The 57,671-nt window shown below is 72.1% G+C and carries 42 protein-coding genes and 4 pseudogenes (1 of these 46 cut by a window edge); 28 read left to right on the top strand and 18 right to left on the bottom strand.

The window, feature by feature from the left end:
• Positions 1 to 900, bottom strand: partial view of a hypothetical protein gene (locus C6W10_RS26020; protein ID WP_107261325.1) — the 5' portion only. It extends 369 nt beyond the left edge of the window; the window shows 900 of its 1,269 coding nt (coding positions 1-900); the start codon lies at positions 898 to 900; its stop codon lies off the left edge, out of view.
• Between the two features lie 117 nt (positions 901 to 1,017).
• On the opposite strand from C6W10_RS26020, the gene C6W10_RS26015 reads away from it, so the two are divergent.
• Positions 1,018 to 4,467, top strand: coding sequence for a helicase-related protein (locus tag C6W10_RS26015; protein ID WP_107261323.1), 3,450 nt, complete (start codon positions 1,018 to 1,020; stop codon positions 4,465 to 4,467).
• A gap of 4 nt (positions 4,468 to 4,471) precedes the next feature.
• On the opposite strand, the gene C6W10_RS26010 is transcribed toward C6W10_RS26015, so the two are convergent.
• Complete coding sequence (locus tag C6W10_RS26010) at positions 4,472 to 5,278, bottom strand: ribonuclease HI (protein ID WP_159104749.1); 807 nt, start codon at positions 5,276 to 5,278, stop codon at positions 4,472 to 4,474.
• 89 nt (positions 5,279 to 5,367) lie between these two features.
• Between C6W10_RS26010 and C6W10_RS26005 the strand changes: the two genes are divergently transcribed.
• Together C6W10_RS26005 and C6W10_RS26000 are read left to right on the top strand one after the other, a co-directional pair.
• On the top strand, positions 5,368 to 8,292 hold the full coding sequence (locus tag C6W10_RS26005; protein ID WP_199853750.1) for a DUF1156 domain-containing protein: 2,925 nt from the start codon (positions 5,368 to 5,370) through the stop codon (positions 8,290 to 8,292).
• A 9-nt stretch (positions 8,293 to 8,301) separates the two neighbouring features.
• On the top strand, positions 8,302 to 8,787 hold the full coding sequence (locus tag C6W10_RS26000) for an NUDIX hydrolase (protein WP_107261317.1): 486 nt from the start codon (positions 8,302 to 8,304) through the stop codon (positions 8,785 to 8,787).
• Here C6W10_RS26000 and C6W10_RS37510 read toward each other — a convergent pair.
• Positions 8,784 to 10,130 (bottom strand): hypothetical protein, encoded by a 1,347-nt coding sequence (locus C6W10_RS37510; RefSeq protein ID WP_159104748.1) that lies wholly within the window; start codon positions 10,128 to 10,130, stop codon positions 8,784 to 8,786. The genes C6W10_RS26000 and C6W10_RS37510 overlap by 4 nt on opposite strands.
• Before the next feature lie 182 nt (positions 10,131 to 10,312).
• Between C6W10_RS37510 and C6W10_RS25990 the strand changes: the two genes are divergently transcribed.
• Genes C6W10_RS25990 through C6W10_RS25980 form a run of 3 tightly spaced genes read left to right on the top strand, consistent with a single transcriptional unit; the run spans position 10,313 to position 11,219 of the window.
• A complete protein-coding gene (locus C6W10_RS25990; RefSeq protein WP_199853749.1) occupies positions 10,313 to 10,633 on the top strand; it encodes a hypothetical protein in 321 nt (106 codons plus the stop codon).
• Positions 10,630 to 10,944, top strand: coding sequence for a DivIVA domain-containing protein (locus C6W10_RS25985; RefSeq protein WP_159104747.1), 315 nt, complete (start codon positions 10,630 to 10,632; stop codon positions 10,942 to 10,944). Before C6W10_RS25990 ends, C6W10_RS25985 begins: the two co-directional genes overlap by 4 nt.
• 23 nt (positions 10,945 to 10,967) lie before the next feature.
• A complete protein-coding gene (locus tag C6W10_RS25980) occupies positions 10,968 to 11,219 on the top strand; it encodes a hypothetical protein (protein WP_107264291.1) in 252 nt (83 codons plus the stop codon).
• A gap of 78 nt (positions 11,220 to 11,297) precedes the next feature.
• Here C6W10_RS25980 and C6W10_RS25975 read toward each other — a convergent pair whose 3' ends face one another.
• On the bottom strand, positions 11,298 to 11,690 hold the full coding sequence (locus C6W10_RS25975; RefSeq protein WP_159104746.1) for an Imm1 family immunity protein: 393 nt from the start codon (positions 11,688 to 11,690) through the stop codon (positions 11,298 to 11,300).
• Positions 11,687 to 12,448 carry a DddA-like double-stranded DNA deaminase toxin gene (locus C6W10_RS25970; protein ID WP_107261309.1) on the bottom strand — a complete coding sequence of 254 codons (762 nt, stop codon included), beginning with the start codon at positions 12,446 to 12,448 and terminating at the stop codon, positions 11,687 to 11,689. The genes C6W10_RS25975 and C6W10_RS25970 overlap by 4 nt, the downstream gene beginning before the upstream one ends.
• Positions 12,449 to 12,639: 191 nt before the next feature.
• Here C6W10_RS25970 and C6W10_RS25965 point away from each other — a divergent pair, with 191 nt between their 5' ends.
• Positions 12,640 to 15,972: a Swt1 family HEPN domain-containing protein gene (locus tag C6W10_RS25965; protein WP_107261307.1), complete on the top strand. Its 3,333-nt coding sequence runs from the start codon at positions 12,640 to 12,642 to the stop codon at positions 15,970 to 15,972.
• Positions 15,973 to 15,978: 6 nt separating this feature from the next.
• Complete coding sequence (locus C6W10_RS25960) at positions 15,979 to 17,952, top strand: DUF262 domain-containing protein (RefSeq protein WP_107261306.1); 1,974 nt, start codon at positions 15,979 to 15,981, stop codon at positions 17,950 to 17,952.
• 67 nt (positions 17,953 to 18,019) lie between these two features.
• On the opposite strand, the gene C6W10_RS25955 is transcribed toward C6W10_RS25960, so the two are convergent.
• The 3 genes from C6W10_RS25955 to C6W10_RS25945 all read right to left on the bottom strand — a co-directional run bounded on the left by C6W10_RS25955 (position 18,020) and on the right by C6W10_RS25945 (position 20,656).
• Positions 18,020 to 18,535 (bottom strand): PepSY domain-containing protein, encoded by a 516-nt coding sequence (locus C6W10_RS25955; RefSeq protein ID WP_107264290.1) that lies wholly within the window; start codon positions 18,533 to 18,535, stop codon positions 18,020 to 18,022.
• A 91-nt stretch (positions 18,536 to 18,626) separates the two neighbouring features.
• The gene (locus C6W10_RS25950) at positions 18,627 to 19,967 is read right to left on the bottom strand and encodes a HAMP domain-containing sensor histidine kinase (protein WP_107261304.1); all 1,341 of its coding nucleotides are present in this window, start codon (positions 19,965 to 19,967) and stop codon (positions 18,627 to 18,629) included.
• Positions 19,964 to 20,656 (bottom strand): response regulator transcription factor, encoded by a 693-nt coding sequence (locus C6W10_RS25945; protein ID WP_107261302.1) that lies wholly within the window; start codon positions 20,654 to 20,656, stop codon positions 19,964 to 19,966. The genes C6W10_RS25950 and C6W10_RS25945 overlap by 4 nt, the downstream gene beginning before the upstream one ends.
• 143 nt (positions 20,657 to 20,799) lie before the next feature.
• On the opposite strand from C6W10_RS25945, the gene C6W10_RS25940 reads away from it, so the two are divergent.
• The 3 genes from C6W10_RS25940 to C6W10_RS25930 all read left to right on the top strand — a co-directional run bounded on the left by C6W10_RS25940 (position 20,800) and on the right by C6W10_RS25930 (position 22,803).
• Complete coding sequence (locus C6W10_RS25940) at positions 20,800 to 21,396, top strand: TetR/AcrR family transcriptional regulator (RefSeq protein WP_107261300.1); 597 nt, start codon at positions 20,800 to 20,802, stop codon at positions 21,394 to 21,396.
• Positions 21,383 to 22,222, top strand: coding sequence for an alpha/beta fold hydrolase (locus C6W10_RS25935; protein ID WP_107261298.1), 840 nt, complete (start codon positions 21,383 to 21,385; stop codon positions 22,220 to 22,222). Before C6W10_RS25940 ends, C6W10_RS25935 begins: the two co-directional genes overlap by 14 nt.
• Before the next feature lie 89 nt (positions 22,223 to 22,311).
• Positions 22,312 to 22,803, top strand: coding sequence for a septum formation initiator (locus tag C6W10_RS25930; RefSeq protein ID WP_107261297.1), 492 nt, complete (start codon positions 22,312 to 22,314; stop codon positions 22,801 to 22,803).
• A 42-nt stretch (positions 22,804 to 22,845) separates the two neighbouring features.
• Here the strand turns inward: C6W10_RS25930 and C6W10_RS25925 are convergent, their stop codons facing one another.
• The gene (locus C6W10_RS25925) at positions 22,846 to 23,799 is read right to left on the bottom strand and encodes a terpene synthase (RefSeq protein WP_107261295.1); all 954 of its coding nucleotides are present in this window, start codon (positions 23,797 to 23,799) and stop codon (positions 22,846 to 22,848) included.
• Between the two features lie 23 nt (positions 23,800 to 23,822).
• Positions 23,823 to 24,452: a TIGR03085 family metal-binding protein gene (locus C6W10_RS25920; RefSeq protein ID WP_107261293.1), complete on the bottom strand. Its 630-nt coding sequence runs from the start codon at positions 24,450 to 24,452 to the stop codon at positions 23,823 to 23,825.
• Positions 24,453 to 24,657: 205 nt separating this feature from the next.
• Here C6W10_RS25920 and C6W10_RS39775 point away from each other — a divergent pair.
• From C6W10_RS39775 to C6W10_RS25905, 4 genes and pseudogenes are all read left to right on the top strand, one after another.
• Positions 24,658 to 25,767: pseudogene (locus tag C6W10_RS39775) on the top strand (ABC transporter transmembrane domain-containing protein); the annotation flags it as partial.
• Between the two features lie 111 nt (positions 25,768 to 25,878).
• A pseudogene (locus C6W10_RS39770) lies at positions 25,879 to 26,658 on the top strand (ABC transporter ATP-binding protein); the annotation flags it as partial.
• Positions 26,655 to 28,445 (top strand): ABC transporter ATP-binding protein, encoded by a 1,791-nt coding sequence (locus C6W10_RS25910; RefSeq protein WP_107261275.1) that lies wholly within the window; start codon positions 26,655 to 26,657, stop codon positions 28,443 to 28,445. The pseudogene C6W10_RS39770 and the gene C6W10_RS25910, both read left to right, overlap by 4 nt.
• A 98-nt stretch (positions 28,446 to 28,543) precedes the next feature.
• Positions 28,544 to 29,356: a DUF2470 domain-containing protein gene (locus C6W10_RS25905; RefSeq protein ID WP_234361431.1), complete on the top strand. Its 813-nt coding sequence runs from the start codon at positions 28,544 to 28,546 to the stop codon at positions 29,354 to 29,356.
• A gap of 9 nt (positions 29,357 to 29,365) precedes the next feature.
• Here C6W10_RS25905 and C6W10_RS25900 read toward each other — a convergent pair whose 3' ends face one another.
• The 3 genes from C6W10_RS25900 to C6W10_RS25890 all read right to left on the bottom strand — a co-directional run bounded on the left by C6W10_RS25900 (position 29,366) and on the right by C6W10_RS25890 (position 31,627).
• The gene (locus C6W10_RS25900) at positions 29,366 to 30,040 is read right to left on the bottom strand and encodes a TetR family transcriptional regulator (protein WP_107261273.1); all 675 of its coding nucleotides are present in this window, start codon (positions 30,038 to 30,040) and stop codon (positions 29,366 to 29,368) included.
• 73 nt (positions 30,041 to 30,113) lie between these two features.
• Positions 30,114 to 30,869: an ABC transporter permease gene (locus tag C6W10_RS25895; protein WP_107261271.1), complete on the bottom strand. Its 756-nt coding sequence runs from the start codon at positions 30,867 to 30,869 to the stop codon at positions 30,114 to 30,116.
• Entirely contained in the window at positions 30,866 to 31,627 is a 762-nt protein-coding gene (locus C6W10_RS25890) for an ABC transporter ATP-binding protein (RefSeq protein ID WP_107261269.1), read from the bottom strand. The genes C6W10_RS25895 and C6W10_RS25890 overlap by 4 nt, the downstream gene beginning before the upstream one ends.
• 193 nt (positions 31,628 to 31,820) lie before the next feature.
• On the opposite strand from C6W10_RS25890, the gene C6W10_RS25885 reads away from it, so the two are divergent.
• From C6W10_RS25885 to C6W10_RS25870, 5 genes and pseudogenes are all read left to right on the top strand, one after another.
• Positions 31,821 to 32,822: an aldo/keto reductase gene (locus tag C6W10_RS25885; RefSeq protein ID WP_107261267.1), complete on the top strand. Its 1,002-nt coding sequence runs from the start codon at positions 31,821 to 31,823 to the stop codon at positions 32,820 to 32,822.
• 69 nt (positions 32,823 to 32,891) lie between these two features.
• Positions 32,892 to 33,578 (top strand): annotated as a pseudogene (locus C6W10_RS38775) (nucleotidyltransferase domain-containing protein); the annotation flags it as partial.
• Between the two features lie 237 nt (positions 33,579 to 33,815).
• On the top strand, positions 33,816 to 34,247 hold the full coding sequence (hisI, locus tag C6W10_RS38770) for a phosphoribosyl-AMP cyclohydrolase (RefSeq protein ID WP_234359669.1): 432 nt from the start codon (positions 33,816 to 33,818) through the stop codon (positions 34,245 to 34,247).
• Positions 34,248 to 34,269: 22 nt separating this feature from the next.
• Entirely contained in the window at positions 34,270 to 35,877 is a 1,608-nt protein-coding gene (locus C6W10_RS25875) for an anthranilate synthase component I (RefSeq protein ID WP_107261263.1), read from the top strand.
• A gap of 14 nt (positions 35,878 to 35,891) precedes the next feature.
• Entirely contained in the window at positions 35,892 to 36,548 is a 657-nt protein-coding gene (locus C6W10_RS25870) for a Trp biosynthesis-associated membrane protein (RefSeq protein WP_107261261.1), read from the top strand.
• Positions 36,549 to 36,690: 142 nt separating this feature from the next.
• Here the strand turns inward: C6W10_RS25870 and C6W10_RS25865 are convergent.
• Positions 36,691 to 36,909, bottom strand: a pseudogene (locus C6W10_RS25865) (hypothetical protein); the annotation flags it as partial.
• 411 nt (positions 36,910 to 37,320) lie between these two features.
• On the opposite strand from C6W10_RS25865, the gene trpC reads away from it, so the two are divergent.
• The 6 genes from trpC (at position 37,321) to C6W10_RS25835 (ending at position 46,521) form a co-directional block, all read left to right on the top strand.
• A complete protein-coding gene (trpC, locus tag C6W10_RS25860; protein ID WP_199853574.1) occupies positions 37,321 to 38,124 on the top strand; it encodes an indole-3-glycerol phosphate synthase TrpC in 804 nt (267 codons plus the stop codon).
• 22 nt (positions 38,125 to 38,146) lie between these two features.
• Positions 38,147 to 39,367, top strand: coding sequence for a tryptophan synthase subunit beta (gene trpB / locus C6W10_RS25855; protein WP_107261257.1), 1,221 nt, complete (start codon positions 38,147 to 38,149; stop codon positions 39,365 to 39,367).
• A 5-nt stretch (positions 39,368 to 39,372) separates the two neighbouring features.
• Entirely contained in the window at positions 39,373 to 40,191 is an 819-nt protein-coding gene (trpA, locus tag C6W10_RS25850) for a tryptophan synthase subunit alpha (RefSeq protein WP_107264289.1), read from the top strand.
• Positions 40,192 to 40,353: 162 nt separating this feature from the next.
• Positions 40,354 to 41,652: a prolipoprotein diacylglyceryl transferase gene (lgt, locus tag C6W10_RS25845; RefSeq protein WP_107261255.1), complete on the top strand. Its 1,299-nt coding sequence runs from the start codon at positions 40,354 to 40,356 to the stop codon at positions 41,650 to 41,652.
• A gap of 17 nt (positions 41,653 to 41,669) precedes the next feature.
• Positions 41,670 to 42,869, top strand: a complete 1,200-nt coding sequence (locus tag C6W10_RS25840; RefSeq protein WP_107261253.1) for an NAD(P)/FAD-dependent oxidoreductase — start codon at positions 41,670 to 41,672, stop codon at positions 42,867 to 42,869.
• A 226-nt stretch (positions 42,870 to 43,095) separates the two neighbouring features.
• On the top strand, positions 43,096 to 46,521 hold the full coding sequence (locus C6W10_RS25835; RefSeq protein WP_107261251.1) for a BTAD domain-containing putative transcriptional regulator: 3,426 nt from the start codon (positions 43,096 to 43,098) through the stop codon (positions 46,519 to 46,521).
• 19 nt (positions 46,522 to 46,540) lie between these two features.
• Here the strand turns inward: C6W10_RS25835 and C6W10_RS25830 are convergent, their stop codons facing one another.
• The 3 genes from C6W10_RS25830 to C6W10_RS25820 all read right to left on the bottom strand — a co-directional run bounded on the left by C6W10_RS25830 (position 46,541) and on the right by C6W10_RS25820 (position 50,502).
• Positions 46,541 to 47,251, bottom strand: a complete 711-nt coding sequence (locus C6W10_RS25830; protein ID WP_107261249.1) for a fasciclin domain-containing protein — start codon at positions 47,249 to 47,251, stop codon at positions 46,541 to 46,543.
• Positions 47,252 to 47,357: 106 nt separating this feature from the next.
• Positions 47,358 to 49,451, bottom strand: a complete 2,094-nt coding sequence (locus tag C6W10_RS25825; protein ID WP_234361430.1) for a M14 family zinc carboxypeptidase — start codon at positions 49,449 to 49,451, stop codon at positions 47,358 to 47,360.
• Positions 49,452 to 49,626: 175 nt separating this feature from the next.
• Positions 49,627 to 50,502: a GNAT family N-acetyltransferase gene (locus tag C6W10_RS25820; RefSeq protein ID WP_107261246.1), complete on the bottom strand. Its 876-nt coding sequence runs from the start codon at positions 50,500 to 50,502 to the stop codon at positions 49,627 to 49,629.
• Positions 50,503 to 50,636: 134 nt separating this feature from the next.
• On the opposite strand from C6W10_RS25820, the gene gltB reads away from it, so the two are divergent.
• On the top strand, positions 50,637 to 55,454 hold the full coding sequence (gene gltB, locus C6W10_RS25815) for a glutamate synthase large subunit (protein WP_107261244.1): 4,818 nt from the start codon (positions 50,637 to 50,639) through the stop codon (positions 55,452 to 55,454).
• A complete protein-coding gene (locus C6W10_RS25810; protein ID WP_107261242.1) occupies positions 55,447 to 56,931 on the top strand; it encodes a glutamate synthase subunit beta in 1,485 nt (494 codons plus the stop codon). The genes gltB and C6W10_RS25810 overlap by 8 nt, the downstream gene beginning before the upstream one ends.
• A gap of 60 nt (positions 56,932 to 56,991) precedes the next feature.
• On the opposite strand, the gene C6W10_RS25805 is transcribed toward C6W10_RS25810, so the two are convergent.
• Positions 56,992 to 57,651: a class I SAM-dependent methyltransferase family protein gene (locus C6W10_RS25805; protein ID WP_107261240.1), complete on the bottom strand. Its 660-nt coding sequence runs from the start codon at positions 57,649 to 57,651 to the stop codon at positions 56,992 to 56,994.
• Positions 57,652 to 57,671 lie beyond the last annotated feature (20 nt).

The following is a 57,671-nucleotide window of genomic DNA, read 5'->3' as shown; positions in this document are numbered from 1 at the left end:
GTCCTCCGGGGCGGTGTCGGCCGTACCGCCGGACCGGAGTTGCCGGACCAGTGTCATCCCGGCGTACCGGTCGACCCGGGAGTCGGGCCGGTCGAGGTCGGCGAAGGAGCCGACCAGGGTGTCCCAGTCCCGCCGCACGGTGAGGGTGGTGCCGTCCAACGTGAGTCCGATGCGGGTGCCGGTGGGCAGCCAGGGCAGGTAGAGGCTGGCCAGCCGGGTGGCCGAGATGGGCCCGGTGGTCGGGGCGTACACCCCGCGCCAGGTGTCTGGGACCTCGATCTCGACGGTGACGTCGTCGTCGACCGGGGGCGGGAAGGCCGCCAACCGGCCGGTACGGCGTCGCTGCCAGGTCAGCGGGACCCGGATCCGGGCTCCGGTGTCCCCGGCCCAGTCGACCGGCAGGTCGTGGTCGCGCAGTGCCGTCGCCACCTCCGCGCCGATCTCCGCCGACGGCGGCTGCTCGAAGAGCCCGTACGCGACGTACACGGCTTCGCCGTCGGCACCGCGCTCCGCGTCCTGCTGGTGGTAGAAGGCGTACCCGCGCGGCGTCTCGCCGTCGGCGACCTCGGCGCCCATCTCGGCGAGGCCGCAGTTCTGGCAGCAGGTGAAGTTTTCCCGGGCGACGATCCCGGCCGCGTCCAGGGCCCGGAAGGCGAGGGTGAGCCGATCGCTGTCGGTCACCTCCGGCCAGTCCGCCTGCGCGGCGGCGTGCGCGGCGAACTCGGCCCGGGCCACCTCCCGGGCCAGCGCGTCGACTCGGGCCGGATCGTATTCGTCGGCCAGGTATTCGACCGCACCGGCCACCATCGCGTCGTACGGAAGCTCGCCGAGCGCGACGTGCCGCCGGACGTACTCCTCGATCAGGTGCCGGAACTTGTCGGCGTCGTCTCCACCGTCCACGGCGGCGAACCCTAGCAGCGGTGTCCGACAAGTACCGCTGCTCGGTAGGGACAGCATCCATAGGGGACTTGCGGCCGTAAGGTTCAAGGGCCAGGGATGTGAAGGTGGTGAAGCGACGTGCGGCTGGAGGACCTCGACCGGAGCGTACGGGTACGTGGCATTGTCGTGGACAAGGTGGTCGAGGTCATCGCGGTGACCCCGATGGGGCCCGACTCGATCCTCGTCGTCTACCAGGCGCCGGGAGAACGACCCGACCACCGGATCATGCTCCGCTCCGACGAGTCCGGCCTGACGGAGGAAGCGCCTCGGGTCGCGGCGTTCGATGCGGATCCGGCGGAGTTCAAGCTCGCGGCCGAGGCGCTACGGATCCAATGCGCCGCCCAGTCCGACGGAATGGTCGCGGTCACCACCAGCGACCTGGAGCCGCTGCCGCATCAGATCGAGGCGGTCTACGGCCACATGCTCGACAAGGTGCCGCTGCGGTTCGTGCTTGCCGACGACCCGGGCGCGGGCAAGACGATCATGGCTGGTCTCTACATGAAGGAGCTGCTGCTCCGTGGCGACCTGGGGCGCTGCCTTATCGTCGCGCCCGGCGGGCTGGTCGAACAGTGGCAGGACGAGCTGCGGGAAAAGTTCGGCCTGCCGTTCCGGCTGCTGACCGGAGACCTGATCAACGCGACGGCGCTCGGCGACAGCGTCTTCGCGGAGCATCCTTGGCTGATCGCCAGGATGGACCAGCTCGCGCGGAACGAGGGACTGCTCACCCAGTTGGAAGCCACCGACTGGGATCTTGTGGTGGTAGACGAGGCACACCGGATGTCGGCGCACTACTTCGGCGCCGAACTCAAGACCACCCGTCGATACCAGTTGGGGCAGCTCCTGGGGCGGGTCAGCCAGCATCTGCTGCTGATGACCGCCACTCCGCACGCCGGCAAGGAGGACGACTTCCATCTCTTCCTGGCCCTGGTGGATCCGGATCGGTTCGAGGGCCGGGCGCGTGGCCATGCGCCACGGGCGGACGGCGTGCTGCTGCGCCGAGTGAAGGAGGAACTGCTCACCTTCGAAGGCAAGCCGCTCTTTCCCAAGCGGGCCGCCTACACGGTGGACTACGAACTCTCCAGCGCGGAAAGCGGCCTCTACGAGGCGGTCACCGACTATGTGCGGCGGGAGTGGAACCGGGTCGACCAGCTCCGGAGTGTGGGCGAGGGGCGGCGGGGGAACACCGTCGGGTTCGCGCTCACCGTCCTCCAGCGTCGCCTGGCGTCCAGCCCCGAGGCGATCCTGCGTTCGCTGGAGCGCCGGCAGCAGCGCTTGGAGCAGCGGCTCAAGGAGACGTTGAACCGCACGCCGCTGCCTGATGCCGCCGATCGGCTGCTCGGTGACGCGGACCCGGACGACCTGCTCGACGACTTGGACGCGGAGCAGCGGGAGAGCATGGAGGAGGAGGTCGTCGACGCGGCCACCGCCGCCCGGTCCGCTGCCGAGCTGCGCCAGGAGATCGCCGTACTCCGGAATCTCGTGGCGATCGCCCGGCGGGTCCGGCACGCGGAGACGGACCGGAAGTGGACGCAGCTCCGCGGCCTGTTGCAGGACAACCCGGAGCTGCGGGACGGCAACGGCGACCCACGCAAACTGATCGTCTTCACCGAGCACCGGGACACGCTCAACTACCTGGTCGAGCGGATCGGCACCCTACTGGGCCGCCCGGAGGCGGTGGTGTCGATCCACGGCGGCGTACGCCGCGAGGAGCGCAAGGCGACGCAGGTGCGGTTCACCTCGGACCCGACGTGCCTGATCCTGGTCGCCACGGACGCGGCGGGGGAGGGTCTGAACCTCCAGCGGGCGCACCTGATGGTCAACTACGACCTGCCGTGGAACCCGAACCGGATCGAACAGCGGTTCGGCCGGGTACACCGGATCGGCCAGACCGAGATGTGCCACCTGTGGAATCTCGTCGCCGTGAACACCCGGGAGGGCGACGTCTTCCTGCGGCTGCTGGCCAAGCTGGAGGAGCAGGCGCGGGATCTCGGCGGCCAGGTCTTCGACGTGCTCGGCGAGGCGTTCGAGGGCCAGCCGCTGCGGGAGCTGCTGGTCCAGGCGATCCGGACCGGGGAGCTGCCGGAGGTCCGGGAACACCTCAACAAGGTCATCGACGATCGGGTGGGCGAGGGCGTCAAGAAGCTCATCGCCGACCGGGCGCTGCACCGGGACCTGCTCTCGTTGGCCGACGTGGAGCGGATCAGGCTGCGGATGGAGGAGGCGCGGGCCCGTCGTCTCCAGCCACACTACATCGAGGGGTTCTTCCGAGACGCGTTCAACCGGTTGGGTGGCCGGCTCGGCCCCCGGGAGCCGGGCAGGTATCAGATTTCACATGTGCCGAACCTGGTGCGCGAGGAGCGGGGACCGGCCGGCCCGGTGGTCGCCCGGTATGAGCGGGTCTGTTTCGACCGGGCAAAAGTCAGGGTCGAAGACCAGGTCAGCGCCGAGTTGCTCGCCCCCGGCCATCCGCTGCACGACGCGGTGATCGGGCAGACCATCAAGCGGTATACCCCCGCGCTGGAACGGGGCTGCGTCCTGGTCGACCGGCTGGACCGCACCGAGCAGCCCCGGCTGCTGGTGGCGATCCGGGAGGAGATCGTCGACGGCAACGACCGGATGGTGGCACGCCGGTTCAGCTACGTCGAGTTGTGGCAGGACGGCAGGTCCCGACCGGGCACGGCGCCGTTCCTCGACTACGCGCCGGCCACGGACGCCGAACGGGCGGGCCTGTCCGAGGCGACCTCGGCACCGTGGCTGGCCGAGGCGAGCCGGACCGCCGAGCAGTGGGCCGCCGGGGTCGACCTGCCGCAGTGGTACGCGGAGGTCAGCGAGCGGCGCGCAGCGGAGATCGAGCGGACCCGCCGGCTGGTGCGTGAGCGGCTCGCCACCGAGATCAACCACTGGTACACCGAGGCGCAGCGGCTGGCCACGCTGGTCAGTGACGGTCGGAAGCCGCGGATCCAGCCCCGGGCCGCCGAGGCACGGGCCACCGAACTGGAGCGGCGACTGGAACGCCGGCTCGCCGAGCTGGACCGGGAGGGGCACCTGCACGCCCGGCCACCGGTCGTCGGGGCGCTCGCCGTGGTGGTGCCGCAGGGGTTGCTGGACGGTCTGGCCGGAGCGGCGGCTTCGACGTACCCGACGGAGACCATGACCTCGGCGCGGCGCGCGGTCGACGCGGTGCTCGCGGCCGAGCGGCGGCTCGGCCGCGAGCCCGAGGAGATGGCACACAACAATCCGGGGTACGACATCCGCTCGCGCACCCTCGACGGCCATCTCGTGCACATCGAGGTGAAGGGCCGGGTCGACGGCGCGGAGGACTTCTTCGTCACCAACAACGAGATCCGGGTGGGCCAGAACGCCGACCGCTACCGGCTGGCCCTGGTGGCGCTGCACCCGGACGGTCCAACCGGCGATCAGGTGCGCTATGTGTGGGACCCGTTCGCGGGAGAGCGGGTGTCGGCCCTGGTCGACGGGGTGCGGTTCAGTTGGCCGAAGATGTGGCAGCTCGGCCGAGAGCCGTCGTGACGCCCTAACCAGGAAAACGTTGGAGTACGGCGGCGGCGGTGCGGCGGGCATCCGCCTTGGCGGCCTCTTTCGACACCCGTTTCGTAGCCCACAGGCCGGCAAACTTGGCCAATGCGTCCGCACCTTCGTTCAGCGGGTGGCCGGTGTGGCCACGCACCCAGCGTACGGTGATCAGCTCGAAGTGCTTCACGACGTTGCGACGCAGCAACTCCAACTTGGCCGGGCGCTCGCTCGCGCGTTGCACGGTGTAGCCGCGCGGCATGCGGGTGCTGCCGGTCCGCCACTCCTCGATCAGTTCCACGGTGTCCTGCGAGTCGGTCAGCAGCACGACGCGATGTCGTGGGACGAGCCGACGGACGGCCCAGAAGACGGCCCGCATCTCGCCGTTGCTTACCGGGTCGCCGCCGATCCGGCGGGGCATGAAGGTGGCGCCGAAGCCGTAGGCGCCGTTGGTGGCTACGTACCCCCAGCAGATCGGCCCGCCGTATGGCTGTCGATCGGCGTCGCGCCGTTGCCGGTACGAGCAGTCGGTGCCGACCAGCACGGGCTGGTCACCCTGCTGCCACCCAGTGACTTCCACGCTGTCAGTGTCGTCCATGTACGGGTCATTCTTGACGAGCGGCGCCCGACCGAACCAGACATCGCGGGGCCTGGCCTTCCGCCCCGGTAGCGGTTCATCGCACGCGTCGTCGGCGAAGTTGAGCAATGCCTCGGCAGAATGCCGCCAGTTGCCGTCCTCGGCGACGGTGACGAGGCAGCAGTTGAGGCAAATTCTCGCGTGGAGTTCAACTGTCGTCTCGGGCTGGGTCATGCCCGTCTCCATTCGTCCAGTCCGGTGATTCCGATGTTCGAGAGTGACCGTGCCGTGACTCCTGGTCAATCGACTGGATCGTGTGTGCGGTGGGCCGATTTGGCAGCGTTTGGCGCCGAACAGAGGATTTTATTGCGGTAGCTGACCGCAAGCAGACAGTCTCGGAGGCGGTTCGGGGCGGTGGCGGTATCGTGCTGACGCCGCGTGTGGGCTCGGGAGGGGGACGTATGGGGGAGCAGCCGTACAAGCGCAAGCTGATCGAGGTTGCGCTGCCGCTGGAGGACATCAACCGCGAGGCGGCGCGGGAGAAGTCGATCCGGCACGGCCACCCGTCGACGCTGCACCTCTGGTGGGCCCGCCGGCCGCTCGCCGCCGCACGGGCCGTCCTCTTCGCCCAGCTCGTTGACGACCCGTCGGCGCACCCCGACCAGTTCCCCACCGCAGAGGCACAGCAGGCCGAGCGGGAGCGGCTCTTCGACATCATCCGCGACCTGGTGAAGTGGGAGAACTCCAACGACGAGCGGGTGTTGGCCAAGGCGCGGGCCGAGATCTGGAAGTCCTGCGACGGCAACCCCCCGCCCATCCTTGACCCGTTCGCGGGCGGTGGCACGATCCCGCTTGAGGCGCAGCGGCTCGGCCTGGAGGCACACGCCTCGGACCTGAACCCGGTGGCGGTGCTCATCAACAAGGCGCTGATCGAGATCCCGCCCAAGTGGGCCGGCATGCCGCCGGTCTTTCCCGGCGCCGCCGAGTCAAAGCTCGGCGGTTGGCCGGGCGCGACCGGACTGGCCGAGGACGTACGCCGCTATGGCCAGTGGATGCGCGACGAGGCGGAGAAGCGCATCGGGCATCTGTATCCGAAGGCGAAGTTGCCAGACGGCTCGGAAGCCACCGTTATCGCCTGGATCTGGGCGCGCACCGTGAAGTGCCCCAACCCGGCCTGCGGCATCATGATGCCGCTGGTCCGCTCCTGGTGGCTCGGCAAAAAGAAGGGCAAAGAGGCGTACGTCGTCCCGTCCGTCGTCAACGGTCGCGTCGAATTCTCCATCGGACACGACGTACGCCAGGCTCCGACTAAGGAGAAAGACGGTACAGTACGGCGTACTGGTGCAGTATGTATTGGATGTAGCACGTCTGTCCCACTAGCCTTCATTCGAGACGAGGGTAAAGCGGGCCGCATCGGAACACAGCTCATGGCTATCGCTGCCGAAGGAGTACGTCGACGCCATTACATTGCACCGTACGGAGATCACGCTGCGATGGCAGATGTCCCGATGCCTAGTGGCGTTCCCGACACGGACCTTCCCAAGCAGGGTCTTGGTTTCCGCGTTCAAGCCTACGGTATGAAGAGGCATTACCAGCTCTTTACTAAACGTCAGCTCTTGGTGCTGAACCTGTTTAGCGAACTTGTGGTCGAGATGCGAGAAAAGGTTCTCAGAGACTTTGAAGAAATAGAGACGAGTAATGCGTTCTCAAATTCTTCCTACGCAAGTGGCGAGGAGTACGCGAAGTCGCTTGCAGTTTATGGAGCATTTCTGGTGAGTCGGCTGGCCGATAGGTCGGCAAGCTTAGTGCCTTGGGATCCGGGCCCCACAAAGGAGACCCCTAGCCATGTATTTACTCGGCAGGCGATATCTATGTTGTGGGACTTCGCCGAAACGAACCCACTCGGCACCTCCGCTGGCAACTTCTCTGATGGCGCTGTCCTGGTTGCGAATGCGATACATCGCTTGCCTGCGGGGCCACTTGCATATGCAAGTCAAGAAAATGCCACAAACAGGCAGTATTCGGGATTGGTTGTAACCACTGACCCACCCTACTATGACAATGTAGGGTACGCCGATCTTTCTGATTTCTTCTACGTTTGGCTAAGGCGACCATTGGCCTCGGTGATGCCTCAGCTATTTGGCACACTTCTAACGCCGAAGGTTGATGAGTTGATCGCAGACCCGTCAAGGCACGGAGATGATGCGGCGGCCGCCGAATGGTTCGAGCGGGGCTTCCAGTCGGTGTTTGCCCAAATTGGGCGGCAATCTTTACCAAATTTTCCTGCGTGTGTTTACTACGCCTTCAAGCAATCGGAGAACGGTGCTGATGGTGAGGCTTCGACTGGATGGGAGAAGCTCCTAGAGGGAATGTTGCAGGCGGGATGGTCTGTGACCGGAACTTGGCCGGTCCGTACTGAGTGGGGCAATCGGATGCGGAGCTTTGAGAGCAACGCACTTGCATCCTCGGTGGTTCTTGCATGTCGGCGGAAGTCGTCGGCTGCGACCGCGATCGATCGGAACGGTCTCGTCTCCGCTTTGCGTGCCGAACTTCCTGTTGCGTTGCGTGAACTACAGCAGGGAAACGTTGCACCCGTTGACCTCGCTCAGGCAGCGATCGGACCCGGGATGGCCGTCTTCTCAAGATATCAGCGTGTTGCTGAACAGGACGGCTCTACTATGAGCGTGCGCACGGCGCTTGCACTCATCAATCGTGTTCTTGCCGATGTCCTCTCAGAACAGGAGGGCGATTTCGATCTTGACACGCGGTGGTGCCTCAAGTGGTTTGAAGCTCGGGGATTTGATGAGGGGCCGTCCGGGGAGGCGGAAACCCTGGCGCGAGCAATGAACACCTCACTAGCGGGTTTGGAGCGGGCGCGTGTTGCCAGGGCGAGGGCTGGTAAGACGGTCCTAGTGGCGCCAGATGAGTTGAGTGATCGCTATGAGCCGGACCGGGATGATCGTGCCAGCGTGTGGGAGGCTGCTTTGCACCTTTCGAGACGACTGGAGGAGCAGGGCGTTGATAGTGCTGCGACGCTGATGGCCAAGCTCGATGGTCGAGTTGACCTCGATGCCGTCAAGGAGCTTGCTTACCTGCTCTACAGCATTTGCGAGCGACGAAAGTGGTCACAGACCGCACTTCGGTTCAACAGTCTCGTCACTTCCTGGCCCGATTTGGTTGCGACCAAGGACAGGGCGTGGGGTGCTACCAACGCCCAAGGAACGTTTGATTTCGAGGGCACCCTTTGAGCGACTTCCATGATGAGTGAATCCGAGTACTACAACGATGAAGCCAAGTTTCTCGGTGCCGCTGGTTTGCTTGTCCGAGATGAGCGCTACAGTCTTTTGTTGGTGAAGCCGGTTTACAAGGATGTATGGCACCTGCCTGGTGGAATGCTGGAGGAGAATGAGTCGCCTCGCAATGCGGTGCGTCGGGAGGTGCTTGAGGAGATCGGAATCGAGATTCCGGTCGGCCGAATTGTCTGTATCGATTACAAGTCTGCGCTTCCTGGGCGCCCCGCTTGTCTGCAATTCATTTTTGATGGCGGCATGCTGTCGGAGGAGCAAATGAGGGCGATCAGTATCGACTCGTCGGAGCTCGAGGACTGGCGACTGTTTCCGGAGAATGAGGCGCTTGGATTAGTTGCTCCGGGCGGGCCTGCTGCTCGCATAGCAAACAGCCTTGATGCCCTGAAGCAGGGCACGACCGTCTACCTTGAGGACGGTCAGCTCAAGGAATGCTAGGCATTGAGGGTGGGAAGTTCGGAGACTTGCTGGTGGAGTGCTTGCACGGATCGTTCCTTTGCATCAACGCTCAGGGCTGCTCGCGACAGCCGGTGAAGGCTCCTGTGTACCCGATGTGACTTTAGGTGGGCCGCGAGTTCCAGCGCCTCACCGGCCTGTTCCGCCATCCCGTTCAGCTCACGTTGTGATAGCCAGACTGTCGCGAGATTGAGGTGGTCGAGGGCTCTATTGTGAATCTGCTTCTTGTTCCGGCTGGTCATTGCCTCTTTAATCGACTTCTCCGCCTGCGCCGCGAACTGCTTCCCTTTAGGGGCGAGATCCCGGTAGCAAGAGCCAAGCACGCCGCTGAACTGGGCACGATCGAAGTAGCCGATCCAGGACGGGGTGTCGACCCCGTCGTCAACAGAAAACTTTCTCTCGGCTCGACCGATCGCCAACTCGCACTGCTTCACTTGTCCGAGGATCGCAAAAGTCTTTGCCTCCATGCTGTGTAGCTTCGCCGAAACTGCTGCGGGAGCCTTCGACTGGGAGATATGAAGACCGAGCGTCAATAGCTCAATCGACTGCATGGGGTTTCCAAGATCTGCGTTGACACGGGCCATGTCGCAAAGCAGCCGAGCGGCGAGGATGGCGTCGGAGCCCTGTTGAGCCATTTGAACGCCAAGCGAGAAGTATCGAAGGGCTTCTTGGGGTTTTCCCGTGTCGTATGCGATCCACCCCGTGACGGAGCATAGGTCGGCGACGGTTGGCAAGAGTCGTGCGCCTACCTTGGATGTATATGTGCCACGGACGAGCCTCACCGCGCTCTGGACGTACCCAGTTGCTGCCTGGTAGGGCACCCAGCCGCCGAACTGCCGGTCCCATCGCTGCAAGGCTTGGGTTGCTGCGGCAAGAGCATTGACCTCTGTCATGCCGACTCTGAACGAGTCGACCGCCCCTCCAAGTGCAAGCGCTGCGAGGGTTGATCCGCTCAGAAGTGCGTCACGGCGCCGCACAGGATCACCTCCTGGCTCCTCCGAGCCTGCCTCGACGGCTACCAGACCCAAGCCAAGCACGGAGAGCGCGGAGGGCGCCATCTCCGCGAACAGCTCCCGCTCGGGGACCTCGTAAACGAGTGACCAAAGCGAACGGTAGAAGTGGCTTGGCTCGTGATCTCCGCGCTCCCACCCCTTCACCATCCGAAGCAGGCTGTCGCGCGATGGAACCGCCAAGCCGAACTCCCTTGCCTTCTCCTCCAAGGCGGTCGCTGCCCGAAGTTGAGACCAGCGAGGCGACTTGCGGGAACGTTCGGTCCGCAGTCTTTCCGCCCATGCCGGCCGCTCGCTCATCTCGACCTCCGTCATGGGGACACAGTGTCCCTGTGCTGTCACCGCTTGTCATCTTCGCTGTGCAGCGAAATGGCTAAAGGCTGCATATATGGCCCGGGGCGGGTGCTGGGCCGCCGCTCGTCGCCTTCCCCCTTACGTGACGAACGACCCCGCCCGCCTCGGTGCCACTCCAGAGAAGCCGATCGAGGAGAGATGTGGTGGATGGTTTGCCGGCCGCCGCGCAACCACCGGAGTCGGAAGAGCCGGAGTCGGCGGAGTGGGAGATCCCGCTCCCCGTCTGGATCGGTGAGCAGCACGTGCGGTTCGCCGTTCGCGCGCTCATCCTGCATGTGTCCGACGACGAGTCGACGAGGCCGTGTTGTCTCTGGGACAAGCACCCGCACCCGTGCCGGCTCGCCAGGTGGGGCCGTCGGGTGCTGGCGACTCGTGGGCTCTCCGACGGGGCAATCGACGTCGTGGTGCGGCGTGCCGACCCCTACATCGACCTGACCACCCTCATGAACGAGGGGCATCAGTGAGCGAGCCCAGCGGGAGAGCGGGGCGTACGCCCGCCGGTGGCCGGCCGAGCGGCACGCTCTACGGCGGAGGCATGCACTTCCCGCCGATCCCCGGCCAGGTCCGCGCGGCGACTTTCCCGCTCACGGCGTTTGGCCGGCGCGGTTACCAGCCGTCAGAGGTGCGGCGGCTCCTCGCCGCGCTGGCGGAGACCCTGACAGTGCTTCAGGACGAGTTGGCCATGGTCCGCACCGACAACGAGCGGCTCAAGGTGCACCTTCGGCAGTGGCAGAGCCGGAACTCGTCCGGCCGCCATCGGGCGGAGCGGCGATGAACGGCGACGACCGGGTGGCTGACGTGTCGGGTCGGCACGTCATCCACCTGCCGGTTGTCGTACCCGACATCGAGACCGCCGCTGACGTGGCGGCCCGCTTGGCCGACTCGCTGGCCTTCCTCGGCCTGGTCGACGCCGGCGAGATCACCGTCTCGGCCGAGGACGCCCAGGACGTACGCCGTCGGGTCTTCTGTGACCGGCTGCTACCGGCGGGTGGCCGATGCGGCGCGCGGGACGGCCACCCCGGTGCCTGTCTCCGAAACACCGATCCGTGAGTCACCGCCGCGCGGGTGGCGTCCGCCATGCTCGGGTAGCCGCCCCTTGCCGGCGAAGGCGGTCCCTGCTGCTGTCGATCAGCCGGCGGCCCACGCGACGGAGGACGGGCGTTGCCCGGTCCGGATGTACGCGGCGACGGCCGCGCGGGCCAGGTCGATCGAGACCCGGGCCAGTGTGCCGGGGATGGTGACCGGCGGGTGCTCGGAGGATTCGAGGACCACGATGGGGGCACCCGGATCCAGTTCCACTCCGTGGCTGTTGTCGGGGAGCCAGCGCAGTGCCGCGCGGCCCGCGTCGTAATCCACGTCCACCCGCATGACGTCCTCGCCACCGGCCGGGCCGATCCAGTACGCGTTCGCCCGGCGGCCGTGCGGGGCGATCCGGTGGGCCCGTTTCTCGAAGAAGGCGGAAACGGCCTCGGCGTCGGGCAGGACCTCTTCGTCCATGTCATAGCTGATCCGGTATGTCACTTCTTTATCCTCTCACCCGTTCCTCGGTAGGTTCTCGTCCACCAGGTCGCGCCGCCGTCCGGCGTCGCCCAGACGGTCAGCCGGGAGCCGGCCGGCAACAGGTCGCGAATGTAGCGTTCGCAGGTCGCGGGCCAGTCGGCGTCGAATCCGCGGTTACCGCAGGTGATGTTGTTGAGTACGACCTCGCCCTCTCTCAGGTTCTGCCGACGCATCCGTGCCGCAACATGGCTCTCCACGTGACTGATGACGGAGTCCGGCCATCCGCCACCAGGGAGCGGGCGAAGGTCGGCTATCGTCGCCGGGTCTTCGCCGCTGACTACGAGTTCACCGGCGAACATCCCGGTGGTGCGGTCCCGCGCGCCGGCCCGAACCGGAAGCCTCCGCCCGATCGCGGCAATCGCGTCGGAGGGCGCGGATTCGACTGACGGTTCCGGATCCGAGCGGCGCGGCCCGGGTGGCGGTGAACTCGGACCTGGTTGGGCGGGCGCCGGCAGATCGATGCCGATGGCCCGCCCGTACTCCACGATCGCCGCCACCGCACCGGCAGCCTGTTGATCGGCCTCCCGTAGCCGCTCCAGCGTCGCGGCGCCGTTCCGGATAGCCTGTTCGACCGAGGGATGCCGGCTGCCTTGGGTCAGGGCGACGAGGGTTTCGGTTCTTCCGGCTACCGCCTTGGCGTTGGCCGCGATCTGTGCCCGAAGCCCGGCGATGTCGAGGAGCACCGCCGAGAGCGAGGCAGCGACCTGCGCCAGGCTCACAAACAACCCTCCGTTCGGCTACCAGACGCTATCGAACGGTTACTGGGGCGGGCAACGGCAATGGGCTGGGCGCCAAAGGTTCGAACGGTTTCGGGCCGTCCGTCAGGACACGAGATCGACCGACAGGGGTACGGTAAGCGACGCAACCGTGACGCTTGCCGCCTTTGGGGTGGGGGAGGGGCGCTTCGCTGATGGCGCAGAGCAACCGGGACCGGGTGGGTCGTGGGCTGGAACTGCTGACCGAGGGGGTCGCGCCGTTCGTCGAACGGATCATGGCGCCCACGGTCGACCAGGGCCGGGACTGGACCGAGGTACTCGCCGAACGGAGGGGCAACCGCGCCAGTCACGCCTACAACCGGGAGGATCCGCAGACCTGGCTGCGGGTCATCACCGAGGAGCGGCCGTTCCGGGACAAGCTCTCCCACGTCCAGCGCGGCTTCGCCCAGGAACTGCGGGACGTCCGGAACTCGTGGGCGCACGGGCGGGCGTTTACCGACAACGACACCAGCCGGGCGCTGGACAGCATGGTCCGGCTCTGCCAGGCGGTCGGCGCGGTGCCGCAGGCCGAGGCGTTGACCCGGATGCTTTACGACCACCAGCAGGCGTTTTTCGCCAAGCACGCCGGTCGGGCGGCTAAGGCCACCGTCGAGCCGGGCGTCGCCGGCAGCGGGCTCAAGCCGTGGCGTGAGGTGATCAAGCCTCATCCCGACGTGGCCACCGGCAACTTCTCGGCCAGCGAGTTCGCCGCCGACCTGGCGCAGGTCGCCCGGGGAGAGGCCCGGGACGAGTACGGCGACCCGGTCGAGTTCTTCCGCCGCACCTACCTGACGGAAGGGCTGCGAGACCTGCTCGGCAAGGCGGTCCGGCGGATCGGCAGGGACCCCAACGCCGACCCGGTGATCAATCTCCAGACGAACTTCGGTGGCGGCAAGACCCACTCGATGCTGGCACTCTGGCACGCCTTCTCCGGCAAGCCGCTGACCGCATACCCGCAGGACATGCAGGAACTGCTCGCCGGCAGCGACCTGGCGGCGCTCGGTGCCGACATCCGCCGGGTCGCCCTGGTCGGCGACCATCTCTCGCCGAGCCTCGGCATGCCGAAGCCGGACGGCACGATGGTGCAAACCATCTGGGGCGAACTGGCCTGGCAGCTCGGCGGCCGGCCCGCATACACCCAGATCGCCGAGGCCGACCGCACCGGCACCAACCCGGGCGAAGCGCTCAGCATGCTGATCGCGGCCTACTCCCCGTGTCTGATCCTGATCGACGAGTGGGTCGCCTACGCCCGCCAGCTCGCCGACGAACCGGGGGCGCTGCCGGCCGGCACCTTCGACACGCAGTTCACCTTCGCGCAATACCTGACCGAGGCGGTCAAGGCCACCCCCGGCGCGCTACTGGTGATCTCCATTCCGGCCTCGGACCGGGGGGAGGCCGACGACGGCGGCGCGGCCATCGAGGTGGGCGGTCCGCGCGGCCAGGACGCGCTGGCCCGTCTCCAGAACGTCGTGGGCCGGGTCGCCAGCCAGTGGCGGTCCGCGTCCCAGCAGGAGTCGTTCGAGATCGTCCGGCGCCGACTCTTCGAGGAGCCGGACGGCGAGGCCCGGACCCACATCGCCGCCGTGGCCCGGCGATTCACCCAATTCTACGCCGACCACCGGCTGGAGTTCCCGGCCAACTGTTCCGAACCGGCCTACGAGGCCCGGATCCGCGCCGCCTATCCCGTGCACCCGGAGCTGTTCGACCGGCTCTACATCGACTGGTCGACGCTCGACCGCTTCCAGCGGACCCGTGGGGTGCTCCGGCTGATGAGCAAAATCATCTTTGCCTCCTGGCAGGCGCACGACCCGGCGCCGCTGATCATGCCCGGCAACGTGCAGCTCGAAGACCTGCCGGTGCTCACCGAGCTGACCCAATATCTCGAAGACTCCTGGAAGCCGGTCGTCGACGCCGACATCGACGGCCCCGAGTCGACCCCGGTGCGGATCGACATCGAGCGGACCACCTTCGGGCAACGTCGGATGACCCGCCGGCTGGCCCGGACGATGTTCCTCGGGTCGGCTGCCACTCTGCGCAGCGCACACAAGGGCATCGACCAGCAGCGGATCTGGCTCGGCTCGGCCGTCCCCGGCGACACCGTCGGGAACTTCGGATCCGCGCTGCACGTCCTCGCCGACCGGGCGACCTACCTCTACTCCGAGTCGGGCCGCTACTGGTACGACACCCAGCCATCCGTCACCCGTACCGCCCGGGACTACGCCGAGCGGCTGCACCCGGAGGACGTCTGGGCCGAGATCATCAAGCGGTTGCGTGCCAGCCAGACGACTGTACGGGGCAAGTTCGCTGCCGTACACCCGGCGCCGGAATCCACCGGTGACGTTCCCGACGTCGACGACGCCCGGCTGGTCGTGCTGCATCCCCGCTACACTCACCGGCGCGGCGAGGACAAGTCGAGCGCGGTCACCTTCGTCACCGAACTGCTCGCCCAGCGCGGTACCGCCCAGCGGGTGCACCGCAACATGCTGGTCTGCCTCGCCGCCGACACCCGGGCGATGGAGGACCTGATGGCGGCCGGCCGGGAGTACCTGGCCTGGCGGCAGATCGGCGACCGGCACGAGGAACTGGGCCTCGGCCCGGCACAGCAACGCCAGGCACGCAACCGGATCAAGGAGGCGGATCAGGCCGTCGACCTGCGCATCGGCACGGCGTACATCTGGGCCCTGTTGCCGGAGCCACCCGCCGCCGACAAGCCCGATGTGATCAAGGCGGTCAAGGCGGACGGCTCCAGCGCCCTGGCCGAGCGCGTCAGCACCCGGCTGGTCAACGACGGCACCCTCGGCATCGTGCACGCCCCGTCGCTGATCCGGATGCGGCTCGACGGGCCGCTCAAGTCGGTATGGGACCTCGGGCACATCCCGCTCGGCGAGCTGTGGGGCTACTACACCCGCTATCCCTACCTGCCCCGGCTTCGAGACCGCCAGGTGCTGGACCACGGCGTCGAGGACGTGCTCAACCTGGTTACCTGGGAGCGGGAAGGCTTCGCGCTCGCCACCGGATACGACGAATCGACCGGCCGCTACACCGGGCTCGTCATCCCGGGCGGCTCGGCGAGCTTCGCGGCGATCACCGACAGCACCCTGCTGGTCCGCCCGGACCGGGCGCTGGCGCAACGAGAGCTGGAGGAGATCGCCCGGAAGGCCGCCACCCCGAAGACCGAAGACGACCCCGGCGCCACGGTCGTCGGTCCCGGGTTGATCAGCCTGCCACGCCCCGAACCCGAGACACCCGAGCCGAAGCCGACGAGCCACTTCTTTGGGGTCTACCGGACCCGTACCGAGTTCTATGCCAAGGAACTCAACCGGCTCCAGACCGAGGTGCTCGCCCATCTCGCCCGAGCTGGCGAGTTGGAACTGACCATCGAGATCACCGCCCGCAAGCCGGACGGATACGCCGACGACGAGATCCGGACGATTTCCGAGAACGCACGAGTGCTGAAGTTCGAACAGGCCCGCTTCGAAGAGGAGTGACCGACGGTGCCCGTTGACAAGACCAGCAAACAGGTCGTCGTGCTCGTGTCGCAGATCTCCAGTGGCGAGATCAGGCTGCCCGAGATCCAGCGCGGGTACGTGTGGAAGCCGACCCAGGTGGCGAAGTTCGTCGAGTCGCTCTATCGGGGGTATCCCTCCGGTGCCTTGCTCTTTTGGAAGACCACGGACAAGCCGCGTACCCGGGACGTGGCGGCGGACGCACCCACACTGCAACCGGCGGCGGAGCCGCTCTACCTGCTCGACGGCCAGCAGAGGTTGACCTCGCTGCACCGCGTCTTCAACGACCATCCCGAGGCGCAGATCGTCTTCAACGTCGAAAAGGAGACCTTTCAGAACCAAAGCGCGGCGACGAAGAAGGATCCACGCTGGGTCAAGGTCTACGACATCCTCAATCACGACGACCTGCTTGAACTCCGCAGCGAACTGCTGACTGCCGGGGTGAAGGTCGACTCCAAAGAACTCGGCCAGCGGCTCAAGCGGATCGAGGCCATCGAGCAGTACTGGTACCACCTGGAGATCCTGACCGGATTCTCCTACGAGGACGTCGCGGACATCTTCGTTCGGGTCAACAGCGGACGGGCACTCAAGACCCTCGACCTGGCGCTCGCCACCCTCTCCGCACGCTGGTCTGGAATCCTCGCCAAGCTGGAGGCGGAGGCTGACCACTGGGCCAAGCAGGGTTACGCCGGACTCGACGTGGTCTTCCTCTCCCGCGCGTTCGCCGGGGCCGTGCTTGGTCGAGGGCTCTCCGCGCACTCACACGCCCGGCTCGTCGAAGCGAGCGACGAGCAGTTGGAACGCGGCTGGGAGACGGTCAAGCGAGGGCTAAAACACCTGGTTCCGCTGTTGCAACACAACCTGAACGTCAGCCGGTCGAGCCTGCTGCCCTCGCTTGTCGCGTTGATTCCGATCGTGATCTATCTCGGCGAGCGGGACGACGAGGCGCTGGACCAGGACACCGCAAACGGGCTGCTCTACTGGCTGCTGGCCGCCTACGTGCGCAACCGCTACAGCGGATCCACCGACACCGTGCTCGGCCAGGACATCCCCGCGGTGCGAGACGCTGATCCGGTGCGCCGCCTGCTGCGCAACCTCGGAGTTCATTCCCGCTTGGTCGTGACGCCGGACGCACTCGCCGGGCGGAGCCGGGAGAGCCCGTACTTCTTCCTCAGCTTTCTAGCCTGCCAGCGGAACGGGGCGCACGACTGGTGGCACGGCACCGCCATTGCCCCAGGACTGGACGGGGCGCAGAAGCTGGAGTACCACCACATCCACCCCGTGGCGACCCTGCGGGACGCCTACTCGAAGGCAGACATCAACGACCTTGCCAACCTCGCCTTCATCTCGGCGAAGGCGAACAAGAAGATCAGTGACAAGTCGCCGAGTGCCTACTTCTCGAGCCTGGGCGAGGCTGAACTCCGCGCCCACCTCGTCCCACTCGACGTACGGCTACGGGAGTCTTCGACGTACCCGGAATTTCTGGCGGCGCGGCGGAACCTGCTGGCGGCGGCGATGACCGACCTCCTCGACACCGTCCGACCCAAGTGGTTGGTCGACACGCAGAGTCCCCAGCCAGACCCGATTGACGGGCTGGCGCTGGAAATGACGCTGTATCAGAGCGCGTGGGAGGCGGGCCGATTGCTGCTGTCCGCTCGCGGACCGGGTGTCACCTGGAGCGGCGCCGTCGCACTGCCAGAGCTGGAGGCAGCATTGGCACAGGCCGCCGACGGCATCGACGGGGACGTGGAGATCGCTGGAGAGACGATACCGGTGCGCGTCCTGGAGGACGCGATCGAAGTACAGTTCGGCCCCTTCATGGTCGTCGGTACATCTGAGCAGTGGACCGAGGTGCTGGCGCGAGAACGCGCGGACGCGAGACCGCTGTCGCAGTGTCCGGTGGTGCCAGTTGTGCCATGGACGGGCGAGACGATGCGTCTCCCGGTGACCAGCACCGACTGACAGCAGCGGGGAGCACTCCGGTAGTCCCGGAGCAGACGGCAGGTTCCGCCTACTCCGGGAACCGGCCTCAGCCGTTGTCGTCGTCCTTGTCGTCGTCCTCGTCGTCGCGGTCGTCGTCCTTGCCGTTGTCGTCGTCCTGTTCCCGGTCGGTCTTGACGATCTCGCCGGTGGCCGCGTCCACGTCCACCTCGATCTCCCAGCCGTCCTTGACGACCTCGACGCTCCACACCTCGCGCCCGTGCTCCTGCTCCCGCTCGACCTCGTCGAGCTGGCCGCCACCGGCGCTGGCCAGGGCGATCTCGACGGCCCGCGCCGAGTCGACGGACCCGGCCGGTGCCGAGCCGGTCGGTGCGGGGGAGCCGGTCGGTGCGCCCGACGGCGTACCGCTGGGCGTGGCGGTCGATCCGGTGCCGGGGGTACCCGTCGCTCCGCCGCCGGGCGTGGGCGCAGCGGGCGCGGTGGTGGCGACGGCGCCGAACCCCTGCCGCTCGCCCTCCGCCGCGCTGGCCCCGATCGCGGTGCCGACGACGGCGGCTGCCGCCAGCACGCCACCGACGCTCAGGACCAGTGTCTTTCGCCGCATCGCAGTCTCCTCCATCGTCGCGAACACCCGGTTCCGGGGTTCTCGGCACCGAGGTTCGCGCAGATCGGGATAGCGGCGCGCTGTCCGAACCCTAAGCCTCGGTAAAGAGGGCGGACGGCGACCCGCTGGTCGCCAGCGGCGGTCCGAGGGTGACCGCGACCCGCGCCCCGCCACCGTCGGCCTCCGACAACTCGAACCGGCCGCCGCTGGCCCGGGCCGCCCGGCGGGCGATGTCCAGGCCCAGCCCGGTCGAGCCGGCGGCGCTCGCCCCGCGCTCCACCAGCCCGGCGGGGACGGGTCCGACCAGGGCTGGCGGCAGTCCGGGGCCGCTGTCGGCGACCGTCAGCAGCGCACCTCCGCCGGGGCGGGGCGCCAGCGCGACGGTGAAACCGGTCCCGTCCGGGGTGTGCGCGAAGACGTTGCCGAGCAGGGCGTCCAGCACCGCCGCCAGTTCGTCGGCGGGCAGCCGTACCGGCAGCGGCCGGTCGGCCAGGTCGAGCCCGACGGCCCGCCCGGTGTCCTCGGCCAGTACGGTCCAGAACGCCACCCGGTCCCGGACCACCGCCGTGGCGTCGCAGACCGGTTCGGTACCGGTGTCGGTGCCCCGCCGCCGGGCCTGCCGGATCAGCCCGGTCACCGCCCGCTCCACCGCGTCCACCCGCTCGGTGATCCGGGCCGCCTCCCGGGGGTCGGCCAGTGACTCGGACTCCAGCCGCAGCGACGTCAACGGGGTACGGAGCCGGTGCGACAGGTCGGCGAGCTGCTCGCGTTCGTCGCGCAGCAACTCCTGGATCCGGGTGGCGAGATGGTTGAGCGCACCGGCCACCGCCCGCAGCTCCGCCGGGCCGGAGGGGGTGGCCCGGGCGGTCAGCTCCGCGCCGGCCAGCCGGTGCGAGACCGCCGACAGCTCGGCGATCGGGGCGGTCAGCGACCGGGCCAGCCGGTCGGCGACGGCGAGGCCGAGCAGCAGCAGCGCCACCCCGAGCCCGGCCAGCACCAGCCAGGAGCGGTAGACGCCGTGGGTCAGCTCCTCCTCGGAGACGAAGGTGCGGATCACCGCCGTACCGTCCGGGCGGCCCTGCACGGCGACCAGGATCTCCCGGCCCTCCTCGCCCGCGACGGTGAGGCTCTCGCCCCGGGCGGCCAGCTCGACGCCGTCGGTCCGGGGCGCGCCGTCGCCGAGGACCGCGCCGTCGGGCAGGAAGACCGTGACCGGCCGGTCGGCCGCGGCCCCGACCTGCTCGGCGGCGAGCCGCAGCCCGTCCGGGCCGGTGGTCCCCACCAGCGGGACCAGCGCCTGCACGTCGGCGGTGGCGGCCACCACCGCCCGGTCCGCGGCGACGCCGCGCAGCAGCACCGCGAGCGGGACCAGGAAGGCCAGCAGCACCAGGCCGGTGGTGGCCGCGACCAGCAGGGTGAGCCGGCGCCTCACGGCCGGGTCCCGGGTACGTCGAGCCGGACCCCCACCCCGCGCACCGTGTGCAGGTAGCGGGGCTGCTGCGCGGTCTCGCCGAGCTTGCGGCGCAGCCACGACAGGTGTACGTCCACCGTCTTGTCGGCGCCGCCGTAGGGCAGCTGCCACACCTCGGTCAGCAGTTCCCGCTTGCTCACCACCCGACCGGCCCGGGCGGCCAGATAGTGCAGGAGGTCGAACTCCCGGGGGGTCAGTTCGAGGGATGTCCCGGCCAGGGTCGCCTGCCGGCCCGCCGGATCGACCCGCAGCTCGCCGACGGCCAGCGCCGCGGGGCCGTCGGCCGGGCCGGTGCCGCGCCGCAGTACCGCCCGGATCCGCGCGTCCAGCTGGGCGGCGGTGAAGGGCTTCACCACGTAGTCGTCGGCGCCGGCGTCCAGCCCTCGGATGATCTCGGCCTCCTCGTCCCGGGCGGTGGCGATGATCACCGGTGTGCTGTTCACCGCCCGGAGCATCCGAAGCAGCTCCAAGCCGTCCAGGTCGGGCAGGCCGAGGTCGAGTACGACGAGGTCGGGCCGGTCGTCGAGGACCCGTTGCAGCCCGGTCATCGCGGACTGCACGGCGGCCACCGCGTGTCCCCGGTCGCGCAGCGCGTGCAGCAGCGGGGTACGGATGGCCGGGTCGTCCTCGATCAGCAGTAGGCGAGCCACACCGGCACGGTAACCCGGAAATGCCTCCCGGCACCCGGTTGGCGGCGGCCCGGCCGCCGACCTGCCCCTCCGACCGGCCGGCGCACGGAACGCGCTACTATCTTAGGGTCATTAAGTTTCTGCTTAGAAGGTGAAAGGTCGGTATGCCGCGCCAGGGTCTGACGAGTGAGCGGGTCTCGGGCGTCGCCGCCGAGCTGGCGGACGAGGTGGGACTCTCCCGGTTGACCGTGGCGGCGGTCGCCCGGCACTTCGGGGTCTCCGACGCCGCGCTCTACGCGCACGTGCGCGGCCGGGACGCCCTGATCGAGCAGGTGGCGGTGCGGGCGGCGGCCACCTTCGCCGACCGGCTCGGCCTCGCCGTGGCCGGACGGGGCGGCCGGGAGGCGCTGCTCGGCTTCGCCGACGCGTACCGGGCGTTCGCGGTGGCCCACCCCGGGCAGTACGCCGCGACCCAACTGCCGCTGCCGGCCGAGGTCGGCGCTAACTCGGCCGGACACCTGCGCATGATCGAGTTGAGCTACGCGATGCTGCGCGGGTACGGGCTGGCCGAACCGAGGCTGACCGACGCCCTGCGTTTCGTCCGCAGCACCCTGCACGGCTTCGCGACGCTGGAGAGCGCCGACGGGTTCGGCCATCCCCGCGACGTCGACGCGTCCTGGCGCCACATCCTCGACGCGATGCACACGACGCTGAGCAACTGGCCGACCCAAACGGAGGAGAGTGGAAATGCCGAGTCATGACAGCCACGACGAGGAGGTCGAGTCGCCGGACGGCACCCGCCTGGTGGTCCGCAGGACGGGTTCCGGCGACCCGGTGATCCTGGTGCACGGCTCGGGAGGCGGGCTGCACTCCTGGGCCGGCGTCGCCGAGCTGCTCGCCGACGACCACGAGCTGTGGCTGCCGGCCCGGCGCGGTTACGGTCCCAGCGACGTCCCACCGGCGGTCAAGTCCTTCAAGGACGAGATCACCGACCTGGTCGCGGTGGCCGAGGCGGCGTACGCGTCGTCGGGCCGGCGGGTTCATCTGGTCGGCGCCTCCTACGGGGCGACCCTGGCCCTGCACGCCGCCTCGGCCGAGCCGACCCGGTTCCGCTCGCTCGCGCTCTTCGAGCCACCGCTCTTCGCGGCGGGGTCGGAGCTGGTGCCGCTGCTCGACCGGTACCGTGCCGCCTTCGACCGGGACGACGCGGTGGCGATGGCGGCGGTGTTGAACGAGGTGACCCGGGTCCCGGCGGAGGTGGTCCGGGCGTTCGCCGCGGCGGCCGGTGACCGCGGGCCCGACCCGGCCGAGGCGCGCCGGTCGGCGGTCGGCTGGCTGCACGACCTCGAAGCGCTGGCGACCGACAGCACGGACGTCGCCCGCTGGTCCTCGATCGGCCTGCCGACCCTGCTGATGCAGGGCGCCGACACCTGGGAACCGATGCCGAGCGCGATGGACGCGCTCGCGGCGGCGATCCCGCGACTGCGCCGGGTGGTCTGGGCCGGGCAGTCGCACTTCGTGACGGCCACGGCGCCCGCGCTGGTCGCCGACGCCCTGCGCGGCTTCTTCACCGAGGTCGACGGCTAGCGGGTCGAGGACGGGCCGGGGCGGGCCGTTAACGGTTCCTTAGGGTCCGTCGGCACCGGCCTTAACGGCCGAGCGGGCATCATCGGAGGATGCGTCGACGTACCCTGCTCGCCCTGGCCGGCTGGCTGCTCGCCGCGCTGGTCGCGACCGGGACCGGGCTGGCCGCCGTACAGGTGATCGGAGCCGGGCTGACCGGGCCGGCGGGTGAGGTGCGCAGCCCGGCCGAGGTGGCCCGGGCGCTGGCCGCCACCCCGCCGCCGGCCGCCCCGAGCGCCGCGCCCTCCGGCGGCACCGCCAGCCCCTTCCCGACCCTCTCCACCGCGCCGCCGGCCGGCGCCGACGACTCGCGCCGGCTGGTCTCCACCCCCGGGGGTACGGTGCTGGCCGAGTGCGCCGGCCGGCAGGTCTGGCTGAGCGCCTGGACGCCGGCCCAGGGTTACCGGGTCGGCGAGGTCGAGCGCGGTCCGGACGACGACGCCGAGGTGACCTTCCACGGCTCGGGCGGGCGGATCGAGGTCGAGGTCGAGTGCGTCGGCGGCCGGCCGGTGCCGACCTGGAAGGCGCACGGCGACGACGACTGACCCGGCCGGTCGGGCGCGCCGGCCACGCCCCGGGGGGTCGGTTCAGTGGTAGCGGCCCGCACCCAGGGACCAGTCGTAACTGCCCCGGATCCAGGCCCGGCGGGCGGTGACGAACCGGAGGGTGTCGGGGTCGCCGCCGGCCAGCAGCGCCGACTCCAACCTCAGGTACGCCCGCAGCCCGGCGTTGAACCGGTGGGCCGCGTCGAGGAGTCCGGCCCGCTCCTCCCGCCCCGCCTCCCGGGCGAGTACGACGATCAGGTTGTGCCCGTCCCGGCCCTGCCGGCGCTCCTTGCCGTACGAGAAGACGTCGTTGCACCAGCAGACCAGGTCGGCGGCGAGGTCGTCCAGGTGGGACGCCTCCAGGTCGGCCCGGCAGATCGCCTCGGCCAGTCCGCCGTACGCCAGGTCGGTCAGGGTGAAGCTGGGGCGTACCGCACCGGTGTGCCGGCGCATCTGGAGGTATTCGGCGACCGCGGGTACCCGGTCCCGCTCCCGGTTGGCCGCCTCCCAGAGCAGCGCCAGCAGGTAGTCCCGCATCTGGGCGGCGAACCGGAGCAGCAGCCGGGGCGGGCCGTGTGCGCGTACCCGTCGGCAGAGGTCGTGCAGGCCGGCGGCGGTCGGGCCGGCGACGGCGGTCGAGCCCGGCGGGGCCGGCCCGCCGCGCAGGTCGAGGACGTCGAGCAGCTGCCCGACGACCGGGGCGAGCCGGGCCGGGTCGTCGCCCAGGCCGTCGTCGTCGCAGCGGTCGTCGAAGGTGAAGAGCCAGCTGAACAGGTCGGCGAGCAGCCGGAGCTGCTCGGGCCGGGCGTCCGGGCAGGTCCGGCCGGCCAGCTCGGCCGCGTTCGCCCGGTCCAGCCGGCGGGCCGCGGCGGGGCTGCCGACCAGGCCGAGTTCGCTGGCCCACCGGGTGGACTGCGGCCCCACCTGCCCGACGTGCGCGCTGACCCGTTCCGGGAAGGGTGGCCGGGTCAGCCACGCCAGGGCGAGGGCGCGCATCGGCAGGACGGCGGGTTCCTGGTTCAGATCCCGAGTTTCGCGGTACGCAACCGCTCGGTGAGCGCGGTCGGACCGACCAGTTGCACCCGGGCGGCGCGCTGCCGGCCGAACAGGAACATCATCAGCTCGCCGGGGGATCCGACCATCCGGAGCTGCTCGCCGCCGGCCCCGGCGGTGGTCTCGCCGTGCTCCGGCGCCTGGATCAGCAGGGCGGCCGGAAACCGGCGCAGCGACATCCGGGCCATCGCCGGGATGCGCTTCCAGAGCGCGGCCCGCTGACCGGCCGGAAGCTCCCGGGGCTGCCAGTCGGGCCGGGCCCGCCGGACGTCCTCGTGGTGCACGAAGTACTCGACCAGGTTCGCCAGCTCGTCGATCGGCGGCAGCGCCAGCGGACTCCACCGGGGCGGGCGCCGGACCAGCTCGACCAGGGCCGGGTAGGGCCGGCCGGCCATCGCCGCCTGGACCCGTGTCCCGTGCGCCCGCAACGGCGGGAGGAGCAGGCCGGCCGCCGCGTCCGGGCGGCGTTCCCGGACCACCAGGTGGGCGGCGAGGTCTTTCGCGGCCCACTCGGGGATGATCGTCGGTCCGTCCGGCCCGATCGCCAGGAGGAGATCGGCCAGCGACTGTCGCTCCGTGTCCGCGTAGCGGGGCATGTCTTGATCGTAATCCCGATCCGGCCGACCGGTGTGCCACCGCCGGTTCGTATCCGTTTCGCGCGCGGTCCGGCACCGGGGAACAGGTTGTGACAGCAGACACAATCAGGGCCGAGTCGGTATCACCCCGGCCAATCGGTTCGTCAAGCCCGCGCCTGATCAGTAAGGATGAGCTGGACGCAAGAGGCTTACGGCGGGGGAGAGCGTGGCGGGCAAGACAAGCCGGGACATACTCGTGCGGGGGATCAGGGTCCTCGGCTACGCGATCCGCGACGAGCCACGGATCTTCGCGGTGGCGGTCGGCGGCAGCGTTCTCTACAGCCTGTTGATCATCGCGAGCGCGTACGTGGTCGGCGCCGTCGTCGGCGACGTGGTGGTGCCGTCGCTGGAGACCGGCCGGGTCGACCTGGCCGCGGTACTGCTCGGCGCCGGTGCGCTGCTCGCGGTCAGCCTCGGCCGGGTACTGGGAATGTTCGGTCGCCGGCTCGGCGCCGGCTTCATGCAGTACCGGTTGCAGGCCAGCTACCGGCGCCGGATCACCCGCCGCTACCTGGAGCTGCCGCTCTCCTGGCACCACCGGCACGCCACCGGCACCCTGCTCTCCAACGCCAACTCCGACGTGGAGGCGGCCTGGTTCCCGATCGCGCCGCTGCCGTTCGCGGTCGGCACCCTGGTGATGCTGGTCGCGGCGATGGGCTCGCTCTTCTTCACCGACTGGGTACTCGCGCTGGTCGGCGTGGCGATCTTCCCCGCGCTCTTCGCCCTGAACGTCGTCTACTCCCGACGCATGGCGCCCCGGCAGGCCCGCGCGCAGCAGATGCGCGCCGAGGTCAGCGCGATCGCCCACGAGAGTTTCGACGGCGCGCTGGTGGTCAAGACCATGGGCCAGGAGGCCCGGGAGACCACCCGGTTCGCCGCCCAGGCCGGTGAGCTGCGGGATGCGCTGATCTCGGTCGGTCGGCTCCGGGGCGTCTTCGACCCGATGCTGGAGACCCTGCCCAGCCTCGGCACCCTGGCGGTGCTGCTGGTCGGCGCGGTCCGGTTGAGCCAGGGCGCGGTCACCATCACCGAACTGGTCAGCGTGGCGTTCCTCTTCACCGTGCTGGCCTTCCCGGTCCGGGCGATCGGCTGGGTCCTCGCCGAACTGCCGCGCAGCGTCGCCGGCTGGGACCGGTTGCAGACCGTGCTCACCGCCACCGGCCAGATGCCGTACGGCGACACCACGCTGGACCGCCGGGACGGCCGTCCGGCCACCCTCGTCTTCGACCGGGTCACCTTCGGGTACGCCCCGGCCGAACCCCCGCCGCCGACCGCCCCCGCCGAACCGGGCCTCGCCATCGAGGAACCGGAAACCGCGGCGAGGCCCGTCGGGGTGGCACCGCCGACCGGACCGGCACCCGCCGAGCCGACGCCGGCCGGGCCGGTACCGGTGCTGCACGACGTCTCGTTCACCGTTCCGGCCGGCCGCACCGTCGCGCTGGTCGGGCCCACCGGCTCCGGCAAGTCGACGATCGTCTCCCTCGCGGTACGGCTGGTCGACCCGGACGCCGGCACGGTGACCCTGGACGGGGTCGACCTGCGCTCCCTCACCGCCGCCTCGCTCGCCGGCAACACCGCGCTGGTCGCCCAGGTGCCGTTCGTCTTCGACGACACCATCCGGGAGAACATCACCCTCGGCCGGGACGGCATCACCGACGACGACGTCTGGGCGGCGCTGCGGCTGGCCGAGGCGGACGGCTTCGTGGCGGCGCTGCCCGAGGCCCTGGACACCCTGGTCGGCGAGCGCGGCGCGGCGCTCTCCGGCGGCCAGCGGCAGCGACTCACCCTGGCCCGGGCGCTGGCCGGCCGGCCCCGGCTGCTGGTGCTGGACGACGCCACCAGCGCGGTCGACCCGAGGGTGGAGGCGGCGATCCTGGCCGCGCTGCGCGGCGGGCGGTCCGGGTCGACCGACGCCGACGGCCCGCCGGGACCGGGGGCGTCGATCCTGGTGGTGGCGTACCGGCGGGCGACGATCGCGCTCGCCGACGAGGTGGTCTACGTCGAGCACGGCCGGGTGGTCGGCCGGGGCACCCACGCCACGCTGCTGCGTACCACGCCCGGCTACGCGGCGCTGGTCACCGCGTACGAGCGGGCCGAGGCGGAGCGGGAACGCGAGCGGGCGTACGAGGATCCGGCGACCCGCCGGGGCGAAGAGGTGGACGCGTGAGTACGACCACGGCCGGGGCGGTACCGGAGCGGGCGGAGAGCGCCTGGGGGACGTTCCGGCGAGGGCTGGCACTCTCCCCGGAACTGCGTACCGGACTCGCCGGCACCCTCGCGCTGGCCCTGGTCTCGATGGTCGGCCGGGCCGCCGTGCCGGTGGCGATCCAGCAGGGCATCGACCGGGGGCTGCGCGCACCGGGCGGGCCGGACATCGGGGTGGTCGGCATCGTGGTCGCGGCGACCGCGGCGGTGCTGGTGGTGACCACCATCTGCGGCTATCTGATGATGCGCCGGCTCTTCACGGTCAGCGAGACGGCGCTGGCCGGGGTGCGGGTGCGGGCCTTCCGGCACGTGCACGACCTGTCGACGCTGCACCAGCAGGCGGAGCGGCGCGGCTCGCTGGTCTCCCGGGTCACCAGCGACGTGGACCAGATCACCCAGTTCCTCCAGTGGGGCGGGGTGATCCTCCTGATCAACCTCGGTCAGGTGGTGGTGACCACGGTGGTGATGGCGGTCTACTCCTGGCAGTTGACCCTGGTGGTGTTCGCCGCGTTCGTCCCCGCCGTGGCGGTGATCCGGGTCTTCCAGAAGCGGCTCGCCGCCGCGTACGGGGTGGTCCGGCAGCGGCTCGGCGCGATGCTGGCGGCGGTCTCGGAGAGCGTGGTGGGCGCGCCGGTGATCCGGGCGTACGGGGTCTCCGGCCGGACGGCCGAGCGGCTGGACCGGACCATCGAGGCGCAGCGCCGGGCGCAGCAGCGGGCGATCCGGACCAGCGTGATCAGCTTCTCGACCGGCGAGATCGCCGCCGGGCTGGCCCTGGCCGGGGTGGTGGTGCTCGGCGTCAAGCTGGGTGTCGACGGTTCGCTCGGCATCGGCGAGCTGACCGCCTTCCTCTTCCTGGTCACCCTCTTCATCCAGCCGGTGCAGATCGCGACCGAGGTGCTCAACGAGGCGCAGAACGCGGTGGCGGGCTGGCGGCGGGTGCTGGACGTACTCGACGTGGCGCCGGACGTGGCGGACCCGGGGGAGCAGGGCGTCGACCTGCCGGCCGGGCCGATCGACATCCGCTTCGCCGACGTCGAATACCACTATCCGGGCGGCCCGCCGGTGCTGGTCGACGTCAACGTGGACATCCCGGCGAAGACCCGGGTGGCGGTGGTCGGCGAGACCGGCAGCGGCAAGACCACCTTCGCGAAGCTGCTGACCCGGCTGATGGACCCGTCCGGCGGGGCGGTGCTGCTCTCCGGGGTGCCGCTGGACCGGGTCCGGTTCGGTTCGCTGCGCTCCCGGGTGGTGATGGTGCCGCAGGACGGCTTCCTCTTCGACTCCACGGTGGCGGAGAACGTCCGGTTCGGCCGGCCGGAGCTGACCGACGAGGAGCTGGCGTCGGCCTTCACCGAACTCGGTCTCGGCGACTGGGTGGAGGGGCTGCCGCTCGGGCTGGCGACGCCGGTGGGTGAGCGCGGCGAGGCGCTCAGCGTGGGCGAGCGGCAGTTGGTCGCGCTGGCCCGGGCGTACGTGGCCGACCCGGACCTGCTGGTGCTGGACGAGGCGACCAGCGCGGTCGACCCGGCGACCGAGGTACGCCTGCAACGCACCCTGGACGCGGTGACCCGGGGCCGGACCACGGTGGCGATCGCGCACCGGCTCTCCACCGCGCAGGCGGCCGACGAGGTGATCGTGGTGGACCGGGGCCGGATCGTGCAGCGGGGTCCGCACGAGGAGCTGGTCAGCGACCCGCAGTCGGTCTACGGCCTGCTCTATGCCTCCTGGTTGGAGCAGACCCGGTAGCGGCGGCGAACGGTGCCGGCGGTGAGATGGACGCCGACCGTCCGATAGGTTAGCCTCCCCTTACTAAGGACAGGCTAACTCCGCCGGAGGTCGACGTCATGCAGCCCAGCTCCGCGGAGGTGGCCCGTACCCTGGCCGCCGGTCGGCTCGCCGGCACCGCCCAGGTCGCCTACCGGCCCGGACCGCACCAGGTCCGGCACGCCACCGACCCGTCCGGCCGGATCCTGCTGCTCGTCTCGATCGTCAGCGACCTGGCCGCCGCACTCCGGCCCGGCAGGAGCGGCCGGGGCACCGCACTGGTGCTCGACGTCCGCGACCTGCCGCCGGCCGCCGGGGCGCCCCCGCTCGGCCGGGTCTGGATCTCCGGCTGGCCGGAGCCGCTGACCGGGGTCGAGGCGCGGCAGGCCGCCATCGACTTCGCCGAGGTGGTGCCGACCGGAGACCTGCTGGACGTCGGCCGGGGCTTCACGCTGCACCGGTTCGAGCCGGCCGAGATCCGGCTCGAACGTGCCGGCACCGTGCGACACGTCGAGCCGGCCGAGTACGCCGCCGCCGAGCCGGACCCGCTGCACCCGCTGGAACGGGACCTCCTCGCCGACCTCGCGGACCACCACGGGCCGGAGATCGCCGCCTTCCTCCGGCGCCAGCTCGGCGACCTCGTACCGCCGGGCGGGGCGGACGAGCCGCCGCCCCGGGTGGTCCGGCTCGACCGGTACGGCATGGTGGTGGCCCTCGGCGGACGCGGTACCCGCTGCCGGGCCCGGCTCGCCTTCCCCCGCCCGCTGACCGGCCAGGCGGAGCTGGCCGAGCTGCTGCATCCCGTGCTCTGCCGGCGGCGGCACCAGGCACAGCGCCCGGATCGGGAGTGGCCGCTCGGCAGCACCCCCGGCCAGGTCTGGTCCGACCGCTAGCCCTGCGGGTCAGCCGTCCTGCCGCGTCCCGCCCGGCGTGCCGGGGCGCGGTCCGCCCGGCGAGCCCGGATCCGCCGGCCGGGCGGTGAGCCGGGTGACGTCCCCGGTCAGATAACGCTGGATGGTCGGCCCCACCGCCGCGACCACGACGTCCGGCGGCGCCGAGGCGAGCGGCTCCAGCCGCAGGATGTACCGGACGATGACCATGCCGGCCATCTGGGTGGCGACCAGCGACGAGCGCAGCGGTGCCTCGGCCGGGTCGATCTCGAGCAGCCCGGTCGCCCGGCGCAGCACCTGGGTCTCCAGGAACTCCCGGAGCAGCCGGGCGGTCCACTCGTTGTTCATCGCGGACCGGAACAGCGCGACCCCGGCGGTGCCGGCGGGGGAGTCCCAGACCCGCAGGAACGTCCGGACCAGCCGTTCGCCGATCCCGTCGAGCCCACCGGCGGCGATCTGCGGCAGCAGCTCCTGCGGGTCGAACGGGATGTCGATGGTGGCGAGGAAGAGCTGGTCCTTGGTGCCGAAGTAGTGGTGGACCAGCGCCGGGTCGACTCCGGCGGCGGTCGCGATGGCCCGGATCGAGGTGTGGTCGAAACCGCGTTCGGCGAACGCCTCCCGGGCGGCTCTCAGGATGCTCTCCCGGGTGTCGGGGTTGCCCGGTCGCCGTCCGCTCCGTCGTGCCATCGCCGTCCTCGTGCTCGTTCCTCCGGCACCGGTCGGCGCCTCCCGCAGTGGGCGCCGACCGGTGCCGGACGCCTCAGCCGGTACGCCGCCGAAGCGTGGCCGCCGCGAGCACCAGAGCGACCACCACCGCCGCGGCCACCACCGCCACGTCCCGCCACATCGTGCCGGTCGGCTCGGCGTGCGCGCCGACCTCCTGTAGCGCCTCGACCGCGTACGACAGGGGCAGCGCGTCGCTGATCACCTGTAGCCAGCCGGCCATCTGGTCGCGGGCGACGAACAGGCCGCAGAGCAGGATCTGCGGGATCACCACGACCGGCATGAACTGTACGGCCTGGAACTCGGTCTGGGCGAAGGCGCTGCAGAAGAGCCCCAGCGCGACCCCGAGTACGGCGTTGACCACCGCGATCAGCACCACCAGCCCGGGGTTGCCGGCGGTGGAGAGGTCGAAGAGCCAGTACGCCGCGCCGGCCGCGACACCGGCCTGGACCGCGGCGGCCAGTCCGAACGCGAGGCCGTAGCCGAAGAGCAGGTCGAGTTTGCCCAGCGGGGTGGTGAGCAGCCGTTCCAGCGTGCCGGAGGTGCGCTCGCGCAACATGGCGATGCTGGTGACCAGGAACATGATCACGAACGGGAAGACGCCGAGCATGACCAGGGCGATCCGGTCGAAGACGGCCGGCTGTCCCGGCGGCGCCGGCTGGTCGCCGAACATGTGGTAGAGCAGGGTGAGCAGCACCACCGGCACCACCAGCAGCATCGCGACGGTACGCCGGTCGTGTCGCAGTTGGCGCAGGATGCGACCGGTGGTGACGGCGAGGATCCGCAGGTTCACCGTCCCGCCCTCCGATCGCCGCTGCCGGCCAACCGGTCCCCGTCGGCCAGCTCGTTCGCCCGGATCAGCCGCAGGAACGCCTCCTCCAGGTCGTCGGTGCCGGCCGCCGCGCGTACCGCCGGGACGGTGTCGTCGGCGATCAGCCGGCCCTCCCGGATCAGCAGCAGCCGGTCGCACCGGGCCGCCTCGTCCATCACGTGGCTGGAGACCAGCAGCGTGGTCCCCTCGGCGGCCATCGCGTGGAACCGCTGCCACAGCTCGGCCCGGAGCACCGGGTCCTGCCCGACCGTCGGCTCGTCGAGGATCACCACCTCGGGGCGGCCGACCAGGGCACAGGCCAGCGAGGCCCGGCTGCGCTGGCCGCCGGAGAGGGTGCCGACGAGCTGGTCGGCCGCGTCGGCCAGGCCGACGTCGGCGATCGCCCGGTCGGCGTCGGACCGGCCGACGCCGTGCAGCCGGCCGAAGTAGCGGGTGTTCTCCCGGACGGTCAGGTCCGGATAGACGCTCGGTGCCTGGGTCAGATATCCGAGGCGTCGCCGCAGGCCACGGGCTCCGGCCGGCTCGCCGAGCACGGTGACGGTGCCGCCGGACACGATCTGCACGCCGACGATGGCCCGCAGCAGCGTGGTCTTGCCGCTGCCGCTCGGGCCGAGTAGCCCGGTGACGCTCCCGCGCGGGACGGTGCAGCCGATCCCGTGCAGGACCTGCCGTTTCCCGCGCGTCACGACGAGGTCGCGGACCTCGATCGCGGTCTCCATGATGCCTCCCTGCAAAACTCATCAAGTGTTGAAATCAACGCTAGATGAAATCTTGCCGGCGGACAATCGTCGATCGGGCCGGCCGGTTTTCCGACCGGCGGGGAGCGGGTACCGGTCCCGGATGACCCGCCCCGCGGTGCGGTGGAAACCTGGACCGGGCAGGGCGGAACGTACGGCGGACGGAGCGGAAGCGATGCACAAGCGCAGGATCGGTGCCATCGGACCGGAGGTCTCGGCCATCGGGCTCGGCTGTATGGGGATGAGCATGGCGTACGGGACCCGGGACGACGAGGAGTCGACCCGGACCCTGCACCGCGCCCTCGACCTCGGGATCAACCACCTGGACACCGCCGACATGTACGGGCGGGGGCACAACGAGGAACTGCTCGGCCCGGTGCTGCGCAAGCGCCGCGACGAGGTCTTCCTGGCCACCAAGTTCGGCAACCGGTTCACCGGCGAGGGGAGCACCACCGCCTCCCCGGGGGCGTACGTCGACAGCTCCGGGGCGTGGGCCCACCAGGCGTGCGACGCCTCGCTGGCCCGGCTCGGTGTCGACACCATCGACCTCTACTACCTGCACCGGCGCAACCCGGAGACCCCGATCGAGGAGACCGTCGGGGCGATGGCCGAGCTGGTGGTGGACGGCAAGGTGCGGTTCATCGGGCTCTCCGAGGTGAGCCCGGCGACGCTGCGGGCCGCGCACGCCGTGCATCCGGTGGCGGCGGTGCAGATGGAGTACTCGCTGTTCAGCCGGGACGTCGAGCGGGAGATGCTGGCGACCTGCCGGGACCTCGGCGTGGCGCTGGTGGCGTACTCGCCGATGGGCCGGGGGCTGCTGACCGGGACGATCAACAGCCGGGAACAGCTCGGCGCCGAGGACTTCCGCAGCCGGGCGCCCCGGTTCGCCGAGGAGAACCTCGACACCAACCTGGAACTGGTCGACCGGGTCCGGGCGGTGGCCGCCGAGATCGGCTGTACGCCGGCCCAGGCGGCACTGGCCTGGCTGCTCGCCCAGGGCGACGACATCCTGCCGATCCCCGGCACCAAGCGGGTCGGTTACCTGGAGGAGAACGCCGCCGCCGTCGACCTGCGGCTCACCGGCGAGCAGGTGGCCCAGCTCTCCGCCGCGATACCCGTCGGGGCGGCGGCCGGCGAGCGCTATCCGGAGCAGTCAATGCGATTTATCGGCAGATAACGGACGAAACGCCCAGGCGAAGCATGATCGGGCGTTGCGTCATGATCGGACCTGCGGCACGATGACGCCGTGGATCACGGTCCGTTACGGCAACTCGGGTTCCTCGACGACTGGACGGACCGGCTGCGCCGGCTGCCCGGCCCGCCCGTCGTCGGGGTGCTGCTGCGCGGCAGCTATGCCCGGGGCGCCGCCACCCCGTACAGCGACGTGGACATCGATGTCCTGGTCAGCGGGGGACCGTACGCCGCGTACCCGGCCTTCCTCGTGGAGACCGGCGACCGGCTGACCCACCTGTCGGTCGCCGTACGGGACGTCGAATCCTGGCTCGAACGGCTCGACCGGCCCGCCGAATGGTCCTTCGGACTGCCGGTCGTCGCGCCCGCACGGTTACTCTGGGCACACGGCGCATGGCGGTCCTCCGTCGACGTCACCGAGATCCGCCAGCGCCCCGCCGAGCCGGATCTGGAGGAACTCGTCGCCGCGCTCGGCAAGGTCGGCGGCGCCTGCGCCAGCGGTGCCGAGTACGAGGCCCGGCTCGCCGCCGCCGAACTGGCCCGGCGCTGCCCCTCGGTGCTCCGGCTCGCCAACCCGACGGTCACGGTGGCCAGCCGGCGAGACGCGCTGGCCGCCGCGCTGGACCTGCCGGTCGCACCGGAGCGCTACCGCGACGACATGCTCAGCTGCCTCGGGCTGCGCCCCGACACCCTGCCCCGGCTGCACTCCGCCGCGCACCGCCTGGTGGCCGGCACGGTGGCACTGGCCCGCCCGTACGCCGAGGAGCTGGCCGGGGTGGTCGGGCCGGATCTCGCCGCCGCCCTGCGCGACGGCCGGCTCGACCGCTACGTCGACCAACTCGTCCGCCCGGACCCGACCGGGACGCCCACCCCACCGGGGACGGACGGCACCCCGGGCGGCGTGGCGCGGGCCACTTCGGCGGGGGGCAGCGGGGACGGGTCGACAGTTCCGGCGCCGCGTGCGAAACAATCGGGAACTATGCCCGTACCCGATCTCTCCCCGGCGACCGCGCCCGGGCCGGCGCGCGGCGGCCCCGCGCGACCCTCGGCCCTCGACCCGGCGATCGCCACGCGCCTGCGCCGCAACCCCGACGGACTGGTCACCGCCGTGGTCCGGGCGCACGACACCGGCGACGTGCTGATGGTCGCCTGGATGGACGACGAGGCGCTGCACCGCACCCTCACCACCGGCCGGGCCACCTACTGGTCGCGCAGCCGGCGGGAATACTGGGTCAAGGGCGACACCTCCGGCCACCACCAGTACGTCCGCTCGGTGGCGCTGGACTGCGACGGCGACGCCCTGCTGGTCAGCGTCGACCAGGTCGGTGCGGCCTGCCACACCGGAAGCTGGACCTGCTTCTCCGACGAACTGCCGGTCACCGGGGCGACCTCCGCCGGACCGGCGACATGACCGAGGCTGGGGCGGTGACCCGATGACCACCGGAGCGGTGAGCCCGGACGAGGCGACCTTCCGCGAGCTGGCCCGGACCCGGCGGGTGGTGCCGGTGGTCCGGCGACTGCTCGCCGACGGGGAGACCCCGGTCGGGGTCTACCGCAAGCTGGCCGGCGGCCCGGGGACCTTCCTGCTGGAGTCGGCGGAGCAGGGTGCCGGCGCAGCCGGGATCGCCTGGTCGCGCTACTCCTTCGTCGGGGTACGCAGCGCCGCCACCCTGGTCGAGCGGGGCGGCCAGGCGCACTGGCTCGGCACGCCCCCCGCCGGGCTGCCGACCGGTGGCGACCCGATGGCGGTGCTCCGGGCCACCGTGGCGGCACTGACCGGCCCGGCCGCCGACCCGGTCGGAGCCGGGCAGGGCCCCATGCCACCCCTGCTCGGCGGCATGGTCGGCTACCTCGGCTACGACGTCGTACGCCGGTTCGAGCGGCTGCCGTCGCTGACCGAGGACGACCTGCGCCTGCCCGAGCTGGGCATGATGCTCGCCACCGACCTGGTCGTGCTGGACCACTTCGACGGCTCGGCGATCCTGGTGGCGAACGCCCTGCTGCCGGCACCACCGGACGGCACGGCCGGCGGTCCGGCGGCCGGTGCCGGCGGGGAGGACCCGGAGTGGGCGGCCCAGGTGACGGCGGCGTACCACCAGGCGGTCGGCCGACTGGACGCGATGACCACCGCGCTGTCCCGGCCGATCCCGCCGATGATCGCCACCGTCGACCGGCCCTCCCCGGGCGAGGTGTTCAGCCGGACCGCCGACGGGGAGTACCCGAAGGCGGTCGAGGTGGCCAAGGAGGCGATCCGGGCCGGCGAGTGCTTCCAGATCGTGCTGGCCCAGCGCTTCGAGCGGGAGACCCGGGCCGATCCGCTGGACGTCTACCGGGTGCTCCGGGCCACCAACCCGAGCCCGTACATGTACCTGCTCCGCTTCGACGACTTCGACATCGTCGGGTCGTCCCCGGAGGCGCACCTGAAGGTGAGCACCGGCGCGGACGGCCAGCGCCGGGCGATGCTGCACCCGATCGCCGGCACCCGGCCCCGGGGCGGCAGCCCGGCCGACGACGGCCGGCTCGCCGCCGAGCTGCTCGCCGACCCGAAGGAGCGGGCCGAGCACGTGATGCTGGTCGACCTGGGCCGCAACGACCTGGGTCGGGTCTGCCGGCCGGGCACGGTCGAGGTGCCGGAGTTCGCCACCATCGAGCGGTACAGCCACGTCATGCACATCGTCTCCACCGTGGTCGGGACGCTGCGGGAGGACCGGACGGCGTTCGACGCGCTCGCCGCCACCTTCCCGGCCGGTACCCTCTCCGGCGCCCCGAAGGTGCGCGCGATGGAGATCATCGAGGAGCTGGAGCCGACCCGTCGCGGCCTGTACGGCGGCACGGTCGGCTACTTCGGCTTCGGTGGCGACCTGGACATGGCGATCGCGATCCGGACCGCGCTGATCCGCCGTGGCCGGGCGTACGTGCAGGCCGGTGCCGGGATCGTCGCCGACTCCGACCCGGCCGCCGAGGACCGGGAGACCCGGAGCAAGGCGGCTGCGGTACTCGCCGCGATCGCGGCGGCGGAAACGCTCCGGCCGGCCCGATGAAACCCGAGCGACCGATGGGCGCCACTCCGGTACCCGCCGAGGGACCGGCCCCGGCGCCACCCGACGCCGACGCGTCCCCGGGTCCCGGGGCGGCACCGGCCGGCGGGGCACGGGCGGCGGGGCGACGGGAGTTGGCGTACGCGGTGCTGCTCTGCCTGCTCGGCGCCGGCCTCGCGGTCTTCGCGGCGACCCGGACCTGGTCGGTCGAACTGACCGCCCGCCCGGCCCCGCTGCCGCCCGGACGGGTGACCCGGACCGGCGGTGACCTGCTGCCCTGGCTACCGGCGCTGGCCCTGGTCGGGCTGGCCGCCGCCGGAGCGGTGCTCGGCACCCGGGGGATCGGACGCCGGCTGGTCGGCGCGGTGCTGGCGCTGCTCGGCGTCGGGGTGGCGGTCGGTGCCGGCTACGCCGGGTTCGGCACCGGCGGCGAGGTCAGTGTCGGCTGGCCGCTGCTCTGCGTGCTGGGTGGCCTGCTGGCCGGTGCGGCCGGCGGCTTCACGGCCGTGCGGGGCGCGGGGTGGCCGGTGATGGGTGCCCGCTACGAGCGGGCCCGGCCGGCCGGGGCGGGCCGGGGGAGTGCGGTGGCCGCCCCCGACGGCCGGGTGGACGCCCGGCGCACGACGGCCGCCTGGGACGCGCTGGACCGGGGTGAGGATCCGACGGTCAGCTGACCGGCTGGCGCGCGACGGTCGAGCCCCGGGACGCGGCGGCGGCCCGGCCGGTGGTCGGGGCGGGTGCCGGCGTGCCGGCGGCGACCTCTCCGGTGGCCGGCCGAGCCGGGGCGGCGACGGTCGCGGGCACGACCGGCGGCGCGGCGGCGAGCGCCGCCACCAGGGCCCGGATCTCGTCCCGGCGCATCGCCCGCTCCCGGTCCGCGCAGATCGCCTCCCAGGCGTTGCCCCGGGCGGTCCGGATCCGGGCGTCGCCGATCACCGCCCGCTCGACGCTGTGCACCATGCCGACCGCGACGGAGAGCACGGCCCGGGGAATGCTGGTCAGGTCGATGGTCGAGTCAGGCTTCGCAGCGCTCATGGTCTTCCCCGCACGAAATCGATCCGGCTGGTCGGCGGCGGTCCCGCGACCAGTGTGCCCGACGTTGATGGTGCCCATCCGGTGTTTCCGGTCGGTCACCCCCGGATCAACGGTTCGTCCGGGTACCGGCCCACCATCCGGGACAACCTCCGGTGCCGGGCGTCGCTTCCTTGATCTCGGTCACAGCCGGACGGGCCCCGGTTCGCCGCGATGGCGCAGCGTGATAGCCCGCTCACAGGGTCGGCCATTATGCCGCAGCCCATCTCGTGAAGCACGCCATACCCCCGAGGGCGTCCGCCCCGTGGCGACGCCTAGCATCGGCCCATGACACCCGGAGAGGGGAGTCCGTTGGTGACTGCTGAGCATCCGCACGCGGCGGGAGACGAAGCCGGATCGGCCACGTCCGCCAACGTGCTCGACGAGATCCTCGCCGGAGTCCGCGAGGACGTCGCACGGCGGCAGGAACAGGTGCCGCTGGAGCAGATCAAGGAACTCGCGGCGGCGGCCGCGCCACCCCGGGACGCGTACGCGGCACTGCGCCGCCCAGGCGTCGGAGTGATCGCCGAGGTGAAGCGCTCGTCGCCGTCCAAGGGTCAGCTCGCCGAGATCGCCGACCCGGCCGACCTGGCCGGTGACTATGCCGCCGGTGGGGCGCGCTGCATCAGCGTGCTCACCGAGGGGCGCTGGTTCGGCGGGTCGCTGGAGGACCTGGCGGCGGTCCGGACCGCGGTGGACATCCCCGTGCTCCGCAAGGACTTCGTCGTCTCCAGCTATCAGGTGCACGAGGCGCGGGCGCACGGCGCCGACCTGGTCCTGCTGATCGTCGCCGCGCTGGAACAGAACGTGCTGGTCGGCCTCCTGGAGCGGATCGAGTCGCTCGGGATGACCGCGCTGGTCGAGGTGCACGACGAGGAGGAGGCGGACCGCGCCCTGGAGGCGGGTGCCCGGGTGATCGGGGTGAACGCCCGCAACCTGCGCACCCTGGAGGTCGACCGGTCGGTCTTCGAGCGGATCGCCCCGGGCCTGCCGAACAACGTCGTCAAGATCGCCGAGTCCGGGGTACGCGGCCCGCACGACCTGATCCGGTACGCCTCGGCCGGCGCCGACGCCGTACTCGTCGGCGAGGGGCTGGTCACCCAGAAGAGTCCCCGCGAGGCGGTGGCCGAACTGGTGAACGCCGGCAACCACCCGGCGACCCCCCGGCCGGTCCGATGAGCCAGCGAAGCGGAGAGCCGGCATGAGCGCACCCACCCTGCCCGACCTCGCCGGGCACTTCGGCCCGTACGGCGGCCGGTTCGTCCCGGAGGCGCTGGTCGCCGCGCTCGACGAACTCGACACGGCGTACCGGGAGGCGCTCGCCGACGACTCGTTCACCGCCGAGTTCACCCGGCTGCTGCGCGAGTACGCCAACATCCCGTCGCTGCTCTACCGGGCCGAGCGGCTCTCCGCCCGGGTCGGGGCGCGGGTGCTGCTCAAGCGGGAGGACCTCAACCACACCGGCGCGCACAAGGTCCGCAACGTGCTCGGCCAGGCGCTGCTCACCAAGCGGATGGGCAAGCCCCGGGTGATCGCCGAGACCGGTGCCGGCCAGCACGGGGTCGCCAGCGCGACCGCGGCGGCGTACCTGGACCTCGAGTGCGTGGTCTACATGGGTGAGGTGGACACCCAGCGGCAGGCCCTCAACGTCGCCCGGATGCGGATGCTCGGTGCCACCGTCGTCCCGGTGACCGCCGGCTCGCGCACCCTCAAGGACGCGATGAACGAGGCGATGCGGGACTGGGTGGCCAATGTCGACCGGACGCACTACCTGATCGGCACCACCGCCGGCCCGCACCCGTTCCCGGCGATGGTCCGCCAGTTCGTCCGGGGCATCGGGGTGGAGGCCCGGCAGCAGTGCCTGGAGCTGACCGGGGCGCTGCCGGACGCGGTGACCGCCTGCGTCGGCGGCGGCTCCAACGCGCTCGGCATCTTCCACGCCTTCGTGCCCGACGCCGACGTGCGGCTCTACGGCTTCGAGGCCGGCGGCGACGGGGTCGAGACCGGGCGGCACGCGGCGAGCATCACCGGCGGCTCCTCGGGGGTACTGCACGGCACCCGCACCTACGTGCTCCAGGACGCCGACGGGCAGACGGTCGAGTCGCACTCGATCTCGGCCGGGCTGGACTATCCCGGTGTCGGGCCGGAACACGCCTGGCTCAACGACGCGGGGCGGGCCCGGTACGCGCCGGTCACCGACGCGGAGGCGATGGAGGCGTTCCAGCTGCTCTGCCGGACCGAGGGGATCATCCCGGCGATCGAGAGTTCCCACGCGCTCGCCGGTACGCTCAAGATCATCCCTGAGCTCACCGCCGAGCTGGGCCGCGAGCCCACCATCGTGGTCAACCTCTCCGGCCGGGGCGACAAGGACGTGCACACCGCCGGGGAGTACTTCGGCATCCTCGACGGGGACCAGGGGTGAGCGAGATGGCCACCACGGCCGAGCGGGGCATCGGGGTCGCCTTCGAGAAGGCCCGGGCCGAGGGGCGGGCGCTGCTGGTCGGCTGCATGCCGGCCGGCTTCCCGACCGTGGACGGCAGCATCGCCGCGATGCGGGCGATGGTCGACGCCGGGGTCGACGTGGTCGAGCTGGAGATCCCCTACTCCGACCCGGTGATGGACGGTCCGGTCATCCAGCGGGCCAGCGACATCGCGCTGGCCGGCGGGGTACGCACCCGCGACGCGTTGCGGATCATCGAGGCGGTCGCCGCGACCGGGGCCCCGGTGGTCACCATGACCTACTGGAACCCGATCGAGCGCTACGGCGTAGACGCCTTCGCCCGGGACCTCGCCGCCGCCGGGGGCACCGGCCTGATCACCCCGGACCTGATCCCGGAGGAGGCCGGCGAGTGGCTGGCCGCCTCCGACGCGTACGGGCTGGACCGGACGTTCCTGGTCGCGCCCTCCTCGACCGACCGACGGCTGTCGATGACCCTCGAACACTGCCGGGGCTTCGTCTACGCCACCGCCCTGATGGGGGTGACCGGCGCCCGGGAGAAGACCTCGGACGCCGCACCGACCCTGGTCGGCCGGGTCCGGGCGATCAGCGCCCTGCCGGTCGGGGTGGGGCTCGGCGTCAGCACCGGCGATCAGGCCGCCGAGATCGGCCGGTACGCCGACGGCGTGATCGTGGGCAGCGCCCTGGTCCGCTGCGTGCTGGACGCTCCCGACGAGGCGGCCGGGCTGGCCGAGCTGGGCCGGCTCAGCGCCGAACTCGCCGAGGGCGTCCGCGCCGTCCGACGCTGACGGGGTGATCCGCGCGGTCCGGAAGCCGGCGGAGTTCACCGCGAAAAAGGACGACGGGGCAGTTCGTCGTACCTGTCGGGACGAAGCAGGCGGGAATCGCCCGGGGTACGCAACCGGACCGGGGTGCCGCCGGCAGGGGTAGCGACGGTAGCCTGTGCACCCGTGACCCTCGCCTCGCTCTCTCCTCAGGCGGCCCTGCCGAGCCCCGCCACCGCCGTGTGGCAGCTCGGGCCGGTGCCGATCCGGGCGTACGCACTCTGCATCGTGCTCGGGATCGTGGTCGCCTGCGTGGTGACCGAGCTGCGACTGCGCCGCCGTGGCGTCGCCCCCTGGGCGGTGCTGGACATCGCCGTCTGGGCGGTGCCGTTCGGCATCGTCGGCGCCCGGATCTACCACGTGATCACCTCACCCGGCTCCTACTTCGGCGAGGGCGGTGAGCCGGTCAGGGCCCTCTACATCTGGGAGGGCGGGCTCGGCATCTGGGGTGCCGTCGCGGGCGGCGCCGTCGGTGCCTGGCTCGCCGCGCGGCAGCTCGGCCTGCCGCTGACCGTGGTCGCCGACGCGCTCGCCCCGGGCATGCCGCTGGCCCAGGCCGTCGGCCGGATCGGCAACTGGTTCAACAACGAGCTGTTCGGCGGGCAGACCTCGCTGCCGTGGGGCCTGGAGATCCACCGGATGGACCCGACCAATCCCGGGCACGCGCTCCGCGACGACAGCGGCAACCCGATCCTCGAACCCGGGCTCTTCCACCCGACCTTCCTCTACGAGGCGCTCTGGAACGTCGGCGTCGCCGGCCTGGTCCTGCTGCTCGACCGGCGACTCAAGCTCGGCCGGGGCCGGGCGTTCGCGCTCTACGTGATGGGTTACACCGCCGGCCGGTTCTGGATCGAGATGATGCGTACCGACGCGGCGACCGAGATCCTCGGCACCCGGCTCAACGTCTGGACCGCCGTCCTGGTCTTCCTCGGCGCGCTGGTCTACTTCCTCCGGGTCCGGGGGCCGCAGGAGTACCTCGTGCCGGTCGGCGGCGTGCCCGCCCCGCTCGGCGCGGGCGACGCCGCCACCAGCGACGTCTCGCAGGTCGACGTCTCCCGGGAGCCGGCCGCGGTCGGTGCGCCGAGCGCCTACCGGGTGGTGACGGAGGAGCAGTTCCGGCACTTCCAGTCCACCGGGGAGGTCCCGCCGGCCGAGGAGCCGGGCGGAGCCGAGGGGCCGGACGGAGCGGCCGAGCCGGACGGAGCGGACCCGGCCGGGCGCGACGACTCCGGACACGACGACTCCGGACACGACGACTCGGGGCGCGACGCCTCCGAGGGCGACGGCGCGGCCCGGCCGCCGGCTCCGGCCGGATCGTCCGAGACCTCCGTGGAGTCGGCCGCCCCCGCAGAGCCGGCCGCCGCGCGGGACGGCGAGCCCGCCGACGCCGGTGCCGCGCCGGGGACCGCCGACCGGGACCGTTGAGCGGGGGAGCCGGCCCGATGCGTACGGCCGTGGTGGTGGGCGCCGGAATCGGCGGACTGGCGACCGCCGGTGCACTGGCCCGCTCCGGATGGCAGGTGACCCTGCTGGAGCGGGACGACCGGGTACGCGCCGAGCGCACCGCGCTGGTGCTCTGGCCCAACGGGGTACGCGCGCTGCGCGCCCTCGGCCTCGGCGAGGGGCTGGCCGCGATCGCGACGCCGCTGCCCGACGTCGGGGTTCGGCGCCCCGACGGGCACTGGCTGGTGCAGCCCCGCCCCGGGCTCGGTGAACGCGCGCCGGTCGTCGTACACCGGGAGGACCTGCACGACGCGCTGGTCGCCGGCCTCGGCGACCGGGTGGAGATCCGCACCGGCGTCGAGGTCCGGACCGTCCGGGTCGGCGACGGCGACCGGCCGGTGATCGGCGACGGGCGCGCCAGCTACGAGGCCGACCTGGTCGTCGCCGCCGACGGCATCGACAGCGCGGTCCGCCGCCGGTTGGCGCCGGAGGCCACCGTGGTCAGCTCCGGCTGCGCGGCGTGGCGGGCCGTCATCCCGTGGTACCGGGCGCCCCAGTTGCCGGCCGACCGGCCGGTGGACGGCGAGACGCTCGGCGCCGGTTACCGGTTCGTCGCGGCCTCGCTGGGCGACCGTGGCGCCTCCGGCGGCTCCACCCGGGGCGGGATCTACTGGGTGGCGACGGCGGCCGGGGCGTCCCGGCCGGAGCCGCCGGCAACCCAGCTCGCCCTGCTCCGCCGCTGGTTCGCGAACTGGCCGGCGCCGATCGGCGAGCTGCTCGCCGCCACGGAACCGGAGGACCTGGTCCAGCAGGAGGTACGCGAGCTGCGCCCGCTGCCCCGCGCGTACGGCTTCCCGGCCGGCACCGGCGGGGTGGTGCTGATCGGCGACTCCGCGCACGCGATGCCGCACCACCTGGGTCAGGGCGCCTGCCTCGCCCTGGAGGACGCCGCGACGCTGCGTTCGGTGCTCCGGGAGGCGATCCCGGGTGCGCCGCTGCGCGAGGCGGTCGAGTCGTACAACCGGCTGCGCCGGCCCCGGACGGTGACCGTGGTCCGGCAGACCCGGCGGATGTCGGCGGTGTTGCAGGCCCGGGGGCGGCTGGCGCTGCGGGCCCGGGATGCCGCCCTCGGCACCATCACGCCCCGGTTGCTGGGCAGCGCGGCGAGCGTGGCGGCCCAGTGGCGGCCACCGGAGTGATCGACCGGGGGTCGGCCGGCGGCCGACCGTCGGCAGATCTTCGGTTGCCGGCTCCGGCTCGGGTCGACGGGTCGACATCCGAATCGAAGGGGGCCGCTGCCCGAGCGGGTCGCGCCGGACCCTCCGGTTCGTCGGCTAACCGACCGATCGGGAGGATGCCCCACACGACGCCGCGTCGCGCACACTACCCGGGAGCGAAGGTGAGGGCTCCCAGTTGCGGCACAGCGTGCCTGATCAACAGGCTTGTACGGAGCGGCGGCACGCCACCCCGGCCGAGGTACGACTGCTCGGACCGGTCCGCCTGATCGGTCCCCGGGGGCCGGTCGCGCTGCCGGACGGTGCCGGTGCGCTCCTCGGGCTGCTGGCGCTGCGGCCCAACGAGCCCGTCCCGGACGCCGAGTTGCTGGCCGCGCTCGCCGGTCGGGACGCGCTGTCCCGGGCCGGTGCCCGTCCCCTGGACCGGGCGGCGACGCTGCTGGCCACCGCGCTGGCCGACTGCGGGTCACCGGGCGCGCTGGAGGTCCGACCCGGCGGATACCTGCTCCGGATGCCCTGCGACCGGATCGACGCGAGCCGGTTCGGCCGGCTGCTCGACCGGGCCCGGCGTCGGATGGCCGGCGGTGAGCTGCGGGCCGCCGCCCGGCTGTTCCGGGCCGCCCTGGCCGTCTGGACCGAGCCACCGGTTCCGGCCGGGGAGGGCCGGGCCGCCGACGAGCAGAACCCGTACCGGCTCTGCCCGTCCGGCTGGGCCGCCGTGGAGCTGGGCCGGCTGCGGCAGGCCCGGATCGGCGCCTTCGAGGACCGCTGGGCCTGCGTGCTGCGGCTGGCCGTGGCGGCGCACACCGCCGCGGGTGGCCCGGTCGCCGATCGGGCGACGGTGGCCGCCGGGGCGACCGCCGCCCGGGTGGCCCGGGCGGGGGTGGCCGAGCTGACCTCGGCGGTGGCGGCCCATCCGCTGCGGGCACGGCTGTGGGAGCTGCTGCTCGTCGCCGCGTACCTGCACCAGGGACGCCGGGGCGCCGCCGAGGTGCACCAGCGGGCCCGGGAGGTCTTCCGGGACCAGGCGGGCGTCGAGCCGGCCGGTCGGGTCTGCGTACTCGCGGCGGCGGTGCGCGCCGGTGAGCTGCCCGAGGACTGGGCGACGGGTCCGGCTCCGACGCCTGCCCCGGAGGTCGCCACCGGCTCGTCGGCGTCCCGACCGCGTCCGGCCGCCCGGCTGCCGGTCCCGCTCACCGCCCTGGTCGGCCGGGACGAGCTGCGCGACGTCGTCGCCGAGCAACTGGACCGGCACCGCCTGGTCACGCTCACCGGCACGGGCGGGGCCGGCAAGACCCGGCTGGCGCTCGCGGTCGCGGCGGCCCGCACCGACGGGCCGGTCTGGTTCGTCGACCTGACCCCGGTGGAGAGCCCGGTACGGGTACCGCAGGCGGTGGCCGCCGCGCTCGGCGTACCGGACCTGGGGCGGGACATGGTCGAGGCGCTCGCCGCCGACCTGGGCCCGGTCCGGGCGCTGCTGGTGCTGGACAACTGCGAACACCTGGTCACCGGCTGTGCGGAGCTGGTGCAGCGGTTGCTCGCCCGCTGCCCGGGACTGCGGGTGCTGGCGACCAGCCGGGTGGCGCTGCGGCTGCCCGCCGAGTCGCGGATCCGGGTGCCGGCGCTCGCCGTACCCGAGGTGGGCACCGGGCACAGCCTCGCGGCGCTGGCCGCGCACCCGGCCACCCGGCTCTTCCTCGAACGGGCCCGCGAGGTCACCGGCCGGCCGGTACCCGAGGCCAGTGCCGACGCGGTCGTCCGGCTCTGTGCCGACCTGGACGGGCTGCCGTTGGCGATCGAGCTGGCCGCGGCGCGTACCCCGATGTTGACGGTCGACGAGATCGTCACCCGGCTGCGGACCGACGTACGGCTGCTGCGCAGCCCGGACCCGAGGCCGCCGGACCGGCACCGGAGTGTCGCCGCCGCGGTGGAGTCGAGTCTGGCCATGCTGGACGCGGCGGCCTGCCGGCTCTTCGACCGGCTCTCGATCTGTGCCGGCGGGTTCGACGCCGAGGCGGCCCGGGCGGTGGCCGGCCCGTCCGCGCCGGCCGCCCTGGCCGCGCTGGTCGAGGCGTCCCTGGTGGAGCCGCTACCCACCGAGGGCCCGGAGCCGACCGAGCCGGGCGGGGCGAGCGATCCGGGCGGGGCGACCTATCTGGACGGGGCGACTGACCCGGGCGCGGCGGCCGACCCCGGCGGGGTAACTGAGCCGGGCGCGGCGGCCGAGCCGGTGCGACGGTGCGGCCCGGAGGGCCCCGGCGAGGCGGGCGAGGGTGCCCGGACCCGCTACCGGATGCTGGAGCCGGTCCGGCGGCACGCGCTGGCCCGGCTGCTCGACTCCGGTGCCGAGGTGACCGCCCGGCAGGCGCTGGCGGCCTACTGCCTGGACCTGGCCCAGCGGGCCGACGACCGGCTGCGCGGCGCGGCCGGGGACCGGTGGCTGGCCCGGCTGCGCGCCGAGGAGCCGAACCTGCGGTCCGCGATGGCCTGGCTGGCCGAGGCGGGTGCGGGCGGACCCGCCCACGGTGACCTGCGGCTGGCCGCCGCCCTCGCCATGTACTGCCGGCTGGCGGGGAACTACCGGGAGGGGCACGGCTGGCTGTCGACGGCGCTGGCCCGGCATCCGGACGCCCCGGCCGAGCTGCGGGCCCGGGCCGGGATCGGCGCGGCCATGCTGGCGATGCTGGCCTGCGACTATCCGGCCGCGATCCGGCACGCGGAGCTGGCCCGGGCCGCCTGCCGGGTCACCGGTGACCGCCGGGCCGAGGCGCGGGTGGAGCAGATCCTCGGCTCGGTGGCCCGGGAGCAGGCCCGGTACGCCGACTCCGCCGGTCACCTGGCCACCGCCGGTGCCATCTTCGCCGACTGCGCCGACGAGTGGGGCGAGGCGCAGACGACCGAGCTGCGCGGCTTCACCGCCTGGCTCGCCGGTGACCTGGACCGGGCCGACTCGCGGCTCTGGGCGAGCCTGCGCCGGCACGAGCGGCTCGGCGACCCGCTGGCGGCGGCGAGCGCGCTGATGAACCTCGGTGCGGTGGCGCTGTACCGGGGCGACATCGACCGGGCGTCGTCGCTGGTGGACCTGGCTCTGCGGCGGTACTCCACGGTCGGCTTCCCGGAGGGGGTCGGCTGGGCGCACAACCTGCGCGGGCTGGTCGAGCTGCGCGGTGGGCGTACCGGCCGGGCCGCCCGGCACCTGCGGCTGAGCCTGGCCGCGCACCGCCAGGTCGGTGACCGGTGGCGTACCGCCAGCGTGCTGGAGGCGCTGGCCGAGGTGGCCCGGCTGGACGGTGACCCGGTACGCGGGGCGGAGCTGCTCGGCGCGGCGGACCGGATCCGGGAGGAGATCGGGGCGCCGGTGCCGGCCTGCGAGCGGGCGGACGCCGAGGCGACGAAGCGGGCCCTGCGCGCCCAGTTGGACGGCGCGGTACGCCCGCTCGGGACCGGCACGGACGGCGGCACCGGCACCGGCACGGGCGGCGGCACGAGCACAGGTACCGGCACCGGCGGGGCCACCGGCGGCGGCTTCGCCCCGGCACACCGGTACGGCCGGGAGGCGCCGCTGGACGTCGTGCTGGCCGGCGGCGGGGGCGCAGACCGGCCCCCGGCGCCCTGAACCGGTGCCGGCCGAGGGCTCAGTGCCCGGAGCCGGCGTCGGGGTCGAAAGTGGTCGGCAGCTTGCCGAGTACGCCGTTGACGATGTGGATCCGGCCGCCCGCGATCCGGTAGTCGGCGCAGACGCTCTGCACGTGTTCGCCGATCCGGGCCATCGGCCCGGCCGCGCTGACCGGCACCGTGCTGCCGTCGAGGGTGCGTACCGTGCCGTCGGCGACCAGGTCGGCCAGCGGGTGGGCGCCGGCCACCAGGTGGGCCCGGACCAGGTCCCGCAGCTCGTCCCGGCGGTGGATCATCAGGTCGTCGAGGTTCTCCTCGGAGAACTTCTTCCCGAACGCGTCGTCGGTCGGGGCCAGGATGGTCACCCCGCCCGGGGCGCGCAGCTCGGCGGCGAGGTCGGCGGCGCGGACCGCCGCCTCGAACCGGGTCAGCACCGGGATCCACTGCAACGCCACGTCGCCGGGCTGGTCGGCCAGCGCGTCCGGGTTGCCGGGGTCGGTGCCGGAGGGGAGGGCCGCGCAGAGCGGGCCGGTCACCCCGGAGCCGGCCGCCGCCGCGTCCCGGTCGTCGGGGCCGTCGTCGGTGCAGCCGGCGGCCGTGCCGGCGAGCAGCGCGGTGGCGGCGAGCGCCAGCGCCGCCCGGAGCCGGCCACGACCGATCCGGGTACGGCGGGCAGCCTGCCGCCGGACGGGACCGCCGGCCGGGGAGGCTGGGATGGACGGCTCGGACACGACAACCTCCACGACTGACGGGGGTGCCGTACCGGTGGACCGGGCCTTGACGACCCGACCCACCGGTACGGCGGATGGTGCCTGGTTCAGCGGTGCGTCGGCCGGGTCACAGCGCGGCGCACTGGCCCACCTTCGGGCCCTTCACCGAGTTGGCCACCTCGATGTTGGTCGGCGCCGGGCTGTTGACCGCACAGCTCAGCGGACCGTTCACCGAGTTGCCCGCGACCAGGGCCGGGCCGCTGTCGGTGTTGTTCACCGCGAGCGAGACCGGGCCGGAGATCGTGTTGTCGACCAGCGAGACGGCGCCGGTGGTGCCGGCGACCGAGACCGGGCCCCGGACGGTGCTGTCGGCCAGGAAGACGCCGGCCGCGCCGGCCGCGCTGACCGGGCCGCTGATCGTGCTGCCGGTGGCGACGAGGATGGCACCGGGCCGGACGGTCACCGGGCCGTTCACCGTCGCGTCCGACAGGCAGGCGAAGCCGGAGATGGTCAGCGGCCCGTTGTGCCGGCCGGTACGGGTCGGGTAGACCCGGGTGCCGTCGACCAGCTCCTCCGCGCCCTGGGCGTCCAGCAGCAGCGGGATCAGGCCCCGCTCCGGCTGGGCCAGCGGCACGTAGTACCCGTCGCTGCCCTTGACGACCTTCCAGCCGTGCGCGGCGATCCGCTGCGCCACGGTGGCGCCGACCCCGCCGGGGCCGTCGGTGCGCGCCCCGTTGTACTGCTCCTCGGTGAGCTTGTACGCGCACGGCGCGTTGTCGAGGATCATCTCCGGTACGGGCAGGTCGTCCCGGGGTCCCGCCTCGCCGGGGTGCGGCGCCGGGTGCAGCGGGATCGGCCGGGAGCCCCGGAAGACGAGCCGGCCGGTGTTGCTGGCCTGGAACTCGATCGCCTCGCTGCGCGCCTGCTGGATCGCCGGCAGGTTGGCCCGGTGGTAGTCGAGGAACTGGCTGAACGTCCAGAGCGCCGAGTACGTCTTGCGGCGCCGGTTGTTCGCCGAGTTGCCCTCGTCCGGCCGGGTCGCCCCGCCGGAGCTGCGCAGCTCCAGCAGCGAGTTGACGGTGTTCTTCAGCCCGAGGGTGTTGCGCAGGATGGTCTCCTCGCTCAGCCCCACGCCGCTGCCGCCCTGGCAGCCGTACGGGCAGGCCCACCAGCCGTCCTTGGCGCCCTCGACGTACATGTGGCCCTCGATCATGTCCATCGACTCGTCGAAGATCTGCTTGGCCACGTTCTGGTGCCGGGGCGGCAGCATCGGCAGGTCACCGGCGGTCGAGTTGCCGTACTCGTGCCCGTCGTAGCCGGCCACCGGCCGGTAGTCGCGGACCATCTTCACGTACGCCGCGGTCTCCGGCTGGCGGATCAGCGAGTAGTCGCGGTTGAGGTCCTGCCCGGTCGAGTTGCCCCGGGTGTTGGCGGCCCGGCCGTCTCCGTTGATGGTCGGCACGATCAGCACGGTGGTGTGCTTGAGCAGGTCGATCGTCCTGGCGTCGGTGCCGAACGCCAGCTTGCGGGCCAGCACCAGGCAGGCTTCCCGGTCGCCGGGCTCGTTGCCGTGCACGTTGCAGTTGATCGCCAGCGGCGAGGTCGCGGCGACCGCCGCCGGGGTGGCCGGCGGCGCGGGGTAGCCGATCACGAACATGTTGATCGGCCGGTTCAGCACGGTACGGCCGATCTCCACCACCCGTACCCGGTCGCTGAGCCGGTCGATCTCGGCGGTGTAGGCGTACTCGTCGACGTCGCTGGTGTACTGCGCGGCCTTGGTGGTCTCCCACTGGGTACGCAGGTTCTCGCCGGGGACGGCCGGGTTGCCCCAGGGCTGCCGGGTGGTGCCGGTGACCGGTGCCGAGTACGGCTGTTCGGCGGTGCCGATCCGGGCCCGTACCCGCCACTGGAACCGCAGGCCGGGGTCGAAGCCGGCGTCGGCGAAGGTCGGCGACTCGTTGTTGATCTGACGGTTCGGCCGCCAGACGCCGACCACCACCGCCGGGCCGGTGGCCGTGTCGGAGGCGTCGACCGGGGTGCGCTCGATCTGGTAGTCGGTGGCGTCGGGGACCGGCGTCCAGGCGACCGTGGCGTACCCGTCGGCCTGGGTGACGGTGAGTCCGGTGACCTGGTTGGGCTCCGCGGCCGTGGTGCCCGGCACCGCCGAGGTCGGCTGGCCGAAGGCCGCCGAGGGGGCGGTGACGGTGCCGAGGCTGGCCACGAGCAATGTAGACAGTACGACTACCGTCGGTTTCCTTATTCGCATGTGAACTCCGAGGGGGAGGAGTCGGGGGGACAGCACTGCCGGTCATCATGATCCCTGACGTGCGGCGATGCAATGATCTTGAGGATGTCTTGAGTATCCTCGGCCGCCCCCCGGCCGCGACCCCCTCGGCTCAGCCCACCGGAGCGGGCTCGGCGATGCAGGCGGTGCCGATCCGGCGGAAGCCGACCCGCAGGTAGACCCGGGCGATCTGCTCGCTGCCGGCGGAGAGGAAGACCAGGCTCGTACCGTCGTCGAGCAGCCGGCGGGCGAGCGCGGCGGTGACCGCGGCGCCGAGGCCCCGGCGGCGGGCCGTGGGCAGGGTGGCGATGCCGGCGATCTCGGCGACGTCGTCGACCCGCAGCGCCATGCCGCTGGCCACGGCGCCCTGTCCGGGCAGCTCGACCAGGGCGGAGATCCGGCGGCCGGCGGCCGTCCGGGTCCGCTCCTCGTCCAGCGAGTCGACCGGCAGCTCGACCAGGGCGGTGTCCCGGGCTGCCGGGCCGGCCGCGCCGACGTCGGTGCCGGGTGCGGCGAAGCCGACCGCCGCGACCGCCCGCCGGGCCGCCACGTCGGCGGCGAACGTCGGCGCCGCCGGGTCGAGGATCCGCACCGGCGTCGCCGTGAACTCCTCGGGCGGGGGCAGGGCGGCCGGGTCGAGCACCATCAGCGGCGCCTCCAGCACCGCCAGCCCTGCCGACCGGGCCACCGCGAGCAGCTCCGGGTGGTTTTCGTGTACCCACTCGAACGCCTCGGGCAGGCCGAGGTCCCGCTGCCGCTGGCGGACGGCGGTCACGTCGGCGGCCGACGGCGGCTCCGTGGCGTCCAGCCTGGGACGGGCGTAGAATGGCCATCCCGCACCATCGCGGACGAAGAGCACCAGCCCGCCGAAATCCTCCGTGTGTGCCCCGTCACGCGGCACCGCATCGTAAAAACGTTCCAACCGGTCAAACGGCTCGTCTCGTACAGATGCCACCGGGGGAGCGTACACGTACGGGACCCGGGCCATGTGATCAATTCCGCTGCCTGTGATCGGTTCGCCCCTGGTGGACCCCGCCGGACCCTAACGTAGACTCGAGAGACCCAGCAGGGCCGACGTCGTCCCGACCTAATGATTGAACGTGAGTGACGACAGGAGCCCCGGTGGCCTTTCCGTACCCCCAGGAACCGCACCTCTCCTCGTCGGCGGGTGCCGACTCCGCGTCGACCGGCCCCGGCCGCGTCCCGGAGCACCCCGACCGGAGAGCCCGGGCGCCGGAGCCACAGGGGCTCTACGACCCGGCCACGGAGCGGGACGCCTGCGGAGTCGCCTTCGTCGCCGACCTGCACGGCCGCCGCTCGCACGACGTCGTCGCCAAGGGCCTCGCCGCGCTCTGCCGGCTCGACCACCGGGGTGCCCGGGGCGCCGAGCAGAACACCGGCGACGGCGCCGGGATCATGCTCCAGGTGCCGGACGAGTTCCTCCGGTCGGTCGTCGACTTCCCGCTCCCGCCGGCCGGGCAGTACGCCACCGGCCTGGTCTTCCTGCCCACCGACCCGGCCGACGAGGCGCGCGCCCGCACGGTGCTGGAGAAGTACGCCCTGGTCGAGGGGGCCGAGATCCTCGGCTGGCGGGACGTACCGGTCCGCGCGGACGACCTCGGCGAGAGCGCGCTGGCGGCCCGGCCGGTGATCCGGCAGGTCTTCCTGGCCGCGCGACGGCTGACCGGCTCGGCGGCCGGCCGGGCCGGCGCCCCGCTGACCGGGATCGACCTGGACCGGGTCGCGTTCTGCGTCCGCAAGCAGGCCGAGCGGGAGACCGCCGAGCGCGGCATTCCCGCCTACTTCCCGTCGCTCTCGGCCCGGACCATGGTCTACAAGGGCATGCTCACCCCGGACCAGCTCCCGGAGTTCTTCCCGGACCTGACCGACCCCCGGGTGGCGAGCGCGATCGCCCTGGTGCACTCCCGGTTCTCCACCAACACCTTCCCGTCCTGGCCGCTGGCCCACCCCTACCGCTTCATCGCGCACAACGGCGAGATCAACACGATCCGGGGCAACAAGAACTGGATGCAGGCCCGGGAGGCGCTGCTGCGCAGCCCGAGCATCCCGGGGAACATCCGGCGGCTCTTCCCGATCTGCACCCCGGCCGCCTCCGACTCGGCCAACTTCGACGAGGTGCTGGAGCTGCTGCACCTGGCCGGGCGGAGCCTGCCGCACGCGGTGCTGATGATGATCCCGGAGGCCTGGGAGAACGACCCCGACATGACTCCGGCGAAGCGGGCCTTCTACCGCTTCCACGCCAGCCTGATGGAGCCCTGGGACGGTCCGGCCTCGGTCGCCTTCACCGACGGTTCGCTGGTCGGCGCGGTACTCGACCGCAACGGGCTGCGTCCGGGCCGGTGGTGGCTCACCTCGGACGGCCTGGTGGTGCTCGGCAGCGAGGCCGGGGTGCTCGACCTCGACCCGGCGAGCGTGGTCGCCAAGGGGCGGCTCCAGCCGGGCCGGATGTTCCTGGTCGACACCGCCGCCGGCCGGATCGTGCTGGACGACGAGATCAAGTCCGAGCTGGCGGCCGAGCAGCCGTACGACGAGTGGCTGCACGCCGGCCTGATCGACCTGGCCGACCTGCCCGCGCGCAAGCACATCGTCTACACCCACCACTCGGTACGCCGTCGGCAGCAGACCTTCGGCTACACCGAGGAGGAGCTGAAGATCCTGCTCGGCCCGATGGCCCGGGCCGGTGCCGAGCCGGTCGGATCGATGGGCACCGACACCCCGATCTCGCCGCTGTCGACCCGGCCCCGGCTGCTCTACGACTACTTCCACCAGCTCTTCGCCCAGGTCACCAACCCGCCGCTGGACGCCATCCGGGAGGAGTTGGTGACCAGCCTCCAGGCGACCATCGGGCCGGAGGGAAACCTGCTCGACCCGAACCCGGCGAGCTGTCGCCAGGTCGTCCTCCCCTACCCGGTGATCGACAACGACGAGCTGGCCAAGATCCTCTCCATCGACGAGGACGGCGACCTGCCCGGCTTCAAGGCGGTCCGGGTCTCCGGGCTCTACCGGATCCGGGACGGCGCGGCCGGGTTGAAGGCGCGGCTGACCGAGATCTGCCGGCACGTCTCGGAGGCGATCGAGGACGGGGTACGCATCCTGGTCCTCTCCGACCGGGACTCCACCGCCGACCTGGCGCCGATCCCGTCGCTGCTGCTCACCGCCGCCGTGCACCAGCACCTGGTGCGGGAGCAGACCCGCACCCAGGCCGCGCTGATCGTGGAGTCCGGCGACTGCCGGGAGGTGCACCACACGGCGCTGCTGATCGGGTACGGCGCGGCGGCGGTCAACCCCTATCTGGCCTTCGAGTCCGTCGAGGACCTGATCAACACGGGTGCCCTGACCGGTGTCGAGCCGGCGACGGCGATCCGCAACTACGTCAAGGCGCTCGGCAAGGGCGTACTCAAGATCATGTCGAAGATGGGCATCTCGACGGTCTCGTCGTACTGCGGTGCCCAGGTCTTCGAGGCGGTCGGCCTGGACAACCGGCTCGTGCAGCGCTACTTCGCCGGCACACCGGGCAAGATCGGCGGGATCGGGCTGCCGGAGATCCACGCCGAGGTCGCCGCCCGGCACGCCCGGGCGTACGCCGAGAACGCCGGCCAGCGCAACCACCGGCCGCTGGAGGTCGGCGGCGAATACCAGTGGCGCCGCGAGGGCGAACTGCACCTGTTCAACCCCGAGACGGTCTTCCTGCTCCAGCACGCCACCCGGAGCCGGCAGTACGACGTCTTCCGGGAGTACACCGCCAAGGTCGACGGGCTGGCCGAGCAGGCCGGCTCGCTTCGCGGACTGTTCCGGCTCCGCACCGGGGTACGCGAGCCGGTGCCGATCGACGAGGTCGAGCCGGCCAGCGAGATCGTCAAGCGCTTCGCCACCGGCGCCATGTCGTACGGGTCGATCTCGGCCGAGGCGCACGAGACGCTCGCGGTCGCGATGAACTCCCTCGGCGGCAAGTCCAACACCGGCGAGGGCGGCGAGGACGTCGAACGGCTCTACGACCCGGCCCGGCGCTCCGCCGTCAAGCAGGTCGCCAGCGGCCGGTTCGGGGTGACGAGTGAATATCTCGTCAACGCCGACGACATCCAGATCAAGATGGCCCAGGGCGCCAAGCCCGGCGAGGGCGGGCAGCTCCCCGGCAACAAGGTCTGGCCGTGGATCGCCCGCACCCGGCACGCCACCCCCGGGGTCGGGCTGATCTCCCCGCCGCCGCACCACGACATCTACTCCATCGAGGACCTGGCCCAGCTCGTACACGACCTGAAGAGCGTGAACCCGGCCGCCCGGGTACACGTCAAGCTGGTCAGCGAGGTCGGGGTCGGCACCGTCGCGGCGGGCGTCGCCAAGCTCAAGGCCGACGTCATCCTGATCTCCGGCCACGACGGCGGCACCGGCGCCTCCCCGCTCAACTCGCTCAAGCACGCCGGCACCCCGTGGGAGCTGGGCCTGGCCGAGGCGCAGCAGACGCTGCTGCTCAACCGGCTCCGCGACCGGGTCACCGTGCAGGTCGACGGTCAGCTCAAGACCGGCCGGGACATCATCGTCGCGGCGCTGCTCGGCGCCGAGGAGTACGGCTTCGCCACCGCACCGCTGATCGTCGCCGGCTGCGTGATGATGCGGGTCTGCCACCTGGACACCTGCCCGGTCGGCATCGCCACCCAGAACCCGGTGCTCCGGGAGCGCTACACCGGCCGCCCCGAGTTCGTGGAGAACTTCTTCCTCTTCCTCGCCGAGGAGGTCCGGGGCTACCTCGCCGAGCTGGGCTTCCGGAGCCTGGAGGAGGCGATCGGCGCCACCGAGCTGCTCGACTTCGCCCCGGCGCTGGACCACTGGAAGGCGCACGGCCTCGACCTGCGGCCGGTACTGCACGTCCCCGAGCTGCCGGCCGGTGCCGCCCGGCGCGGCGTACGGGCCCAGGACCACGGGCTGGACCGGTCGCTGGACAACGAACTCCTCGCCCTGGCCGAACCGGCGCTGGCCGACGGCACCCCGGTCCGGGCGGCGGTGGCGGTACGCAACGAGCACCGCAGCGTCGGCGCCATGCTCGGCGGCGCGGTCACCCGGCGGTTCGGCGGGGCCGGCCTACCCGCCGACACCATCGAGTTCGACCTCACCGGCACCGCCGGCCAGTCGTTCGGTGCCTTCCTGCCCAGCGGCGTGACGCTGCGGCTGGCCGGCGACGCCAACGACTACGTCGGCAAGGGACTCTCCGGCGGCCGGATCGTGGTCCGCCCCGACCCGGCGGCACCCTTCGCCGGCGGCCTGGACGCGCCACCCGGCCCGAACGGCCGGGCCGAGGACCAGATCATCGCCGGCAACACCATCCTGTACGGGGCCACCGGCGGGGAGCTGTTCCTGCGCGGCCGGGTCGGCGAGCGGTTCGCGGTACGCAACTCCGGCGCGGTCTCGGTGGTCGAGGGGGTCGGCGACCACGGCTGCGAGTACATGACCGGCGGCGTGGTGGTGGTCCTCGGCCAGACCGGGCGGAACTTCGCCGCCGGCATGTCCGGCGGTACGGCCTTCGTCTGGCAACTGGACCGGCGCCGGGTCAACCCCGAGCTGGTCGACCTGGCCCCGCTCACCGACGACGAGCGGGTCACCCTCTACGACCTGGTGCAGCGGCACTTCGCCGAGACCGACTCGTCGGTGGCGGAGGGGCTGCTCAAGCGCTGGCCGGAGGCGGTGCGGGAGTTCACCGCGGTGGTGCCCCGGGACTACAAGCGGGTCATGGAGATCATGCGGGTCGCCCGGGCCGAGGGTCGGGACGTGGACGAGGCGGTGATGGGCGGGCTCGCCACGCCGGGCGTACCGGCACAGCCCGCCGCCGCCAGCACACCGGCACCGCCGGCACCGACTCCGCCCGCGTCCCCGGCCCGGCCGGTCGCCCCCGGTTCGCGCCCGTCCCAGGAGGTGGCTCGTGCCTGACCCGAGTGGATTCCTCAAGCACGACCGGAAGCTGCCGGCCCGCCGCCCGGTGCCGGTGCGGATCTCCGACTGGCGCGAGGTGTACCCGAGCGCCGACGAGGGCCTGATCCGCGACCAGGCCACCCGGTGCATGGACTGCGGCATCCCGTTCTGCCACGACGGCTGCCCGCTGGGCAACCGCATCCCGGACTGGAACGACCTGGTCCGGACCGGCAACTGGGCGACCGCGATCGAGTCGCTGCACGCCACCAACAACTTCCCGGAGTTCACCGGGCGGCTCTGCCCGGCGCCCTGCGAGGCGGCCTGCGTACTCGGGATCAACGGTGGGGCTCCGGTCACCATCAAGCAGGTCGAGGTGGAGATCGTCAACCGCGCCTTCGACCTGGACCTGGTGGCCCCGCAGGAGGTGCCGGCGCCGACCGGCCGCTCCGTCGCGGTGGTCGGCTCCGGCCCGGCCGGACTCGCCGCCGCCCAGCAGCTCGTCCGGGCCGGGCACGCGGTGACGGTGTACGAGCGGGACGACGCGATCGGCGGCCTGCTCCGGTACGGCATCCCGGACTTCAAGCTGGAGAAGGAGCACATCGACCGGCGGCTGGCCCAGCTCACCGCCGAGGGCGTCCGGTTCCGCACCGGGGTGAACGTCGGCGTCGACGTCACCGCCGAGCAGCTCCGGGCCGAGCACGACGCGGTGCTGCTGGCCTGCGGCGCGCTCGCCGGCCGGGACACCCCGGCGACCCCGGGCCGGGCGCTGCGCGGCGTGCACCAGGCGATGGAGCACCTGGTGGCGGCGAACAGGGTGGTGAACGGGCGGGAGTCGTCGACCCCGATCGACGCCGCCGGCAGGCACGTGGTGATCATCGGTGGTGGCGACACCGCCGCCGACTGCCTGGGGGTGGCGCATCGGCAGGGCGCGGCCGGCGTACACCAGCTCGACCTCTATCCGCGGCCGCCGCACGAGCGCGACGAGGCCCGCGACCCGTGGCCGACCTGGCCGTGGGTGCTGCGCGAGTACCCGGCGCACGAGGAGGGTGGCGAGCGGGTCTTCGCGGTCGCGGTGCAGGAGTTCGTCGACGACGGCACCGGCCAGGTACGCGCGGTCCGGATCGCCGAGGTGACCGTGACGAAGCGGGACGGCCAGCGGCTGCTGACCGTGCTGCCCGGCACCGAGCGGGAGCTGCCGGCCGACCTGGTACTGCTGGCGATCGGCTTCGAGGGCACCGAGGAGCAGCCGCTGCTCGACCAGCTCGGCGTGGTACGCAACCGGCGCGGCGCGATCGACGCCGACCCCGAGTGGCAGGCCGGTACCCCGGGTGTCTTCGTCGCCGGGGACATGCACCGGGGTGCCTCGCTGATCGTCTGGGCGATCGCCGAGGGCCGGGCCGCCGCCGCCGCGATCCACCGCTACCTGGGCGGAGCCAGCCAGCTCCCGGCTCCGGTGGCGCCGTCCGCGCAGCCGCTGGCGGTCCCGGCCCGCTGAGCCGGCCGACCCCTGCCCGGGCGGGCACTGTCCCGCCCGGGCACCGTGGGGGTCCGGGAGTCAGCCCGGTGGACGGGTGTCGACGAAGGTGAACATCCGGCCGCCCCGGTCGAGCGGCCGGGGCCGGCCCGTGAACCGGTGCGCACCCACTCCGAAGCCGGCCTCCGGGGCGGAGAGCCAGCCCAGTTCGAAATCCTCCGCCGCGAACCACTCGCAGATCCGGGGCACCAGGTCGGGTTCGCCACGGTGCCGGGTCCAGACCACGGTGCCGCCGGTCGCGCAGAGTTGGGTGCAGTAGCCGACGGTGCGGCGTACGTCGTCGTCGGTGACGTTGCCGAAGACGCCGCAGACCAGGACGAGGTCGGCCGGTGCCAGGTCGGCGTACCGGTCGACGGCTGCGGCGTCCCCGACCACCACCTCGACACGGTGCAGGCCGGCGGCGCGGGCCGCCTCGGCCGCCACCCGGGCGTTGCGGGGGTCCAGTTCGACCAGCCGCGCGGTGACCTCCGCCCGGCGGGGGTGCCCGGCGAGTACGTCCAGCAGGTCCCGGCCCTGGCCGGCGCAGACGCTGATCGCTCGGACGGGGCCGGGGGCAGCAGTGTCGAGGAACTCCCGGATCCGCGCCTGGACGGTATCCAGTCGGCGGCTAAGGGCCGAGTCGGGGTCCGCGTAGTCGCGGTGCCAGTCGTGCCAGTCTCGTCGCGTCGTCCGTTCCGCCATACCCGCAGGCTAATCTCGGC

Origin of the sequence: Plantactinospora sp. BB1, assembly GCF_003030385.1 — a bacterium.
Taxonomy (GTDB): domain Bacteria; phylum Actinomycetota; class Actinomycetes; order Mycobacteriales; family Micromonosporaceae; genus Plantactinospora.
This window is presented reverse-complemented; position numbering and strand designations above follow the sequence as displayed.

What these genes read in the sequence shown, in the direction of transcription:
- C6W10_RS26010 (WP_159104749.1), bottom strand. Translation starts at nt 5,278, where the DNA reads ATGACCCAGCCCGAGACGACAGTTGAACTCCACGCGAGAATTTGCCTC.
- C6W10_RS25890 (WP_107261269.1), bottom strand. Translation starts at nt 31,627, where the DNA reads ATGGAGACCGCGATCGAGGTCCGCGACCTCGTCGTGACGCGCGGGAAA.
- trpA (WP_107264289.1), top strand. Translation starts at nt 39,373, where the DNA reads ATGGCCACCACGGCCGAGCGGGGCATCGGGGTCGCCTTCGAGAAGGCC.
- C6W10_RS25930 (WP_107261297.1), top strand. Translation starts at nt 22,312, where the DNA reads ATGCGTCGACGTACCCTGCTCGCCCTGGCCGGCTGGCTGCTCGCCGCG.
- C6W10_RS25965 (WP_107261307.1), top strand. Translation starts at nt 12,640, where the DNA reads ATGGCGCAGAGCAACCGGGACCGGGTGGGTCGTGGGCTGGAACTGCTG.
- C6W10_RS25940 (WP_107261300.1), top strand. Translation starts at nt 20,800, where the DNA reads ATGCCGCGCCAGGGTCTGACGAGTGAGCGGGTCTCGGGCGTCGCCGCC.
- C6W10_RS25955 (WP_107264290.1), bottom strand. Translation starts at nt 18,535, where the DNA reads ATGCGGCGAAAGACACTGGTCCTGAGCGTCGGTGGCGTGCTGGCGGCA.
- C6W10_RS25925 (WP_107261295.1), bottom strand. Translation starts at nt 23,799, where the DNA reads ATGCGCGCCCTCGCCCTGGCGTGGCTGACCCGGCCACCCTTCCCGGAA.
- C6W10_RS25805 (WP_107261240.1), bottom strand. Translation starts at nt 57,651, where the DNA reads ATGGCGGAACGGACGACGCGACGAGACTGGCACGACTGGCACCGCGAC.
- C6W10_RS25900 (WP_107261273.1), bottom strand. Translation starts at nt 30,040, where the DNA reads ATGGCACGACGGAGCGGACGGCGACCGGGCAACCCCGACACCCGGGAG.
- C6W10_RS37510 (WP_159104748.1), bottom strand. Translation starts at nt 10,130, where the DNA reads ATGACGGAGGTCGAGATGAGCGAGCGGCCGGCATGGGCGGAAAGACTG.
- C6W10_RS25840 (WP_107261253.1), top strand. Translation starts at nt 41,670, where the DNA reads ATGCGTACGGCCGTGGTGGTGGGCGCCGGAATCGGCGGACTGGCGACC.
- hisI (WP_234359669.1), top strand. Translation starts at nt 33,816, where the DNA reads ATGCCCGTACCCGATCTCTCCCCGGCGACCGCGCCCGGGCCGGCGCGC.
- C6W10_RS25905 (WP_234361431.1), top strand. Translation starts at nt 28,544, where the DNA reads ATGCAGCCCAGCTCCGCGGAGGTGGCCCGTACCCTGGCCGCCGGTCGG.
- C6W10_RS25870 (WP_107261261.1), top strand. Translation starts at nt 35,892, where the DNA reads ATGGGCGCCACTCCGGTACCCGCCGAGGGACCGGCCCCGGCGCCACCC.
- C6W10_RS25875 (WP_107261263.1), top strand. Translation starts at nt 34,270, where the DNA reads ATGACCACCGGAGCGGTGAGCCCGGACGAGGCGACCTTCCGCGAGCTG.
- C6W10_RS25920 (WP_107261293.1), bottom strand. Translation starts at nt 24,452, where the DNA reads ATGCCCCGCTACGCGGACACGGAGCGACAGTCGCTGGCCGATCTCCTC.
- C6W10_RS25820 (WP_107261246.1), bottom strand. Translation starts at nt 50,502, where the DNA reads ATGGCCCGGGTCCCGTACGTGTACGCTCCCCCGGTGGCATCTGTACGA.
- C6W10_RS25935 (WP_107261298.1), top strand. Translation starts at nt 21,383, where the DNA reads ATGCCGAGTCATGACAGCCACGACGAGGAGGTCGAGTCGCCGGACGGC.
- C6W10_RS25885 (WP_107261267.1), top strand. Translation starts at nt 31,821, where the DNA reads ATGCACAAGCGCAGGATCGGTGCCATCGGACCGGAGGTCTCGGCCATC.
- C6W10_RS26000 (WP_107261317.1), top strand. Translation starts at nt 8,302, where the DNA reads ATGATGAGTGAATCCGAGTACTACAACGATGAAGCCAAGTTTCTCGGT.
- trpB (WP_107261257.1), top strand. Translation starts at nt 38,147, where the DNA reads ATGAGCGCACCCACCCTGCCCGACCTCGCCGGGCACTTCGGCCCGTAC.